General features: G+C 61.5%; 56 protein-coding genes and 4 pseudogenes (1 of these 60 cut by a window edge). 38 read left to right on the forward strand and 22 right to left on the reverse strand.

The annotated features are described in order from the left end of the window. From IVB32_RS41010 to IVB32_RS41030, 5 genes are all read left to right on the forward strand, one after another. The coding region (locus IVB32_RS41010; RefSeq protein WP_247413161.1) for a hypothetical protein at positions 1 to 241 on the forward strand (241 nt) is incomplete at its 5' end. Between the two features lie 422 nt (positions 242 to 663). Then, positions 664 to 1,638: a helix-turn-helix domain-containing protein gene (locus IVB32_RS41015; RefSeq protein WP_247413162.1), complete on the forward strand. Its 975-nt coding sequence runs from the start codon at positions 664 to 666 to the stop codon at positions 1,636 to 1,638. Positions 1,639 to 1,822: 184 nt separating this feature from the next. Then, positions 1,823 to 3,229 carry an aldehyde dehydrogenase family protein gene (locus IVB32_RS41020; protein WP_247413163.1) on the forward strand — a complete coding sequence of 469 codons (1,407 nt, stop codon included), beginning with the start codon at positions 1,823 to 1,825 and terminating at the stop codon, positions 3,227 to 3,229. Positions 3,230 to 3,278: 49 nt separating this feature from the next. Further along, a complete protein-coding gene (locus IVB32_RS41025) occupies positions 3,279 to 4,874 on the forward strand; it encodes a GMC family oxidoreductase N-terminal domain-containing protein (RefSeq protein ID WP_247368525.1) in 1,596 nt (531 codons plus the stop codon). Between the two features lie 381 nt (positions 4,875 to 5,255). Next, positions 5,256 to 6,227 (forward strand): helix-turn-helix domain-containing protein, encoded by a 972-nt coding sequence (locus tag IVB32_RS41030; protein ID WP_256466615.1) that lies wholly within the window; start codon positions 5,256 to 5,258, stop codon positions 6,225 to 6,227. A 60-nt stretch (positions 6,228 to 6,287) separates the two neighbouring features. Here the strand turns inward: IVB32_RS41030 and IVB32_RS41035 are convergent, their stop codons facing one another. Genes IVB32_RS41035 through IVB32_RS41045 form a run of 3 tightly spaced genes read right to left on the reverse strand, consistent with a single transcriptional unit; the run spans position 6,288 to position 9,226 of the window. Continuing rightward, positions 6,288 to 7,595, reverse strand: a complete 1,308-nt coding sequence (locus tag IVB32_RS41035; RefSeq protein WP_247368520.1) for a serine hydrolase domain-containing protein — start codon at positions 7,593 to 7,595, stop codon at positions 6,288 to 6,290. Positions 7,596 to 7,637: 42 nt separating this feature from the next. Then, positions 7,638 to 8,684, reverse strand: a complete 1,047-nt coding sequence (locus IVB32_RS41040) for a 2,3-butanediol dehydrogenase (RefSeq protein WP_247368517.1) — start codon at positions 8,682 to 8,684, stop codon at positions 7,638 to 7,640. Between the two features lie 8 nt (positions 8,685 to 8,692). Beyond that, complete coding sequence (locus tag IVB32_RS41045; protein ID WP_247368514.1) at positions 8,693 to 9,226, reverse strand: 2,4'-dihydroxyacetophenone dioxygenase family protein; 534 nt, start codon at positions 9,224 to 9,226, stop codon at positions 8,693 to 8,695. Between the two features lie 222 nt (positions 9,227 to 9,448). On the opposite strand from IVB32_RS41045, the gene IVB32_RS41050 reads away from it, so the two are divergent. The 7 genes and pseudogenes from IVB32_RS41050 to IVB32_RS41080 all read left to right on the forward strand — a co-directional run bounded on the left by IVB32_RS41050 (position 9,449) and on the right by IVB32_RS41080 (position 15,055). Then, positions 9,449 to 10,738 carry an ABC transporter substrate-binding protein gene (locus IVB32_RS41050; protein WP_247368511.1) on the forward strand — a complete coding sequence of 430 codons (1,290 nt, stop codon included), beginning with the start codon at positions 9,449 to 9,451 and terminating at the stop codon, positions 10,736 to 10,738. A gap of 83 nt (positions 10,739 to 10,821) precedes the next feature. Next, positions 10,822 to 11,487, forward strand: a complete 666-nt coding sequence (locus IVB32_RS41055; protein ID WP_247368508.1) for an ABC transporter ATP-binding protein — start codon at positions 10,822 to 10,824, stop codon at positions 11,485 to 11,487. Continuing rightward, a complete protein-coding gene (locus IVB32_RS41060; RefSeq protein ID WP_247368505.1) occupies positions 11,484 to 12,209 on the forward strand; it encodes an ABC transporter ATP-binding protein in 726 nt (241 codons plus the stop codon). Before IVB32_RS41055 ends, IVB32_RS41060 begins: the two co-directional genes overlap by 4 nt. Continuing rightward, positions 12,206 to 13,075 (forward strand): branched-chain amino acid ABC transporter permease, encoded by an 870-nt coding sequence (locus IVB32_RS41065; protein WP_247368501.1) that lies wholly within the window; start codon positions 12,206 to 12,208, stop codon positions 13,073 to 13,075. The genes IVB32_RS41060 and IVB32_RS41065 overlap by 4 nt, the downstream gene beginning before the upstream one ends. A gap of 8 nt (positions 13,076 to 13,083) precedes the next feature. Then, complete coding sequence (locus IVB32_RS41070) at positions 13,084 to 14,067, forward strand: branched-chain amino acid ABC transporter permease (protein ID WP_247368499.1); 984 nt, start codon at positions 13,084 to 13,086, stop codon at positions 14,065 to 14,067. Positions 14,068 to 14,258: 191 nt separating this feature from the next. Further along, positions 14,259 to 14,444, forward strand: a pseudogene (locus IVB32_RS41075) (IS630 family transposase); the annotation flags it as partial. 209 nt (positions 14,445 to 14,653) lie between these two features. Continuing rightward, entirely contained in the window at positions 14,654 to 15,055 is a 402-nt protein-coding gene (locus tag IVB32_RS41080) for an SgcJ/EcaC family oxidoreductase (RefSeq protein ID WP_247368497.1), read from the forward strand. 521 nt (positions 15,056 to 15,576) lie between these two features. Here the strand turns inward: IVB32_RS41080 and IVB32_RS41085 are convergent. The 6 genes from IVB32_RS41085 to IVB32_RS41110 form a co-directional block, all read right to left on the reverse strand. Continuing rightward, positions 15,577 to 16,737, reverse strand: coding sequence for an acyl-CoA dehydrogenase family protein (locus IVB32_RS41085; protein WP_247413166.1), 1,161 nt, complete (start codon positions 16,735 to 16,737; stop codon positions 15,577 to 15,579). A gap of 36 nt (positions 16,738 to 16,773) precedes the next feature. Next, positions 16,774 to 17,991 (reverse strand): ABC transporter substrate-binding protein, encoded by a 1,218-nt coding sequence (locus tag IVB32_RS41090; protein ID WP_247368493.1) that lies wholly within the window; start codon positions 17,989 to 17,991, stop codon positions 16,774 to 16,776. A 49-nt stretch (positions 17,992 to 18,040) separates the two neighbouring features. Then, positions 18,041 to 19,699, reverse strand: coding sequence for a long-chain fatty acid--CoA ligase (locus IVB32_RS41095; protein ID WP_247368492.1), 1,659 nt, complete (start codon positions 19,697 to 19,699; stop codon positions 18,041 to 18,043). 162 nt (positions 19,700 to 19,861) lie between these two features. Further along, on the reverse strand, positions 19,862 to 23,338 hold the full coding sequence (locus IVB32_RS41100) for an indolepyruvate ferredoxin oxidoreductase family protein (RefSeq protein WP_247368490.1): 3,477 nt from the start codon (positions 23,336 to 23,338) through the stop codon (positions 19,862 to 19,864). Positions 23,339 to 23,409: 71 nt separating this feature from the next. Continuing rightward, positions 23,410 to 23,778, reverse strand: a complete 369-nt coding sequence (locus tag IVB32_RS41105; protein ID WP_247368488.1) for a hypothetical protein — start codon at positions 23,776 to 23,778, stop codon at positions 23,410 to 23,412. A gap of 143 nt (positions 23,779 to 23,921) precedes the next feature. Next, on the reverse strand, positions 23,922 to 24,905 hold the full coding sequence (locus tag IVB32_RS41110; RefSeq protein WP_247368486.1) for an amidohydrolase family protein: 984 nt from the start codon (positions 24,903 to 24,905) through the stop codon (positions 23,922 to 23,924). Positions 24,906 to 25,096: 191 nt separating this feature from the next. Here IVB32_RS41110 and IVB32_RS41115 point away from each other — a divergent pair, with 191 nt between their 5' ends. The 10 genes from IVB32_RS41115 (at position 25,097) to IVB32_RS41160 (ending at position 33,129) form a co-directional block, all read left to right on the forward strand. Continuing rightward, entirely contained in the window at positions 25,097 to 26,290 is a 1,194-nt protein-coding gene (locus tag IVB32_RS41115; protein ID WP_247368485.1) for an FAD-dependent oxidoreductase, read from the forward strand. A 31-nt stretch (positions 26,291 to 26,321) separates the two neighbouring features. Continuing rightward, positions 26,322 to 27,575 carry an aromatic ring-hydroxylating dioxygenase subunit alpha gene (locus IVB32_RS41120; RefSeq protein WP_247368481.1) on the forward strand — a complete coding sequence of 418 codons (1,254 nt, stop codon included), beginning with the start codon at positions 26,322 to 26,324 and terminating at the stop codon, positions 27,573 to 27,575. 17 nt (positions 27,576 to 27,592) lie between these two features. Further along, positions 27,593 to 28,078 (forward strand): aromatic-ring-hydroxylating dioxygenase subunit beta, encoded by a 486-nt coding sequence (locus IVB32_RS41125; RefSeq protein ID WP_247368479.1) that lies wholly within the window; start codon positions 27,593 to 27,595, stop codon positions 28,076 to 28,078. 13 nt (positions 28,079 to 28,091) lie between these two features. Further along, entirely contained in the window at positions 28,092 to 28,853 is a 762-nt protein-coding gene (locus IVB32_RS41130; protein ID WP_247368477.1) for an SDR family oxidoreductase, read from the forward strand. 11 nt (positions 28,854 to 28,864) lie between these two features. Beyond that, positions 28,865 to 29,179 (forward strand): non-heme iron oxygenase ferredoxin subunit, encoded by a 315-nt coding sequence (locus IVB32_RS41135; protein WP_247368475.1) that lies wholly within the window; start codon positions 28,865 to 28,867, stop codon positions 29,177 to 29,179. 1 nt (position 29,180) lies between these two features. Then, positions 29,181 to 29,864 (forward strand): TetR/AcrR family transcriptional regulator, encoded by a 684-nt coding sequence (locus tag IVB32_RS41140; RefSeq protein ID WP_247413167.1) that lies wholly within the window; start codon positions 29,181 to 29,183, stop codon positions 29,862 to 29,864. Between the two features lie 16 nt (positions 29,865 to 29,880). After that, complete coding sequence (locus tag IVB32_RS41145; protein WP_247368471.1) at positions 29,881 to 30,759, forward strand: VOC family protein; 879 nt, start codon at positions 29,881 to 29,883, stop codon at positions 30,757 to 30,759. A 24-nt stretch (positions 30,760 to 30,783) separates the two neighbouring features. Continuing rightward, positions 30,784 to 31,647 (forward strand): VOC family protein, encoded by an 864-nt coding sequence (locus tag IVB32_RS41150; protein WP_247413168.1) that lies wholly within the window; start codon positions 30,784 to 30,786, stop codon positions 31,645 to 31,647. Between the two features lie 57 nt (positions 31,648 to 31,704). Further along, a complete protein-coding gene (locus IVB32_RS41155; RefSeq protein ID WP_247368468.1) occupies positions 31,705 to 32,484 on the forward strand; it encodes an SDR family oxidoreductase in 780 nt (259 codons plus the stop codon). A 327-nt stretch (positions 32,485 to 32,811) separates the two neighbouring features. Then, on the forward strand, positions 32,812 to 33,129 hold the full coding sequence (locus IVB32_RS41160; RefSeq protein ID WP_247368466.1) for a RidA family protein: 318 nt from the start codon (positions 32,812 to 32,814) through the stop codon (positions 33,127 to 33,129). Between the two features lie 344 nt (positions 33,130 to 33,473). On the opposite strand, the pseudogene IVB32_RS41165 reads toward IVB32_RS41160, so the two are convergent. Both IVB32_RS41165 and IVB32_RS41170 read right to left on the reverse strand, forming a co-directional pair. Next, a pseudogene (locus IVB32_RS41165) lies at positions 33,474 to 33,734 on the reverse strand (IS256 family transposase); the annotation flags it as partial. A gap of 609 nt (positions 33,735 to 34,343) precedes the next feature. Further along, the gene (locus tag IVB32_RS41170; protein WP_247297518.1) at positions 34,344 to 34,736 is read right to left on the reverse strand and encodes a VOC family protein; all 393 of its coding nucleotides are present in this window, start codon (positions 34,734 to 34,736) and stop codon (positions 34,344 to 34,346) included. 117 nt (positions 34,737 to 34,853) lie between these two features. Between IVB32_RS41170 and IVB32_RS41175 the strand changes: the two genes are divergently transcribed. From IVB32_RS41175 to IVB32_RS41185, 3 genes are all read left to right on the forward strand, one after another. Continuing rightward, the gene (locus tag IVB32_RS41175; RefSeq protein ID WP_247297516.1) at positions 34,854 to 35,390 is read left to right on the forward strand and encodes a hypothetical protein; all 537 of its coding nucleotides are present in this window, start codon (positions 34,854 to 34,856) and stop codon (positions 35,388 to 35,390) included. Positions 35,391 to 35,466: 76 nt separating this feature from the next. After that, complete coding sequence (locus tag IVB32_RS41180) at positions 35,467 to 35,877, forward strand: SMI1/KNR4 family protein (protein WP_247297514.1); 411 nt, start codon at positions 35,467 to 35,469, stop codon at positions 35,875 to 35,877. 215 nt (positions 35,878 to 36,092) lie between these two features. Continuing rightward, the gene (locus IVB32_RS41185; RefSeq protein WP_247297513.1) at positions 36,093 to 36,836 is read left to right on the forward strand and encodes an SDR family NAD(P)-dependent oxidoreductase; all 744 of its coding nucleotides are present in this window, start codon (positions 36,093 to 36,095) and stop codon (positions 36,834 to 36,836) included. Between the two features lie 53 nt (positions 36,837 to 36,889). Here IVB32_RS41185 and IVB32_RS41190 read toward each other — a convergent pair whose 3' ends face one another. The 5 genes from IVB32_RS41190 to IVB32_RS41210 form a co-directional block, all read right to left on the reverse strand. Then, positions 36,890 to 37,522 carry a class I SAM-dependent methyltransferase gene (locus IVB32_RS41190; protein ID WP_018459188.1) on the reverse strand — a complete coding sequence of 211 codons (633 nt, stop codon included), beginning with the start codon at positions 37,520 to 37,522 and terminating at the stop codon, positions 36,890 to 36,892. Positions 37,523 to 37,533: 11 nt separating this feature from the next. Further along, the gene (locus tag IVB32_RS41195) at positions 37,534 to 37,944 is read right to left on the reverse strand and encodes a nuclear transport factor 2 family protein (RefSeq protein WP_018459187.1); all 411 of its coding nucleotides are present in this window, start codon (positions 37,942 to 37,944) and stop codon (positions 37,534 to 37,536) included. A 70-nt stretch (positions 37,945 to 38,014) separates the two neighbouring features. Continuing rightward, entirely contained in the window at positions 38,015 to 38,614 is a 600-nt protein-coding gene (locus IVB32_RS41200) for an NAD(P)-binding domain-containing protein (protein ID WP_247297511.1), read from the reverse strand. Between the two features lie 32 nt (positions 38,615 to 38,646). Beyond that, positions 38,647 to 39,399, reverse strand: a complete 753-nt coding sequence (locus tag IVB32_RS41205; RefSeq protein WP_018459186.1) for a glucose 1-dehydrogenase — start codon at positions 39,397 to 39,399, stop codon at positions 38,647 to 38,649. Positions 39,400 to 39,448: 49 nt separating this feature from the next. After that, on the reverse strand, positions 39,449 to 40,183 hold the full coding sequence (locus tag IVB32_RS41210) for an SDR family oxidoreductase (protein WP_018459185.1): 735 nt from the start codon (positions 40,181 to 40,183) through the stop codon (positions 39,449 to 39,451). A gap of 266 nt (positions 40,184 to 40,449) precedes the next feature. On the opposite strand from IVB32_RS41210, the gene IVB32_RS41215 reads away from it, so the two are divergent. Together IVB32_RS41215 and IVB32_RS41220 are read left to right on the forward strand one after the other, a co-directional pair. Continuing rightward, positions 40,450 to 41,346 (forward strand): LysR family transcriptional regulator, encoded by an 897-nt coding sequence (locus IVB32_RS41215; RefSeq protein WP_018459184.1) that lies wholly within the window; start codon positions 40,450 to 40,452, stop codon positions 41,344 to 41,346. Between the two features lie 149 nt (positions 41,347 to 41,495). After that, positions 41,496 to 42,398: an HNH endonuclease gene (locus tag IVB32_RS41220; protein WP_039800641.1), complete on the forward strand. Its 903-nt coding sequence runs from the start codon at positions 41,496 to 41,498 to the stop codon at positions 42,396 to 42,398. Between the two features lie 15 nt (positions 42,399 to 42,413). On the opposite strand, the gene IVB32_RS41225 is transcribed toward IVB32_RS41220, so the two are convergent. Beyond that, positions 42,414 to 43,313 carry a LysR family transcriptional regulator gene (locus IVB32_RS41225; protein WP_247368460.1) on the reverse strand — a complete coding sequence of 300 codons (900 nt, stop codon included), beginning with the start codon at positions 43,311 to 43,313 and terminating at the stop codon, positions 42,414 to 42,416. 110 nt (positions 43,314 to 43,423) lie between these two features. On the opposite strand from IVB32_RS41225, the gene IVB32_RS41230 reads away from it, so the two are divergent. The 4 genes and pseudogenes from IVB32_RS41230 to IVB32_RS41245 all read left to right on the forward strand — a co-directional run bounded on the left by IVB32_RS41230 (position 43,424) and on the right by IVB32_RS41245 (position 46,266). Beyond that, positions 43,424 to 44,068 (forward strand): DsbA family protein, encoded by a 645-nt coding sequence (locus IVB32_RS41230; RefSeq protein WP_247297507.1) that lies wholly within the window; start codon positions 43,424 to 43,426, stop codon positions 44,066 to 44,068. 70 nt (positions 44,069 to 44,138) lie between these two features. Beyond that, a pseudogene (locus IVB32_RS41235) lies at positions 44,139 to 45,029 on the forward strand (MBL fold metallo-hydrolase); the annotation flags it as partial. A 6-nt stretch (positions 45,030 to 45,035) separates the two neighbouring features. Continuing rightward, complete coding sequence (locus tag IVB32_RS41240; protein ID WP_204510960.1) at positions 45,036 to 45,440, forward strand: nuclear transport factor 2 family protein; 405 nt, start codon at positions 45,036 to 45,038, stop codon at positions 45,438 to 45,440. A gap of 259 nt (positions 45,441 to 45,699) precedes the next feature. Beyond that, positions 45,700 to 46,266: a suppressor of fused domain protein gene (locus IVB32_RS41245; protein ID WP_085352868.1), complete on the forward strand. Its 567-nt coding sequence runs from the start codon at positions 45,700 to 45,702 to the stop codon at positions 46,264 to 46,266. 91 nt (positions 46,267 to 46,357) lie between these two features. On the opposite strand, the gene IVB32_RS41250 is transcribed toward IVB32_RS41245, so the two are convergent. Beyond that, the gene (locus IVB32_RS41250) at positions 46,358 to 46,705 is read right to left on the reverse strand and encodes a hypothetical protein (protein WP_085352869.1); all 348 of its coding nucleotides are present in this window, start codon (positions 46,703 to 46,705) and stop codon (positions 46,358 to 46,360) included. Positions 46,706 to 47,069: 364 nt separating this feature from the next. Between IVB32_RS41250 and IVB32_RS41255 the strand changes: the two genes are divergently transcribed. Both IVB32_RS41255 and IVB32_RS41260 read left to right on the forward strand, forming a co-directional pair. Next, entirely contained in the window at positions 47,070 to 47,951 is an 882-nt protein-coding gene (locus IVB32_RS41255; RefSeq protein WP_247297503.1) for an AraC family transcriptional regulator, read from the forward strand. 167 nt (positions 47,952 to 48,118) lie between these two features. Beyond that, complete coding sequence (locus IVB32_RS41260; protein ID WP_085395942.1) at positions 48,119 to 48,877, forward strand: SDR family oxidoreductase; 759 nt, start codon at positions 48,119 to 48,121, stop codon at positions 48,875 to 48,877. A gap of 90 nt (positions 48,878 to 48,967) precedes the next feature. On the opposite strand, the gene IVB32_RS41265 is transcribed toward IVB32_RS41260, so the two are convergent. Further along, the gene (locus IVB32_RS41265) at positions 48,968 to 49,318 is read right to left on the reverse strand and encodes an ethanolamine utilization protein (RefSeq protein WP_085395943.1); all 351 of its coding nucleotides are present in this window, start codon (positions 49,316 to 49,318) and stop codon (positions 48,968 to 48,970) included. Between the two features lie 237 nt (positions 49,319 to 49,555). On the opposite strand from IVB32_RS41265, the gene IVB32_RS41270 reads away from it, so the two are divergent. Then, the gene (locus IVB32_RS41270; protein ID WP_247297501.1) at positions 49,556 to 50,812 is read left to right on the forward strand and encodes a serine hydrolase; all 1,257 of its coding nucleotides are present in this window, start codon (positions 49,556 to 49,558) and stop codon (positions 50,810 to 50,812) included. Between the two features lie 7 nt (positions 50,813 to 50,819). On the opposite strand, the gene IVB32_RS41275 is transcribed toward IVB32_RS41270, so the two are convergent. Next, positions 50,820 to 52,370: a carboxylesterase family protein gene (locus IVB32_RS41275; RefSeq protein ID WP_247297499.1), complete on the reverse strand. Its 1,551-nt coding sequence runs from the start codon at positions 52,368 to 52,370 to the stop codon at positions 50,820 to 50,822. Between the two features lie 125 nt (positions 52,371 to 52,495). On the opposite strand from IVB32_RS41275, the gene IVB32_RS41280 reads away from it, so the two are divergent. The 3 genes from IVB32_RS41280 to IVB32_RS41290 are packed head-to-tail and all read left to right on the forward strand — an operon-like array spanning position 52,496 to position 54,374. Next, the gene (locus IVB32_RS41280; RefSeq protein ID WP_247297497.1) at positions 52,496 to 53,293 is read left to right on the forward strand and encodes a helix-turn-helix transcriptional regulator; all 798 of its coding nucleotides are present in this window, start codon (positions 52,496 to 52,498) and stop codon (positions 53,291 to 53,293) included. Between the two features lie 56 nt (positions 53,294 to 53,349). Then, the gene (locus tag IVB32_RS41285; RefSeq protein WP_247368455.1) at positions 53,350 to 54,012 is read left to right on the forward strand and encodes an SRPBCC family protein; all 663 of its coding nucleotides are present in this window, start codon (positions 53,350 to 53,352) and stop codon (positions 54,010 to 54,012) included. Beyond that, a complete protein-coding gene (locus tag IVB32_RS41290) occupies positions 54,012 to 54,374 on the forward strand; it encodes a metalloregulator ArsR/SmtB family transcription factor (protein WP_018459176.1) in 363 nt (120 codons plus the stop codon). The genes IVB32_RS41285 and IVB32_RS41290 overlap by 1 nt, the downstream gene beginning before the upstream one ends. A gap of 361 nt (positions 54,375 to 54,735) precedes the next feature. Here IVB32_RS41290 and IVB32_RS41295 read toward each other — a convergent pair. After that, a pseudogene (locus tag IVB32_RS41295) lies at positions 54,736 to 55,017 on the reverse strand (GFA family protein); the annotation flags it as partial. A 59-nt stretch (positions 55,018 to 55,076) separates the two neighbouring features. Further along, positions 55,077 to 55,574 (reverse strand): peptide deformylase, encoded by a 498-nt coding sequence (locus IVB32_RS41300; RefSeq protein WP_085395946.1) that lies wholly within the window; start codon positions 55,572 to 55,574, stop codon positions 55,077 to 55,079. A gap of 76 nt (positions 55,575 to 55,650) precedes the next feature. On the opposite strand from IVB32_RS41300, the gene IVB32_RS41305 reads away from it, so the two are divergent. After that, a protein-coding gene (locus IVB32_RS41305) for a TetR/AcrR family transcriptional regulator (RefSeq protein WP_247297494.1) crosses the window boundary here: on the forward strand, positions 55,651 to 55,711 show its 5' portion. Its footprint extends 524 nt past the window's final position; the window shows 61 of its 585 coding nt (coding positions 1-61); it begins with the start codon at positions 55,651 to 55,653; its stop codon lies beyond the right edge, outside the window.

The raw sequence follows: 55,711 nt of genomic DNA on the forward strand, positions 1-55,711 counted from the left end.
AATCACTGCATTTCAGCGATTTCAGCACGACCGCGTCATTCGGACTTCAAGGGTTCAGCTCGAATCCCGCGCGCTCTGGGACATGTATCATGCCGAGGACGCGATCGCGCGCGATGTAAGGCGCCAACAATATCAGGAGCGCACGGCCGAAGACTATTACCGGTGTTTGAACTGGCTCTGGCAGCCGATCGCGATGCCAAGGCGTGAATATCGGCTTCAACAGATCGGCGAGCGACCTTAGCTTCGATGGTGCGAACATCTGGGCGCACCCATCAAACGACTTTGAGGCAAATCTCGAAGCTCACCGCCGCGACTGCGAAGCTTCGTTTCCATGGAAGTTCGCAACTTTCCCGGGCTTGTCGAGAAGGCCTTCATCGCGCGGGCAAACTACCCGGAAGAGGCCATTATCATCGAGTCGGCAGGCTCCGTCTGATCGCAATAGTTTGCCGCGACTGGCCTGCAGTTGCAGTGACGACGCAGGATGTGGTGAGACGCGATGGCCCGCATGCAGCGACGTGAGTCACAGACTTGAATTCGAGTGCCAGACGAAAATCCGGAAATTGCCGGGCCAGCCGACCCCAGGACAATTGAAATTTCTCCCGATAATTCTATAGTTTGGCCGGAAACGCACGAATGCACGCCAACGTGCATCGGGGGACAAGCATGGAACTGATAAGGTTTCGCGAATTCTCGCCAGATGTTTATCGCGAGTATCCTCTCGATGAATGGTCCAGCTCACTCCGCTCGGTCTGTGGGAATTTTCAATCCAAACCCTGTGACGGAATGCGCGGCGTGACTGGGCGGGTGCACCCCTCCAAGGCGGGTGGGATCGAGTTGGTGCAGGTGGCAAACGACCTTGCAACCATCCAGCGGAATCTCGACGACATCCGCAAGGATTACGGCGAACATCTTTTCCTGCTGCTCCAAATCGAAGGCGAATGCGGCATCGAACAGTTAGGACGGCAGACTATTGTTGCGCCTGGCGACTGCGTTTTGGTCGATTCATCGAGCCCCTCGACCTTCCACTTTGGAGGGAAGTTCTCCAATCATCTATCCGTGCATCTGCCGAGGCAGATATTCCTTTCCGATCGGACGACGCGAGTAGACGTTTCGCGACGTGTAGAAGCCGACGATCCGATGTCATCGATTCTGCGAGGCTTAGTCGCGAAGTTGATGAAGACTGATAGCGGCGACAAGCGAGCGCCAGAACTGCGTGAATTGCTGTTCAGTGCAACGCGTCAGGCGTTTGCGTCCGACGACGCTGACGATTTATCTCTACATAGTGATTGCGGCTACCATCGCATCGAGATCGTACAGATTCTGATCGATCGCCACCTGACGGAGAAAAAACTCACGCCGCAATGGCTGGCCAACCGCGTCGGCGTTTCTTTGCGGACTTTGCAAGGCGACTTCAGTGTACTTGGCACTACCGTCAACTCCCTTATCCGCATGCGCCGCCTCTACTACGCACGCGATCAGCTCAGCCTCGTTCGCAGCGGTAACGATACCACGATCGCCGAGGTCGCATACAATTCCGGTTTCAACGATATTTCTTACTTCAACCGTTGTTTTAGGAAGATATTCTCCTGTACTCCGAAGACCATCGTTCGGCCGGAGAATTCCGTTGGTCTAAGTTGAGGTGCGTGCCTTCAAGCAATGAGATTCTGTAGAATTCGGGCGCGCGTCCGCGCAGCGCCCTGTCGAGTTAGCCTGTGAAGGCCGGGCATTGCGTGTTTGTCCAATTCGGTCTGCGCCAGAATCCAAGACAGGCGGAAGGTAATGCTCTTTCCTAGTTCGAAATCTTTAGGGAGGAGTATCGCTGATGAAACCGTTCGGACTCATCGTAGGTGGCACGTCGGTCGAAGCCGTTCGGTACAGCGAAGTGCGCAATCCTGCTACAGGTGATGTCGTCGGACTTATGCCGCTCGCGAGCCTCGCCGATTTAGACATGGCCGTTCTGGCAGCGACAAGCGCATTCGAAAGCTGGAAGAATGTCCCGGGACCCGACCGGGCCGACGCTTGCCGACGGATAGCCGCCGCGATTGAACACAATGGTGAAGAGCTTGCGAAGCTTCTGACGCTCGAACAGGGCAAGCCGCTGGGTGGCCTTGGATCGCGGTTCGAGATCGGCGGCGCCGTGGCCTGGACGCGCCATACTGCCGAGATCGAATTGCCGGTCGAGGTACTACAGGACAGTCCGGAAGGGCGGGTCGAGCTACACCGCAAACCGATCGGCGTAGTCGGCTCAATTACTCCGTGGAACTGGCCGGTGATGATTGCCTGCTGGCACATCATGCCGGCAGTACGTGCGGGCAACACGGTTATTATCAAGCCGTCACCCAACACCCCGCTGTCCACGATCCGTCTGGTCGAAATCATCAACGAGGTGCTGCCTCCGGGCGTCGTTAACGTCATCACCTGCGAAAATGATGTCGCTGCGGCGATGTCTCGGCACCCAGGAATCGGCAAAATAACCTTCACGGGGTCTATCGCGACCGGCCGAAGAATCATGGAGAGCGCTGCTCCCTCGCTCAAGCGGCTCACGTTGGAGTTGGGCGGCAACGATGCTGGCATCGTTCTTCCGGATGCCGATCCCAAGGCTATCGCCGAAGGCCTGTTCTGGGGATCGTTCATCAATTCGGGTCAGACCTGCGCGTGTCTCAAGCGGCTCTACGTTCACGACAGCATCTATGACGACGTATGCCGCGAGCTCACTGCCTATGCTAGTGCGGTCCCTGTCGGTGACGGCCTGCTGGAAGCGTCGGCGCTTGGCCCACTGCAAAACCGGATGCAGTTCGACATTGTTTCCTCTTACGTCGAGGAAGCCCGCGCCAAGGGCGGGCGAATTCTGCTGGGCGGTAATCCCGACGGAGGACGCGGCTTTTTCTACCCGGTAACCCTTGTCGCCGATGTCGATCATGGTTGCCGACTCGTCGACAATGAACAGTTTGGTCCTGCGCTGCCGATCATCCGTTACCACGACGTCGCGGAAGTCGTCGCGAAAGCCAACGACAGCCCCACGGGTCTTGGCGGGTCGGTTTGGGGTAGCAACCTCGATCAGGCCAAGGCGGTCGCCAGCCAGCTCGAATGCGGAACGGTTTGGATCAACAAGCACGGGGCGATTCAGCCCAATGCTCCCTTCGGAGGGGTCAAGCAATCGGGCTTCGGTGTCGAATTCGGCGCCGAAGGGCTGAAGGAATTCACCACTGCCCAGACTGTGTTCTGCTGACCAAGCAGAGTCTGACGGAAGTTAAGGGTAAGCTTTCCGGGGGAGGGAAATGACGACAGGGTTCGACTACATCGTCGTGGGCGGCGGTTCGGCGGGTTGCGTGCTCGCCGCGCGCCTATCGGAAAATTCGGCCAACAGGGTGTTGCTGATCGAAAGCGGCGGCAAGGATACTAATCGTTACATCCATATCCCGGCCACCTTCTTCAAGGTGATCGAGAAGGGCGTGGACGTCCATTTCTACGCCTCGGAAAACGAGAAGGGGTTGAACGGGCGGCCGTGCATCGTGCCGCAGGGCAATGTTCTGGGCGGTGGCAGTTCGATCAACGCGATGATTTACGTCCGCGGGCAAAGGCAGGACTACGACACCTGGGCGCAAATGGGTTGCCGCCATTGGTCCTACGACAAGGTGTTGCCGGCATTTCGCGCCCTGGAAGGAAATCAGCGCCTTTCAGACGAATTCCATGGTGCAGATGGGCCTTTGAAGGTCTCCGACCGCGGCTACGGACACCCGATTTCTTGGGCCTTCATCCGCGCCGCGCAGGAAGCGGGCCTGCGCTACACGGAAGACTTCAACGGCGCACACCAGGAAGGCGTTGGCTTTTACCAGACCTGCACGCACGAGGGACGCCGCCGGTCGTCCGCCGCGAGCTTTCTGCGCGATGCCGAAGGCCGCGCGAACCTCGCCATACTAACCGGTAGGCGTGTGCACAAAGTGCTTTTCGAGGGCAGGCGCGCGATCGGCATCGTTCTCGAAACCGGCGAGGTCTATAGTGCAGGCCGGGAAGTGATCCTTTCGGCCGGCGCCATTGCTACGCCGAAGATCCTGCAGCTCTCGGGCATCGGTGAAGCCGCCCACCTCAGAGGCCACGGTATCGAGGTGGTCGCGGACCTGCCGGGAGTTGGGGAGAATTACCAGGATCATCTTGAGGCAACGGTTCAAGCCGAGATCAGCATCCTCTCGCTGTTCGGACAGGACAAGGGACTGATCGGTGCGAAGCACATGCTGCAGTACGTGCTGACCAAGACCGGCCTCTTGACATCCAACGTGGTCGAATGCGGCGGCTTCGCCGATACGTCCGGCACCGGCTTGCCTGATGTGCAGTTTCACGTTTTGCCGACTTTTATCGGTTTTGCGGAACGTCAGCAGGAGCCTGGACACGGGATTTCGATCGGACCGTGCTTTCTTCGACCGCAGTCGCGCGGAACCGTCAAGCTGCGCTCGGCCAATCCAAAGGATCCGGCCCTCTTCAACTCTAACGCTCTATCCAACCCCGCGGACGTCGAGACGTTGGTCCGCGGGGTTGAACTGGCCATCAGGATCGTGGAGGCGCCATCGCTTGCGCGCATCGTCAAGCGGCGAGCGCTGCCGAAGCCCGGGGTCGAAAAGGATCCACAAGCTTTGCGGGACTATGTCCGCTCCGTATCCAAGACTGTCTTTCACCCGGCAGGCACGGCGAAGATGGGAGCGCCAGACGATCGCATGGCGGTCGTGGGCGAAGATCTGAAGGTGCGCGGTCTCGAAGGGTTACGCGTGGTCGACGCGTCGGTCATGCCGACGCTCGTCTCGGGCAACACCAATGCGCCCACCATCATGATCGGCGAGCGCGGCGCCCGATTTATTCTGGGCAAGGAAAAGGCGGCTTGAGAGATCCCAGATAATGAGAGATCCCAGATAAAGGATCATTGCAACACGCATCCGGAGGCAGGGCATCCGCATGGTGTCAACGAGCCGATCGCGATTTCCGGCCGCAAAGTGACGGTGAAGTCGGCCTTCGGATTGCGTGCCGGAGTCAGGTGCGGCGGTCGTCCCTACGATTGTGCGGCGCTGACCCTACTCGCCGGAGGCTCCTGCGTGGCGAGCCAACCCGCCAAGGGTCCGTGGGAAAAGACTAGCCATCGTGTCCGGCTTCTATCTGGCGCAAGTAGCTGGCGGCAGCCGATTATTTGACCCGCTTGGCGCAGATCCATATCGTGCGGAAAAACTAACAATGGCGGCAGGCTCTGCCGATACCAAGGGAGGGGAAGGATGCAATTGCATGGAGTATTGCGAAGTGCGCCGGTAACGACCTTCGACACCCGGGTTGTCCCGCCCACCCATCGGATCTCGTATTGGGAGGAACAGTGCGGAGAGTACGTGGTCGGCCTGACTTGCTCGAGCATGGAAGCGGAGGGCCTCCAGGCCAGATTTCAATATGTTGACCTCGGCGCCATCAAGCTTGTTGATATCACCGGGCATCAGCACGTGGTGGAGAGATTGCCTGTCCATTTGAGGACGAGAGAGAAAGACTCGGTATTCCTGACGCTGCTTATGCGCGGTGCTGCGTTCGTAAACCGCGCCAATGAGTGTGTGCTTCTGAACGAGGGCGATGTGGTACTTTACGATACTAACCGCCCGTACATGCATGGCTTCCCTGGATTCATGCGTCACGTCATGTTTGAGGTTTCCGGCAACGAGTTCAGGCAACGCTTTCCGGGTTGGGACCTCCGTGCCGCCCGCCGGTACGACGGGGCCATCGGTGCAGGTCGGCAAATCTCCACGTCGCTGCGGCAAATCATAACGCACTATAGTCCTTTTAGTGGAACGGCGGTCGGCGCCACGGAGATTGAAGAAAAGATCTGGAATGTTTTGCGCATGGCTCAGGGTCTCTCACGAGGCGCGGAGCGGTCAACGTATCACTCCTTGGTAATGGATCGAGTTCACCAATTCATCGCAGCGAATCTCCGAGATCCAAAATTATCGCCTGAGATGATCGCAAAGCACGCCGGCATCAGTGTCCGGCAGCTCAACAGACTTTTTGCCGGGGAGCCAGACACCCTGTTCGCCCACATCTTCGCTATGCGTTTGGATGCGTGCCGCACGGACCTCCGGCGGCGGGATACGGAGCAGGCAAGCGTTTCCGAAATTGCATATAGCTGGGGCTTTCGCAATATCTCGCACTTCTCGCGGAATTTCCGCGAGCGCTTTGGCTGCACGCCGTCGGAATCGAGAGCACGATAGCTACTCGGTGGCTTCAATCGAATCACGAATCGTCGTCCTTGCAAATTGATAGAGCGGCGACTAGTTGGGTGATGAGAGTGCCTGATACGTCAGGTAACGAACCTTATTCCGATAGAAAGTAACAGTGGAAAAAGGAACCTGAACCATCATGATTATGATGAGCTGCTGCTTCGGATCGATGAAGAACGTCGCGCCGGATGAGCCAGTCCAATAAAATGACCCCGTTGATCCGGGCAATGGATTTTGCCCGGTTTCAGTGCGCACCGCGAAACCCAACCCAAAACCTTGCCCCATCGCCGGTGTCGGCGCGATATCTTCAAATAGCCGCGGCGTAATGGCCGAGTATCCGATCCCCGGCTTCAGCGCATTAGACGTCTTCAAGTTGATGGTTGACTGCGAAAGCAGGTTCGTGGTGCCGAGTTTGCCACCGTGCAACAGCATCTCGCAAAAGAGAAGGTAGTCGGACGCGGTAGACACACCGCCACTGCCGCCAGAGAACAACTTCGGCTTCTGCGTCGCGTCGAACATCGGAGGCCGCTTTCCGGTCGCCGAATCAATCTGCGGCTGTGCGAGCCGGTCGCGATCGGTCTCACGCACGTAAAAGCCTGTCGAAGACATGCCAAGGGGCTTTGTGATGCGCTCTTCGATGAAGCGGTCTAGGTCCATTCCAGAGACGACTTCGATGATCCGGCCGAGGACATCGACCCCCGCGCTATATTCCCAAACCTCGCCCGGCTGGTTGGCAAGGGGGAGCTTGGAGATCTTCGTTACCATCTCGGCCAGTGTTGTATTGCGATCGAGAACGTTTGCTTCCCGATAGGCATCCGAGACTGAGCCGTTGCCAACAGGAGGCGGATAAACGAGACCGGCAGTGTGGCGAAGAAGGTCCTGAACCGTCATCGGCCGCGTCTGAGGCTGCATGATAGCTTCCTTCTTGCCGGTGGCAGGATCGATCTGTTCGACACGAACCTGCAGATCCTTAAATTCCGGAAGGTAGTTCGACACTGGCGCACCGATATCCAGTTTGCCCTCCTCGACCAGCATCATGGCAGCTGCGCTGACGATCGGCTTGGTCATAGAGGCAATCCGGAAGATCGAATCCGTGGTCATTGCGGTCTTCTGCTCGCGGTCCCGAAACCCGAAGGCTCGGAAGTAGGCGACCTTGTCCTTGCGCGCGATCAGCACAACTGCTCCGGGAAGTTGCCCGCTATCGACATAGCCCTGGAAGGCCCGCGTCATTCGGTCCAGGCGGTCGGAATCAAATCCAAGCTTTCCGGTATCGCTCTCGGATTTCAACTGTTGAGCAAAAGCAGCGGCTGGAACGACTGCAGCCAACAAAGCGATGGCAAGTTGTCCATATAATTTCATGACGTTTCCCCTTCTATCGAATGCTTCACTTCAGCCGCGGCCCTATGGCCTAACCAGGACCTTCACATCTACTGTCTCCCGCGCCAGTCGGCCGAACCCTTCTTCCACGACCGCTTCCAGCGAGACCTGGCGCGTCACGATCTTGGACGGATCGAAAAGGCCGTTCGCCACCATCTCGATGAGATCCGGGAAAACATGGCGGTAACCGAGGCTTGAAATCAGATTGATCTCGCGGTTCACGAGACTGAATGCATCGATTGTCGGTCGATGACTGAAAAGTCCCACCAGAACCAGCCGACCTCCCTTCCGGACAGAGGCGTAGGCATCGTCAAGGGCCGCCTGCGCGCCGACGGCTTCGAAAGCGATATCGACCTCGCCAACGGCGTCGGCCAGCGTTTCCGTTTGGGCGTTCACCGTGTGAGTGGCGCCAAGCGCCAAAGCACGCGCGAGACGTTCGTCCGACAGGTCACTCACAGCAATCTGGCGCGCACCCGCTATTCGGGCCAGTTGGACGATAAGGAGTCCAATTGGACCTGCTCCCGCGACGGCACACCGCATCCCCGCGGAAAGCCCCCCTTGTCGGATCGCATGAAGCGCTACCGCCGCAGGTTCCAGCATCGCGGCCTGCTCGAAGCTCACTTGATCAGGCAGCGAGTGGGCCATGTACGCAGGCACAACCGCCTCTTCAGCCATCCCACCATCGCCCATAAGCCCGGCAAAGCCCATGAAGCGGCATTGATTGTATTCTCCTCTCAGACAAGCCGCACAGCGCCCGCAGCGGTATTCCGGCTCAACGACCACGCGTTGCCCGCTGCGAACAGTCGATACGTCGGGAGCAAGTTCAACCACGGTGCCGCAGAACTCGTGGCCTATGACGAGTGGCGCACGCCGTCCCGACAACGGATGTACGGCTACCGTGGGAATCGCATGCGGACCGTTTACATACTCATGCACATCGCTGCCACAGATGCCGCATGCCGCCACCCGGATGCGGATTTCGCCCGGTGCGAGCGGCATGCGTGACCTGGACTCGATCCGGATGTCGCGCGCGCCGTGCCAGACCGCGGCCACGAAGTGCTGATGGTCCAAGGTGCTTCTCACCGAAAGAGGCGATCGATGTAGTCCGCGCCGATGCCTACCTTGTCGTAGTGTTTCCGAGCGAGATCGATGTAGTCGTGCACATCGAAAGTGCCGGTACACTCGCCATTCTCGTCCAACCAGATCAGCGGACCGGTGACATTGAAGTGGACGCGCATGGGCTCATCGCTCTCATAAGCAACGAGCGTGTGCCCTTCACCAGGAGTTTCGTAGACGAAGTCTCCGGCTGTCGCAGTCCAGTCATGTTCAAGATATCCCCACTTCCCAGAGATGGTGTAGGCGAAGACTTCGTGTGGATGATAATGGCGGTTCACAAGGCCCGCCTTCTTTGCATACAGAATGTCGCACCATTTGTTCTTGCTCGGCGAAATCCAGAGCGGACGAGTGAACACGGTCTCGGTAAGAGGCACGTAATACCGCTCGTCCTCTATTGGCGCGTTCTTGATATAGATTTCGGGCTGCGCGTCCGGCCGAAAGACATTCGTGATCGGCTTGAGTTCTCGCCAGAATTCGTTCGTTGGAGCTTCGGGCATACTCTTCTCCGCGTGATTTAAAGCTTGGATGCCAGTCAGATTAGCAGGTCATCGGACCCGCATTTGTCCCAGAGGGACGTTCTGCTTTGGCAGGAAGGACAAAGCAGTATCTACGTCGCGACGAGCGTTACAGCCTGCGCTAGTGTGCCCTTGGCCTCATCGACAGATCATCGGCGTATAACGCTGGGCTCGAATGGGTGGTCATCGACAGGGAGGATCACGATGAAGAATATTGGAGAACGGCGGATATCACGCCGGACGGCGCTGGTGGGGCTCGGCTCGACCGCCGGCGCGCTCGCAGCTCCATCGATCTTGCGGGCACAGTCCTCCGCTACTATCCGCATCGGTTACGTAAGCCCTCAAACCGGGCAACTCGGCCAATTCGGCGAAACGGATGCCTACTCGCTGTCGTGGATCCGGAAATATCTGGCAAACGGAATAAAGATCAAGGATCGAACGTACCAGATCCAGATTCTCGATCGGGACGCGCAGTCTAACCCGAACAGAGCCGCGGAACTCGCTGGTGAGCTAATCCAGAACAAGGAGGTGCACCTGATCGTGCCGGCGTCGACGACGGACGTCACTTTGCCGGTGTCGGAGCAAGCGGAGTTATTCGGGACTCCCTGCATCTCATCAACCGCGCCATGGCAGGCCGTAGTCATGCCTCGCGGCGGCGGCAAGGCTCCCTTCAAGTGGACCTATCACTTCTTTTGGGGTCTAGAGGACATCATCGGTTCGTATGTCAATGTGTGGAAGTCGGCGAACTCCAACCGCAAGGTAGGTCTGCTGCTGCCTAAGAATACGGATGGGGAAGTGTGGGGAGACGAGAACATCGGCTTTCCGCCCGCGCTACGCAAGGCCGGCTTCGAAGTCATCGTCCCGAGCAAGTTTGAACCTCGCACCAACGACTTCACCGCACAGATATCGGCCTTTAAGGCGGCTGGATGCGAAATTCTCGGCGGCCTCGTTTTTCCGGGCGATCTGCGCACATGTATAATCCAGTGCTCGCAGCAGAACTTCCGTCCTCCCATCGTTACCGTCGCCGCCGGCCTGCTTTTCCCGTCCGCGGTCGAGGCATTGGGCTCTCTTGGAGAGGGCATGAGCACCGAAGTCTGGTGGACCCCCTCGTTTCCTTATCCCTCGTCACTGACGGGTGAGAGCTCTGCCCAGATCGCAGCAGCTTGGGAAGGCTCGACCGGCAAGCAGTGGACGCAACCGCTTGGCTACTCGCATGCTATCTGGGAAACCATCCTCGATACCCTCAAGCGCGCTACTGACCCACTCGATCGCGCTGCTATCCGCGACGCATTGAAGGCGACCGACCTGCAAACGCTTGTTGGACGCGTGAAGTTTGGTGATGGGCCCCATCCGAATGTCTCCAAGACGCCCATATTGGGAGGCCAGTGGGTCAAAGGAACGAAGCGGCCCTTCGACCTCAAGATCGTGGAGACTGCACTTTATCCAATCATGAAAGCCGAGAAATCACTGGAGCCGTTGCCTTGGAAGGGGTGACGACGAAGGTTTCGGAGCACCGCGGTAATGCGGTCCTCCTTTCGGCGCGAGGCCTCTCGAAGTCGTTCGGGGCGTTAAGGGTCGTGACAGATCTCGATTTCGAGGTGGCGGATCGAGAACTGGTTGGTGTGCTCGGGCCTAATGGCGCTGGCAAGACGACCTTGTTCAACTTGATAAGCGGCGATCAGCGGGCCGATACGGGTCACCTCCTGCTGGGAGGTCAAAGCCTGGCGGGAGTTCCTCCCCACATCAGGGCGCGCCGCGGAATAGGGCGCACCTACCAGATACCACGCCCCTATGCGGGGATGACGACGTTCGAAAACCTGCTCGTTGCAGCAATGTTCGCGGGTGGACGAAGCGAACGAGCTGCGTATGCGGAATGCGCGGAGATACTTGACGAATGCGGACTTTCGGAACGTGAAAACCAGCCGGCGGGCTCTCTGACGCTTCTCAACCGCAAGCGCCTTGAACTGGCGCGCGCGCTCGCGGGCAAGCCGCGATTGCTGCTGCTGGACGAAATCGCGGGCGGGCTTACCGAAGAGGAATCCGGACAACTCGTCGCGCTGGTCCGTCGCATCCGCGATCGCGGGATGACGATTGTCTGGATCGAGCATGTCCTGCACGCGATCATGTCCGTCGCGGACCGTATCATTGTCCTCAACTTCGGCCAGAAGATCGCTGACGGCGCTCCGAGCGACGTCATCACCGATCCCGAAGTACGCCGGGTGTATATGGGCATCGAGGCATGACCCGCCCTATTTTGGATGTGCGCGGCGCAAGCGGCGGCTACGGCGATTTCCAGGCCTTGTTTTCAGTCGACTTCGAGATTGCGCCCGGCGAGGTCGTCGCGCTGATTGGTGCCAACGGAGCTGGCAAGTCGACCTTGCTCAAAACTGTTGCAGGACTCCTGCCGGTTCGCGAAGGCAGTGTTGCCTTCGATGGAGAAGACATCTCGAATGTCCCCGCTCACAAGCTGGTCCGGAAGGGACTAGCCTTGGTCCCTGAGGGCCGTCGGCTTTTCGCCGGGATGAGTGTCGAAGACAACCTTCGCGTAGCCCTCGATCGGGCGTCCATGCCCGTGGCGCACGAGGGACGTTGGACGGTGGAGAGGTTATTCGCCTTGTTCCCTGTCCTTGCCGAGAAGCGACGAACAGACGTAGAGCGGCTTTCCGGGGGACAGCAGCAGTTGGTAGCGATTGGGCGGGCCCTCATGACCCAACCGCGCCTGCTGCTCTGCGATGAGATATCGCTCGGCCTCGCCCCGAAAGTTATACGGGAAATCTACGACCGGCTGCCCGAAATCCGGTCGACGGGCACCGCGATTGTCCTGGTCGAACAGGACATTGCCTTGGCCGCGGCTTCCGCCGACCGCATCTACTGCCTGCTCGAAGGACGCATCACGCTGACCGGCAAGGCGTCCGAGATCAGTCGCGAACAAATCGCGGCAGCATATTTCGGAGTCCACAAATGAACTGGGTCGATGCCTTTATACAAGGGCTGCTGCTGGGCGGACTGTACGCGCAGTATGCCATCGGCATGGCCCTCATGTTTGGAGTCATGCGGATCGTCAACATCGCCCACGGCGATCTCGTCATCCTGCTAGGCCTGACCGGTATTGCGATTGCCGCCTTGACGGGGGCTGAATCCGGACTGGTAGCGTTTCTTCTTGTGCCTCTCGGAGCAGTCATCGGCTGGCTGCTTCAGCGTGGCATCCTCAATCGGGTCGTCGGCGCCGATCCTCTGCCGTCTCTTATCGCCACCTTCGGTCTATCCATAGCGCTCCAGAATCTGATGCTCCAGATCTGGTCGGCCGATCCACGTTCAATGTCTGCCGGATCGATCGGCACGATGGCTGTTCCGGTCGGCCCAATCTACGTTGGCGTGCTGCCTGCGATCATCTTCGTCAGCGCTATAATCCTGACAGCCGGTCTTCACGGGCTTCTGAGGCATACGAGTTTCGGGCGCGCGCTCCGGGCAACCGCTGCCGACCGGGAAGCGGCAGCGCTTTCCGGCGTCGACACAAAAGGCGCATACGCATTGGCGACCGCGATCGCTGTAGCGATCCTCGGTCTCGCTGCAGTTTTTCAAGCGACTCGGACCAGCATTGCGCCCGCCGACGGCGGTTCTCAGCTCCTCTTCGCCTTTGAAGCGGTGATTATCGGCGGCATGGGTTCGATCTGGGGCGCATTTTGTGGTGCCTTGGTTCTCGGGGTGGCGCAGGTCGTCGGCTCTCGACTAGATCCCGGATGGGGGATTCTTCTTGGTCACATTGTCTTTCTGGTGGTTCTTGCGACACGTCCGCAAGGTCTCGGAGTGAGCTCGAGAGGAGCGGCATGAGCGGAGGCATGATCAATGTTGAGCGACAGACCTTTTCCGGGAGGATTGCCCTTACGGTCGGCGTAATCCTTCTCCTCACTCTTCCGTCGATGCCCTTCTGGGCCAGCTCCGGGCACATCCGCTGGGCCGTCGAGCTGAGCTGTCTGATCGCTATCGCGCAGATGTGGAATTTGCTTGCCGGGTATGGAGGCATGGTCTCTGTGGGACAACAGGCATTCATAGGTTGCGGGGGCTACGCGCTTTTCATTCTCGCCGGCAACCTCGGCGTCAACCCGTTCCTGGCCGTTCCGCTCAGTGTTGTTGTTCCGGTGTTAGTCGCTATCCCGGTTTATTATCTCCTTCAGAGGCTCGACGGACCCTATTTTGCGATCGGCACTTGGGTCGTGGCAGAGGCGCTCCGCCTCCTCGTTTCCAACATCGCCTACGTCAAGCGCGGTTCCGGATTGTCGCTGAGTGTGATGGCTCAATTTTCGCCGCATGAGCGGGAAATCGGCCTGACCGTCTTGAGCGCCTGCCTGCTTCTTGCGACGGTCGGCGGAACGTACGTGCTCCTGCGCTCACGTTACGGTCTGGCGCTCACGGCAATGCGCGACGATTCCGTGGCCGCTTCCAGTCAGGGAGTGGACGTTGCGAAGATGCGCTTCATCGTATTCCTCCTTTCGGCGGCTGGAACGGGTCTGGCCGGCGCTGTCTATTTCATGGCGCAGCTTCGCATCACACCTTCTTCGGGCTTCGACCCCAACTGGTCCTCGATCTGCATCTTTATCGTCATGGTCGGCGGCATCGGGCGCCTCGAAGGCCCGATCATTGGAGCGCTGCTGTATTTTTTTGCGACCCGCTTCTTCGGAGAGTACGGCGCCGCCTACCTCGTCGCTCTCGGGATCCTGACGCTACTCGTTGCCTTGCACGCTCCTGGGGGCATCTGGAACATCCTCACTCGCGTCAAGGACTGGCCGTGGTTTCCCGTGAGGCGGACCTTGGCGAGATGGTAATGGAACGTATATCGGAATGTGACTATCAGCGGAGCCCCCGCGTCGCGATCGGTGGCAAGCGCCACGCGATTGGCCGCACATCTTCGAACCGACGGTATTGGTGCAGGAGACAGCGGACACGTGATCTTCCGCGAGAGAAGACCTTTGGTCCTGTCGCGCCGGTTTTCCGGTTCAGGACCGAAGGGGAGGTGGTCGAGGGGTTCTTTTCCACGATTACACGTCGGAAAATTCGGCGTGGCGTTTTCAAATCCGTCGCCGATCTCGGAGGCCATCAACCGCTACATCAAGGCGCACAACAAAACGTCCAAGCCGTTCGAGTGGAGCGCATCGCCCGCGTCGATCTTCAAAAGCTCGCCCAAATCCCTGAACCATCCGAATGGGTCACTGGAATAGTGATCAAAATCACCATGCTTGGTACCCACCGGCAGAATGGCGTGAACCGCCCAACGTCGGACGCTCAGCTTGACGACACACGAGCCCGAAGGCGGTTGTCATTTGGGTCATCGGTGCGTTATGCCGAAGACGGCAGGCCTAGACGAGTCCGTTTCGGCCACTACATTGCGGCTTGGCATGTAAGGAGACAAGTATGGCTGACGCAGTGAAAGACGAACTTGCAGCGATCGAGGCGACAGCGGTTTCCTACCTGACCGCGTTCAATCGTGGCGACGTCGATGGGGTGTTGGCGGCCTATGCCGATGACGGCGTATTGATGGGTCCTGGTAAGCCAGCGGCAGTAGGCAAGGGAAGCCTTGCTATGGTTTACCCAGGCATATTCGAGGCAGCGAGCTTCGACATGAATTACGAGATTAAAGAGGTTGTTCAAACTGGCGCCGAATGGGGCTTTGTCCGAACGGCCACAGAAGGTACGGTAACCAACAAGGCAACAGGCCTCGCTACCCCTGCGACCTATCACGAGTTGTTTTTGCTTCGTAGATCGGCGGTAGGCGCGTGGCAGATTGCGCGATACTGCACCTCCAAAATCAGCTGATTAATCTGTCGCGCACAGGGCTGAACGACCGCCATCCGTTAGAAGCCGATCGTTCAGCCCGCCACACGTTCACTCGAACAAATAACTCGCCTTTGTAAGCCGCAACCCTAAACCGAACACATCGCTGCGGGCCAAGCCCAGTAGCGCGATCTTCCCCGGGTGCAGCAGGGTTTCGCGATGTCGGCTATTGCCATCTGCCTCGCCGGAAGCGGACCGTCTGCAATCCACCAGACCCGGGCGTTCGCGATTGTTCGATCGCGGGTACCAAGCGTGTGATTTTGATCACGGAGGCGGCCGCCCGCGTCGATCTTCAAAAAGCTCGCCCAAATCCCTGAATCATCCGAATGAGTCACTGCACTAGCATCTCCTGCTTGGTAATTCATACAGCTCATTTAAGCCACGCATTGAAGTTCTGCGCTGTCGCTATCGGAAATTGGTCCCGGCCGCCGGCGGACGGCCGTGGACCTCTCGATCGTGGCTTCGCTAACCCGCTCTTCATGAAGACCAGAGATGACGAGCACTCAGGACAGCAGCTGCCGTGCCACAATCAGGCGGTGAATCTGGTTGGTGCCTTCGAAGATCTGATTGATCTTCGCGTCGCGCATGAAACGCTCGACCGGAAAATCCTTCATGTATCCGGCGCCGCCGAAGATCTGCACGGCGTCGGTCGTGACCTTCATGGCCATGTCGCTGGCGAAGCATTTCGCCATCGAGGCCTTGGCCGAGAACGCCCGGAAGGCGGCATCGGACTCGAATCCAGCGTCCGCGATGCTGGCGCAGTCGTAGACCAGCGAACGGGCGGCTTCGATCTGAATCGCCATGTCCGCCAGCATGAACTGCAGGCCCTGGAATTCGGCGATCGCCTTGCCGAACTGTCGCCGCTCCTTGGCGTAATTGACGGCAGCGTCGAGCGCACCTTGGGCGAGGCCGACCGAAACCGCGCCAATGGTCGGCCGGTTCATGTCGAGAATGCGCATCGAGATCTTGAAGCCATCGCCTTCCTCGCCGACCCGGTTTTCAACCGGCACCTTTACATTTTCCAGATAGACTGGAGCATTCGGGATACCGTTGAGGCCGAGCTTGCGCTCGTTTTGGCCGATGGTAATGCCCGATGTCTTGGCATCCACGATGAACGCGCTGAGATTGCGGGTGCCTCCGCTGATGTCGCCGACACGCGCGAACACCATGATGTAGTCGGCCACCGGGGCGAAGGTGATGAAGCACTTCTCGCCGTTCAGGATGTAGGAGCCGTTATTGTCGCGAATGGCGCGCGTCTTCATGCTGCCGACGTCGGAGCCGGATTGCGGTTCGGTGATGGCGACCGCCGTCATCATCCGTCCCTTGGCAACTTCCGGGAAAAATCGCTGACGTTGCTCCTCGTTGCCGAATTGCATCAGCGGCACGATCATGGCGATGCCGTTCTGTCCGCTGATCAGGGCGATCGATTCCGACACCTTGGCGAATTCTTCCGCCGCGATGCAGACCGTGGTCAGGTTTGCGCCAGGGCCGCCATACTCTTCGGGAAGCCGAAGCTGCAGTAATCCCATATCGCCGAATTTCGGAACCAGTTCGGCCGGGAAGCGATCGTTGCGATCGACTTCATCAGCAATAGGGACAACCTCCTTGTCGATGAACCGCTTCAAGGTGTCACGAAACGCGATCTGGTCTTCGGTGAACTGCATGTCGGGTATCCATCAGCCTGCTGCGTGAGGGGTTGTTTATTTTGCGGAAGCCGAAGTCGCAGGTTCGTTGAGGAGCTTCCAGGATGTTCCGTCGAACTTCGCCATGCGAAGCGACTGATAGGGTGTGTAGTCCTCGGGCGAGGTGCTGAGCTCAATTCCGGGCAGCATCATCTTGAAGTGCTTTCCCTTCATGTTGGTCGCCTGTTTCAGCAGGTTCTCCCGTGTCAGATCGTCTCCGCAGCGCATCAGCGCATCGACGATCCCCTGCGAGATGATGTAGCCGGAGAGCGCGACGAAATCGCCGGGATTGTCGTTCGGCACCCAGTTCTTCATGAACTCGACGTATTCCTTCACCTCGGCGTCGTCGGTCCAGGCGGGATCGCCGGCCTGCTTGGTGAACTGCGTCGTCATGATGCCTTGCGCATTGGCCAAACCGGCCGGTTCCAGCACCGTCTTGACGGAGTTGGTCGGGCTTGCGAGGAACTGCAGCGGGCTCCAGCCCATCTCCTTCACCTTGCGCAACCCTTGCGCGGTGAACTTCGGCGTGGAGAAATACAGCAGGACGTCGGCGCCGGAGTCCTTCAAGCGGACGATCTGGGAATCGATGGTCGGTTCGGTTATTTCGTAGGCAATCTCGGCCACAATCCTGGTCTTGTCTCCGAGCGAAGCCTTCAGCCCGGTCAGGAAGTCCTTTCCAAAGTCATCGTTTTGGTAGAGCACGCCGACCTTGGCGTCCGGCTTGGTCTTCAGGATGTATTGTCCGAACGTTCTGCCTTCCATCTCGAAGCCCGGATACATCGGGACGCTCCAGGGGAAGTTCTTCGGGTCGGCGAAGCGACGCCCGCCCGCTGAAATGAAGATATGCGGCACCTTGGTCCCGTTGAGATATTTCTGGATAGCAACGTTCGGCGTGGTGCCCACCGTGCCGACGTCAGCCAGCACGCCGTCATCCTCGACCAGCTTGCGGGTCTGTTCGATGGCCTTGGGAGGACTGAAGGCGTTGTCGAGCGAGATCAGCTTGATCTTGCGACCGTTAATTCCACCTGATGCGTTGACCATCTCGAAATAGCCGGTCATCAGCCTGCCGTAGCTCGAGAAGGCCGACGCCGGACCGCTATAAGGCACGGTCTGGCCGAGCTTGATTTCCGTATCGGTGACCCCCGGTCCATATTTCGTCTCGGCGGCGAACGCGCCGCCGATGGTCGAAAGCGCCATCGCAGCGATTGCGGCCGTCAGTCCAAATGTCCGGATCATTGTTCCCTCTCGATCTTCCTTTGAAAATTCACGTTTGTCAGTTGCCATCTCAGCTTCCGGTCGCGCCGATTGCGACCTCGGGCAGTCCGAGCGCGCCATAGGCGCCGGCCGAAATGGCATCGCGCAGCTCGGCCTTGCGAATCTTGCCGGTCGCTGTCATCGGCAGCGCGGTGACGAAGATAACGTCATCCGGGAGCCACCATTTTGGCAGCCGTGCCGCGAGATGCTCGATCAATTGTTCGCGCGAGGCCGAGCAGCCCGACTTCAGGGTGGCGAACAGCAGCGGGCGTTCCTGCCATCGCGGATGCGAGACGCCGACCACCGCGGCCAGCGCCAGCGCCGGATGCTCCATCGCCGCCGACTCTACGGTAACACTGCTGATCCACTCGCCGCCGGACTTGATGACGTCCTTTGAACGGTCGACGATTTCGATGGTGCCATCCCGGTGAATGCGCGCGACGTCGCCGGTGCTCAGCCAGTCTGTCGAAGCCGTTTCCTCGTGGCGGTAGTAACCAGACGCGATGCAGGGACCGCGCGCTTCCAGATGTCCCTGGGTTGTGCCGTCATGCGGCAGTGGCACGCCGTCGTCGCCGACGATGCGCAACTCGGTGCCGAAACCCATGCGGCCCTGCCGCAGCTTGCGTTCAAGCTGTTCTTCCCGGGTCTGTTGGGAAGAGCCGGGGGCAGGGGTCGACCGCACGCCACCGGCGGCTTCCGTCATGCCCCACACCTGTCCAACCGAGATTCCGTGGCTCTCCAGATCCTCGACTAGCGGCTTCGGCGCCTTGGTGCCGGCGACGAGGGCTGCGCGCAGTGAGGGGATCTTGAATCCGGTCTCCTTGAGGTATTGAACGATGCCGAGCCAGACGGTCGGCACCGCTGCGCACGCGGTCACGCCTTCGGCGGCAATCAACTCGCACAGCATCGAAGGTTCGAAGTTCCGGCCCGGAAGTACCAGCTTCTGGCCGTTCATCGGCGCCGTGAACGGCATCATCCAGCCATTGGCGTGGAACAGCGGCGCGATTGGCATCACCGCCTCGAGCTCGCCGGGCCGGAACACGCCGACCATGTCGGCCGTGCTCATGTACAGCGACGCCAGCACGATCGAGCGATGCGAGTATACGATTCCCTTGGGATCGCCAGTGGTGCCGGAGGTGTAACAGATGATGCTGGCCGAGCGTTCATCGAAAGAAGGCCATTGATGGTCGTCCCGCTGCGCCTTCAGGAGCCCTTCGTAGGAAATGATGTTGGCCAGTGAGCTGTCCGGCAGCTCCTCGCTGGCGTCCATGAACAGCCAGCCCTTGACCGATGTCAAATGCGGCGCCAGCGCTTCCGCCAGCTTCAGTGTCGCCGCATCGATGAAGATCCACTGGTCCTCGGCGTGATTGATGATCCGGACCAGCGTGTCCTCAAACAGCCGGGGATTGATGGTGTGAAGGACCAGCCCCTCGCCGGTGACGCCGTAAAACAGTTCGAAATGATGATGGGTGTTCCATGCCAGCGATCCCAGCCGATCGCCGCGCGAGAGGCCGAAGGTGTCGAGTGCGGCTGACAGCCGCAGACAGCGTTGCTTCGCGGCGGAATAGCAGGTGCGGTGGATGCTGCCGTCGACGTTGCGCGAAACGATTTCCGTTTCACCATGCGCGGTCGCGGCGTAGCGAAGAATATCCGTCGTCAGCAACGGTGTATCCATCATCAAGCCGAGCATGACGGATGTCCTCCCTGGTTACTCCGAACGCCCGCCCATTTTTGATGGGTCTGTTGGCGTGTCAGAAAAATGCTAACAGTCGTGAACCAAACGTACAAGCAGTCTAGCCGGTTTTATATCTGGACCGATCCCGACACGCTTGTCAGGATCGTGGACGCGGGATTATTCTGCTGCGACTCGAAAGCGGCTGTTTTCGAGATCGGGCTCCAGACGGGCTTTCTCGGCCAGGGCGTTGGCGATGCTCTGCTCTTTGATGTGGCCATAGCCGCGGATCATTTCCGGCAGTCGGGCCAGCCTGGCGAGGAGCGGGATACCCCGCGCTTTCACGGCCATAATGTGCTGCTCGATCATCGCGAAGTAATCGTCGATCAGCTTCCGTTCCGCTCGGCGCTCGGCGGTATATCCAAAGGGATCGAACGCGGTGCCGCGAAGGAATTTCAGCCGTGCCAGCAGCCGGAAAACGTGGATTATCCAGCCGCCATACTCTTTCTTTTGCAGATGGCCCGTCACCTTGTCACGGCGCGCCAGCAGCGGCGCGGCCAGATGGAATTTGAGGCGGACGTCGCCCTCGAATTTGTCGCCCAAACGGGCGACGAAAGCGCCGTCGGTATAGAGCCGAGCCACCTCGTACTCGTCCTTGTAGGCCATCAGCTTGAATAGGTTCTTTGCCACCGCTTCGGTGAGTTCGCTGGAGCCCGGCGACGCCTCGGCCTCAGCGCTGCGAACCCTCGTCACCGCCGTGAGATAACGGTCGGCATAGGCCCGATTCTGATATTCGCTCAGGAATTTTGCCCGATAGGCGATTGTTTCGTCGAGGGTTCGCGTGGTCGTCGCCGCGCGGGCCCGGAACTGGGTGACGCTGCGAACGCGTGCGAGGTCGTGCGCGGCCAGCCGACCCCACGCAAACGCCTGCTTGTTCATTTCGACCGCGGCGCCATTGATCTCGATGGCTCTCAGGATGCCTTCCAGCGAAAGCGGAATCGCCCCTTTCTGGAACGCAAGCCCGAGCATGAAGGCATTGGTCGCGATGCTGTCGCCCATCAGGGCTGACGCGATGCCGGTGGCGTCGATGATGTCGAGGTTGTTGTCGCCGACGGCACTGCGAAGCGCATCCTGCATGGCGTTCATTTCGAAGTCGATGTCGGGATTCATCACGAAACTGGCGGTGGGCTGCAAGTCGGCGTTGACGATGGCGAGCGTCACGCCGCGCTCGACACGGCTTAGCGCCGTCGGATTGGCCGATACCACGATATCGCAGCCAAGAATGAGGTCGGCGCCGCCCGACGCGATGCGGACGGTCGAGATATCCTCCGGACTGGGAGCGATCCGCACATGGCTCATGACCGCGCCGTTCTTCTGCGCAAGGCCCGTGAAGTCGAGCGCGGAACAGCCGTGGCCGTCGAGATGCGCGGCCATCCCGAGCAGCGCGCCGATCGTGATGACGCCGGTGCCGCCGATGCCGGTGACGAGGATGTTGTAGGGTGCTTCCAGTTGGCGTTGCGGCGGCAATGGCAGGTCGGCGAACAGCTGGCCTGAATCGACGGACGAGGTCTGGGCTTGCTTGAGCGTGCCGCCATGGACGGTGACAAAACTCGGGCAAAATCCCTCGACGCAGGAATAGTCCTTGTTGCAGTTCGACTGGTCGATCTGGCGCTTGCGGCCGAATTCGGTATCCAGCGGCTGCACCGAGACGCAGTTCGAGGCCTGCGAGCAGTCGCCGCAGCCTTCACATACGAGGTCGTTGATGAAGACGCGCTTGGGCGGATCGGGATACAGCCCGCGCTTGCGGCGGCGGCGCTTTTCGGCCGCGCAGGTCTGGTCGTAGACCAGGACAGAAAGCCCCTTGACCTCGCGCAACTCGCGCTGGACCTGGTCCATATCGCGGCGATGATGGACGGTGGCGCCGGCCGGGAAATAGCTCTTGTTCGGATATTTGCCGGGATCGTCTGACACAATGGCGAGGCGTTTGGCGCCTTCGGCCCAGACCTGATGGGCAATCTGCGAGACGGTTAGTCCACCCTCGGCCGGCTGGCCGCCGGTCATCGCGACGGCGTCATTGTAGAGAATCTTGTAGGTGATGTTGACGCCGGCGGCGGCCGCGGCCCGCAACGCCAGCAATCCGGAATGCGTATAGGTGCCGTCGCCGAGGTTCTGAAAGATGTGGGGTTCCGTCGTGAAGGGCGCCTGACCGATCCAGCTCACGCCCTCAGCGCCCATATGCGATATTAGCGCGGTGCGCCGGCTTGGCACCGAGAGCGCCATGCCGTGACAGCCGATGCCCGCCATGGCGCGGCTGCCTTCCGGAATCTTGGTCGAGGTGTTGTGCGGACAGCCGGAGCAGAAATAGGGCGTCCGCTGCAGCGCCATTGGGGCATGCGCGGTCGCCGGATGTTCAAATGCTTCCAGCCGCGCCAGCCGCTGTTCCAGCGCCGGGCTTTGATGACCAAGCCGGCGCAGCCGGGCGACCAGTGCGGCGGCAACCATGGTCGGCGTCAGTTCGCCCTCGCTCGGTAGCAACACCGCGCCGCGCTCGTCGCGTTTGCCGACCACGGACGGGCGCTTCGAGGCATCCATGTTGTAGAGAATCCGCACCAGCTGGTCTTCGATGAAGCCGCGCTTTTCCTCGACCACCAGCACGTCCTGCAGCCCTTCGGCAAAACGCCTCGCGCCGCTCTCTTCCAGCGGCCAGGTCATCGCGATCTTGTAGATACGCAGGCCAAGGTCTTGCGCGTCCCGCTCAGTGATGCCGAGGTCCGCCAGCGCCTGCCGCAAATCGAGATAGGCTTTGCCGGTGGCAGCGATGCCGAGCCGCGCCGGCTTGCTGTCGAGTACCACGCGGTCGAGCTGGTTGGCGCGGGCGAAGGCGGCAACCGCATCCATCTTCGGGCCGTGCAGCCGTCGCTCCTGTTCCAACGGGGCGTCGGGCCATCGGATATTCAATCCGCCCGGCGGCATTTCGAAGTCGGTCGGCAGCACCACCTGGATGCGCGACGGGTCACTGTAGATCGATGCGGAACTCTCGACCGTCTCCGAGATCGCCTTGAAGCCGACCCAGCAGCCGGAAAATCGCGAAAGCGCAAAGCCGTAAAGGCCGAGATCGAGATAATCCTGCAGCGTTGCCGGGTTGAACACCGGCATCAATGCTGCGGCGAACACTTGATCGCTCTGGTGCGCCAGTGTCGAGGACTGGCAGCCATGATCATCGCCGGCGAGCGCAATCACGCCGCCGTTGCGCGATGTGCCGGCCGAGTTGGCATGCTTGAGCGCGTCGACCGAGCGGTCGACGCCGGGGCCCTTGCCGTACCAGATCCCGAACACGCCATCGACCTTGGCGCCCGGAAACATCCCGACCTGCTGGCTGCCCCACACCGCGGTCGCCGCCAGATCCTCGTTCAGCCCGGGGACGAAGGCGATGTCCTGCGATTGCAGGAACGACTTCGCTTTCCACAAGGCGCTGTCGTACATGCCGAGCGGTGACCCCCGATATCCTGAAATGAATCCGGCGGTGTTGAGATTCTGCAGCCGGTCGCGTTCGCGCTGCAGCATAGGCAGTCGCACCAGCGCCTGGATCCCGGAAAGATAGATTCGCTTGCTGTCGAGACGGTACTTGTCGTCCAACCCGATCTGCATCAGCGTCATCTTGTGGCTCCGTTGAAAGGCTTTGACGGGCTGGAGGGAGGGCCGGCTTGTTGCTTGTTCATTATGGGCGGCTATTCGCAGGGCGCTGACAGGCCATCGACGTCAAGCAGATCGATGCGGTCAACCAGTGAAAACGATGTGTCGCCAATGTCAATTTCGGTGAAGAAGTTCATCGGATCGGCATGCCCGCAGATCACGTCGGCGAAGTGCCATGCGGCAGATCCGACCGCCTTGCCGTCCGCTATGATCTCCAGCCTGACCGGGTGATTGGCGCCGACGCCGCGGGAAGTCTGGTACCCGTCGGCGACGCAATAGAGTTCGATCCGGACCTTGCCTGCTGAAATACTCTGAACCGACAGTTCGATATCGATGAATCCGAAGGCGGGGTCATCGTTCGAGCCCTTCTCATAGAAATAGAACGCCCCGATCTTGCCGTGCACGCATGGGCCAAGCTTGCGGTCCCGCGGCACCTGCGGATCCGGCCGCGCGGGTGTTCGCGGCGGCAGCGGCCCCAGCGAACAGAATTGCCGGTACGAATAACACTCTCCCACGCGTGTCTCCCTGATCTCTGCTGTTTCGCCTCTCACTGCGTCCGGTTCAGGAAGCGCGCGGCATTTGCCGCCAATGCCTCCCGGCTCGCGCCAAGCGCCTGTTCGGCGAATTGGGCAGGGCGATCCTGCTTGATTGAAAACGGGTAGTCCGATCCGACCACGATATGATCCACGCCGACGGAGGCGGCGAGGAATCGCAGCGTGGGCCCGTCGTAGAGGATAGTGTCGTAATAGAACGCTCGCGCCATCTCAGCGGGGTTGCGCGCAAACAGGTCCTGCAGTGGAGGACCGAGGCCGTGCGCATGCTTCAGGCGCGGCAGAATCCACGGCAGCGCGCCGCCGCCATGGCTCAGCAATATCCGCAATTTGGGAAAGCTCTCGGTGATGCCGTGAGCCAGCAGCGAGGTCGCGGCGAGCGCGGTTTCCAGCGGGAAGGCGGCGACGGCCGCGAGCTCCGGGCGGCCGGCCATTCGCTCCAGGCCGGACGGATGCAACGGATGGATCATGATCGCGAGATCGGCTTCCTCGGCGGCGGCATAAAGCTCATGCATGCGCGGATCGCCCAGCGCCACGCCATTGATATGAGTGCCGATTTCGATCCCGCAAAGCCCTGACGCCTTGATGCCGGACATGCGGCGCGCCGCAAGGGCAGGGTCCTGAACCGGGGCCATACCGATGCCGACGAAACTTTGAGGATGCGCCGCGCACAGCCCTGCGATGGCGCTGTTAATATGATCGGACAGCAGGTCGGCATCGTCGGCGGGAAACCAGTGCGACAGCAATTCCGGCATCGGGGAAACGACCTGAACGTCGACGTCGTCCGATCGCATGTCCTGCAGGCGGCGGTCGGCGTCCCAGCTTCGGGAATCGATCACACGAAAGACCTTCCCGCCGACCATCACTGCCGAGCTGGTGCGGTCGCGGTGTTCGATCGAAGGCCAGAGTGGATTGCGTCCTGCGGCAGGCGGCATCGTGTCGGGAACAAAGTGGGTATGCACGTCGATCGCCCTCGCCACCCCTTATTCTCCCCTGGTGATCGCACTGCGATAATAGCGTGGATCGACATTATCACTTTACAAGCAGGTTGGACTGTTTTTAATGTAGACGCAATCGAAGAATAATTCAGGCCACTTCCCACGTTCGCCAAAAACGGGAACAGAGCAGAAGTCTTGGGAGTGACGGACGGGTGCTACCACTCGAGAAAATCGTGATTGCAGGTGCCGGTCAAGCCGGAGGGCGCGCGGCCGAGGCGCTGCGGTCCGCCGGCTTTCGCGGCTCGGTCACGGTGATTGGCGAGGAAAGGCATCTGCCCTACGAGCGCCCGCAGCTGTCAAAGGAAGTGCTGGCCGCGCCGGATGCGCCGGTGGCCTATCTCAAGCCGGCCGCCGATTGGGCCGATCTGCTCGACGTCACCATGGTGACCGGCGCCGCCGTGGTAGCATGCGATCCCGCGCGACAGACCGTTGCAACGGGCGACGGCAAGATTTTTGACTATGACCGGCTGCTGCTCGCCACCGGCACGAGACCCCGGCGGATCCCGATATTTCCCGAAACAGATGCGCGCGTTCACTATCTTCGTAACATCGAAGACGCCCTGCAGCTGCGCCAGTCGTTCCATCGCCAAGCCCGGGTCGTCATCATTGGCGGTGGCGTCATCGGTCTCGAGGCCGCCTGCGCCGCGGCAAAGCATAGCTGCGACGTTAGCGTTGTCGAGAGCCAGGAACGGTTGTTGGCGCGGGCATTTCCCGGCCTGGTGAGCGACGTCGTCGAGGCAAGGCATCGCAATCATGGCGTCCGCTTCGAATTCGGCGCGACGGTCGCGGCTGCGACCCTGGACGGCGTGCGCCTGACCAACGGAATCGAGCTGAAGGCGGACGTCATCCTGGTTGGCATTGGGGTCGATCCCAGCAACGCGATTGGGCGTGATCTCGGTCTGTCAGCCGATGCCGGCATCGCGGTCGACGCCTGCGGGCGAACGGCGGCCCCCAACGTGTTCTGCGCTGGTGACGTGGCGCTGCAATGGAGCAAGTGCCACGGCCGCGCAATCAGGGTCGAGACCTGGGCCAACGCACAGAACCAGGCGATCTGCGTCGCCGGCAACATGGCCGGGGCCGATCGCGAATACGGCGACCCGCCATGGTTCTGGTCCGATCAATACGATCTCAACATCCAGGTTGTCGGCGACATGCTCGATGCCGACCATATCGTGCGCGGCGATATCGGCAGCCATCGCTTCTCGGTGGCGGCGATGCGCGGCAGCGAGATCGTCGGCGCCATCTCGGTCAACGCCGCCAAGGACATGGCGATGTTCCGCCGGCTGGTCGCACGGCAATCAAGGCTCGAACGATCCGATGTTGAATCGACTGCATACGATCTGCGGCGGGCACTTAAAACCAGTTGAGGGAGGCACGCCGATGAATGCGATTGGGCCGATGAAGACAGCGCTTCTGATCGATGAATCGAAGAAGATCTTCAAGGTTTCGAGGCAGGCCTTCGTCGATCCCGCCATTCTGGAAATCGAGCGCACCCAGATCTTCGACAAATGCTGGCTCTATCTCGGCCACAGCTCGGAACTTGCCAAGCCCGGCGATTTCGTCACTCGTTCGGTCGGAGGCCGCAACATCCTGTTCGCGCGTGATGGCAAGGGCAATCTCAAGGCGATGCTCAACACCTGTCCGCATCGCGGCGCGCAGGTCTGCCGCGAGAAGCACGGCAGCGCGAAATCCTTCCAGTGTTTCTATCATGGCTGGGTGTTCGGCCTCGACGGCACGCTACGCAGCCAGCCCGGAGAAGCCTCCTATGCCGCGGACTTCAAGGAACGCAGCACCTCCAACATGCAGCAGGTGCCGCGGTTCGACAGCTACCGCGATCTGAATTTCATCTGCTTAGACAAGAACGTCGAAAGCCTCTCGGACTATCTCGGCCCTGTCAAAGAATATCTCGATCTGATCTGCGATCAGGCGGAAACCGAGATGACGATTGTCGGCGGCACGCAGGAATATTCGATGCGCGCCAACTGGAAGTTACTGACCGAGAACAGCATCGACGGCTATCACGCGCTGACGACTCACGCGACCTACCTGGATTATCTCAAGGCAACGACCGGCGGGCTTGCTCAGGTCGCATTTTCGGGTTCGGCGCGCGATCTCGGCAAGGGCCACGCGGTTCTCGAATACAAGGCGCCATGGGGTCGGCCGGTGGCGCAGTGGATTCCCTCCTGGGGCGAGGAGGGCAAGCGCGAACTTTCGCGGCTCTATGACGGGCTGGTCAAACGGTTTGGCACCGAGCGGGCGGATCGCATCGCCACCTTCAACAGGAACCTGTTCATTTTCCCGAACCTGGTGATCAATGACATCATGGCGGTGACGGTGCGGACCTATTATCCCGCGGCACCCGATTTTATGAACATCAGCGCCTGGGCGCTCGCCCCCAAGGAGGAGACCGAGTGGGCGCGGAAATACCGGCTGTTCAATTTCCTCGAATTTCTCGGCCCTGGCGGCTTTGCAACCCCTGACGACGTCGAGGCCCTCGAACAGTGCCAGCGCGGCTTTCGCAATTCCAGCGAGGCGCAGTGGAACGATATTTCGAAGGGCATGGGCAAGGAAGATGCGGCTTACGATGACGAGGCCCAGATGCGGGCATTCTGGTCGGGCTGGAACGACCGCATCTTTCAGGTGCCGGCATGAGCGACGGAGTAGCAGCGATGCAAACCATTGCCCGCGCGGATGTCGAGGATTTCCTGTTCGCGGAGGCCGAACTGCTCGACGAATGGCGGTTGCCGGAATGGCTGGAATTGTTCACGGACGACGCGATTTATTACGTCCCGGCAACGGATCTGGCCGTCGATGCCTCGCCTGACAATAACCTGTTCTATGTCGCCGACGATCGCTTCCGGCTCAGCGAGCGGGTCAAGCGCTTGATGAAACGAACCGCGCATGCCGAGTTCCCGCATTCGCGGACACGGCATCTGGTCAGCAATGTCCGGATCAGGAGACGGATCGGCGACGACATCGAGGTCAGTTCGGCGTTCATTACCTACCGCACCAAGGACGGTGTTACGGACACCTATTTTGGTGGCAACAGGTATCGTCTGGTGCCGGAGGACGGCACTTTCCGCATCAAAGAAAAGCGCGTTCTGCTCGACAGCGAAGGTCTTCGCGCCCAGGGGCGCGTCAGCATTATTTTGTGAAAGCAAGGTTGGGATGGATCAGAAACTGAAGGACAACGTCGCTATCGTCACCGGCGCGGCGCGAGGCATCGGCCTTGCGATCGCCGAACGGCTGGCGCGCGACGGCGCCAGGCTCGTCGTTGCGGACCTGGATGGCGCCGAACTCGGCCGAGCGGTGACACATCTCGGCAAGGAATTCGGAGCCGAGGTTGTCGGTCACGCCGGTGATCTGTCGTCGGAAAGCGTCGCCAAGGCGACGATCGATCTGGCGGTGGATCGGTTCGGCCGGCTCGACGTCCTGGTCAACAATGCCGGCGGCGGCATTATCAAGGCTTTCGCCGAGCATACTCCGGAGACACTGCGGACCACGATCGATCGCAATTTGTGGACCGTGCTGTGGTGCTCCTGGCATGCGATCCCGAAAATGCGCGCCAATTCCTACGGGCGGATCGTCAATCTTGGCGCCGACTCGGTTCGCAACGGATTGTGGGATCATGCCGCCTACAACGCCGCGAAGGGCGGGGTGCACGGCCTGACCACCGGGATGGCGCGCGAATTCGCGCTCGACGGCATCACCGTCAACACGGTGGCGCCATGTGCCGTGAACACTCCGCAGATGGTTGCGATCACCAAGCGTGATCCGGCGCTCGCGGCGAAATTCGTTAGTGTAATTCCAATGGGCCGCCCAGCCGAGATGGAGGAAGTCGCTTCCATAGTCAGCTATCTTGCATCCGCCGAAGCGTCGTTCGTGACCGGGCAGGTCATCAGCGTGAACGGCGGAAGCACCATGCTGTGAGGGCCAGGGCGATGCCGGAAACCGTCGTGCTGTGCGGGATCGATGAGGTAACAGAAGGCGAGATCAGGCAGGCCTCACTGCCGGACGGCTCGCATGTGGCCTTGTACCGCGTCGGTGAGGCGATCTACGCGACCGCGGACAAATGCACCCATGGCGAGGTGTCGCTGTCGGAGGAGGGGATTTTGACGGGAAAGATCGTGGAGTGCACATTTCATTTCGGAACGTTTGACGTCACCACGGGCGAGCCGACCGGCATGCCCTGCGAGGTTCCGCTCAAAACCTATCCGGTCAAGGTGATCGACCAACAAGTCTGCATCGAGGTCTGACATGGCAGTTCGCGCAACCAAAACTTCTCCGGCGGCCCCTTCCGCACGGCGCACGGTCGAGACAGCGCGGCACCGCACCCAGGCCGAACGCAGCGAGGAAACCCGCACCCGTATCCTGAAGGCCGCGGCCAATCTCATCCGCAAGCGCGGCTATGCGCGCTTCCGGACGGCGGAGGTGGCGAAGGAAGCCGGGCTGTCCCGCGGCGCCCAGCTGCACCATTTCCCGACCAAGGATTCCCTTGTTGTCGCGACCCTCGAATTCGTCTTCGAACAGGCGCGGGTGCTCAGCCGGCGCAGGGCGTCCGCCGCGAACAAGCCGCGCGATTTGATCGAGGCGGTGATCGAGGACGCACGGGAGTTCTTCTTCAGCGAGCACTTCATGGTCGCCATCGATATCGTGCTTTCGACCTCGACCGATCAATCGGTACGCAAAGAGATCCTCGAGATTTCGCGGAAGGCGCGGCGTCCGGTCGAGGCTGCATGGACGGAGGCGCTGGCGGCGAACGGCGTTTCGGCACAGCTCGCTTCCGACCTTGTCGCCTTGACCCTCAGCCTGGTTCGAGGAATGGCGCTGCGAACCCTGTGGGATAACGATCCGAAATGGTTCGACGAGCTGTTTGTGCTCTGGCGTCAGATGATCAAGGTGTTTCTTAGCGATCAGCAGCCGCGATCGAGACCGCGGTGAGCGGGAACCAGTGCCCATGAATCCGGAGAGCCATCCGCTCGTCGTGTCGGTCTGCTACATCCGTATCGCGGCCAGCGAATTGCACGCGACCGCGCGGTTTGCGGCCGAAATCTTCGGGCTGCAGCGCGTCGCGGAGAAGAACGGCGAGATTGCCTTTCGGTCCGACAACCGGTTCCGCACCGTGAGCATCAGCAACGGTTCCGGCGATGGCTCGAGCATCGGAATCGAAGCGTGGGACGAAGCGGCCCTCGATAGAATCGAAAACGGCTTGGCCAAAAGCGGCTTTGCCGTAAGCCGCGCGACCGCGGACGATTGCGGTCTTCGCTACGTCGAGGCAGCGCTGCTGGCGGAGGACGGTTCGGGTAACAGTATCGACCTGGTCGCGCGCCCTACGCAAAGTGCCCGCCGCTATTTTCCCAGCCGCGATGCCGGCATCACCCAGCTGCATGGCGTTGGTATCCGGTCGACGGACATGACGCGCGATCTGCAGTTCTGGAAGGAACTCGGTGCCGAAGTCAGCGACTGGGTCGGCGACATCGCCTATTTGCGCATCGACGGCCTGCACCACCGCATCGCGCTCTATCCGGCGAAGCGTTGCGGCCTGCTCTACGCGGCGTTCGAGGTCGAGACGCTCGATAACATCATGCAGAACGGTTACTTCATGCAGGAACGCCAGATCAAGATCGTGCAAGGGCCCGGCCGGGAGCCCTGCTCGAAGCAGATATTCCTTCACGTCGAAGGTCCCGACGGCATCATTTTTTCATATGTGAACGGGATGAAGGAGATAGGTCCAGTGCGTCGCCCGGCGCGTCAGTTTCCGCCGCTGCCGGAATCGCTTTGCGATTGGGGCAGCGAGGCAAAGGACGTGCCGGAACTGAGCGCCGGCGTGAATTAGGTCGCGAAACCCGGGAGAACAAGCATGATCAATCTGATGGACGTAAGCTATGTGCGCCTGGGAACCCCGGATATGGAATCGGCGGAGACCTTTGCGACCAGCTGCCTCGGGCTGCAAGTCGCGGAGCGGGCCAGGAAGGCGCTCTATCTGAGGTCCGACGACCGGTCGCATACGCTGTGCTACACCGAAGGTGACCCCGCGGACCAGGCGGTCGCGTTTGAGGTCGAAGACGAGGACTGTCTGCAGCAAGCGGCCGCCACGCTGGAGCAGCTTGGCCATCGCGTGCACGCCGGCTCCGCGGATGAGGCGGCCCAACGCAAGGTGCGGGCCTTCATCGGCTTCGATGATCCGAGCGGCAACCATATCGAACTCGTGGTGCGTCCGGAGCGCAGCGGCCGCCGCTATTTCGCGTCACGCGATGCGGGAATTGCCGGCTTCAGCCATATCGGCCTCAATTCGACCGATCCCGCCCGCGACGAACGGTTCTGGACCGAGGTCTGCAACGCGCGCGTTAGCGACCGGATCGGCGATATTCCCCTGATGCGCGTCAATGCGATCCATCACACCATCGCGCTGGTGCGGGCGCCAAAGGCCGGCATCCAGCACGTCAACCATCAGGTAGAGTCGAGCGACGACGTGCTGCGGTCGTACTATTTCCTCAACGAGCGCCGCGTCCCGATCGTTTTTGGTCCCGGCCGTCATCCGACCTCCGGCGCGCGCTTCCTCTATTTCAAGGGGCCGGACGGAATGGTGTTCGAATATTCCGTCGGCGTCGACGAAATCGAGGACGAGGCGACCCATCGACCGCGACAGTTCGGCTTTGAACCGACGAGCTTCTGCATGTGGGGATCGAAACCCGCCGGCATGGCTTTGCCGAACGACAAGTAACAACAAGCGGCATCAGCGTTGCGCTGGGCAGACGCGATACAACCAGGTGAGGGAACAATGGATTTTGGTCTTCGGGGTCGCACGGCGATCGTCTGTGCGGCGAGCATGGGTTTGGGCAAGGCCTGCGCGGTTGCCCTCGGCACCGAGGGCGTAAAGCTCGTCATCGTGGCCCGGCGGCGCGAGATCCTCGAACGCGCGGCGGATGAAATCCGTGTCGCAACCGGCGCCCACACGGTGGCCGTTGCCGCCGATGTCACGACCAGGGAGGGGCGGGATGCCATGCTCGCCGCCTGTCCCGCTCCGGATATTCTCATCAACAATGCCGGCGGTCCGCCGGCGGGTGATTTCCGCAACTGGGAGCGCGACGACTGGATCAAGGCGCTCGACGCCAACATGCTGGCGCCGATCGAACTGATGAAATCCACCATCGACGGCATGATCGCGCGCCAGTTCGGCCGGATTGTGAATATCACCTCGCACGCGGTCAAGGCGCCGATCGCCATGCTGGGGCTGTCGAACGGCGCGCGTTCCGGTCTCACCGGCTTTGTCGCAGGGTTGGCTCGCACGACTGCCGAGCACAACGTCACCATCAACAATCTGCTGCCGGGGACCTTCGACACCGACCGGCTGAAGTCAAATCTGCAGGCGCTGGCGGCCAGCACAAAACGCGGCGTTGAGGAGGTGACCCAGGACATCCGCTCCAGCAATCCATCACGGCGGTTCGGCCGTCCCGAGGAGTTTGGTGCGACCTGCGCGTTCCTGTGCTCGGCGCCAGCCGGCTACATCACCGGACAGAATATTCTCATTGACGGCGGTTCATATCCTGGAACGTTCTGAGGCTGCGGTGTTTTGTCCCCGGGTTGATTGTGCGATCGCGATCGCCTCATGGACGGCCGCTTGTGACGCAAAGCCGCCGGTCATGCACCGCGTCCAGCGGCAGAACGGATTTGCCTCGCCGGAGAGCTCGGGTCTCAATTTGGCCAAGGCCGATATGCTGCCTTCAATCACGCCACGAACCCGAACTCGGCCCATTTAGCATCGCTACGCGCGTGGTACGATCCGCTTGCGCATCCCGAGGACAACCGCCACGAACTGTTTTGGACGGAAAGGTCGAGACGACACGGCATGCTCGCTCACTTCGAATCCGCTTCAGAGGAGGGAACCGTGAGCATGAACACTGTCCGATCGCCAAAGGTGGCGGAGGCGCCGCCGCAGACTTGGTCCAACATGAAAGTGGCAAACGGATATTTCCACATCGCGGGAATGACCGGCTCGGGGCCTAAGGGGGAGCATCCAAGCGACGACACGTACATTCAGGCGATGTCGATCTTTCAGAAGTTTAAGGACCTGCTGGAGGCCGCGGGCGGCAAGATGAATGACATCATGTCTATGGGTGTACGTCACCAATCTCGATGGAAAACACCGAGGTATGACGCGCGTGCCGGGAGTTCTTCACCGGCGACCTTCCCTGCTCAACCTTGATCGAGGTAATGCGTGTTGGTTCGCCCAAGGTAAGCCCGCCCCTCAAGGTGGAGATTAACGCGACCGGCGTAATCGGCGCGGGTGGCTAGTTCGCCGTTCTCGGGCGTCCAGCGAGCTTGTCAGAGAGAGCCCGGAGCTAACGGTCTGGGTAGTGCCAGCGGCGAAGACGAGCAGGCCGGCGGGACCAGAAAGTCCTAGATAGTCTGCTGTAGTCAGGTCTGATGCGCCGCCCGCCTGTCGGGGATCCTGGCGTGAAAATCGGTGGCGAGAGAGTGTCAGTCAATCCCCATTGATGTACTTCTCGGTCGAGCTATCGTCTGTCATGATTAGCCAATTCGTGAACCTTGGCGATCGCGTACACGCGGCTGGCGGACGGGGACCGGACCGATGCCGGTCATCACCTCGCGCTCCGGCAGGTGACCGTGGCGGACGACGCGCTGGTGGCCGTCCCGGGTCTTCAAATCGGCATGCTGGTCTAGAAAGTCTGCAACCTCGGCCTCGACCGCCTGGGCCAGCAGGGCACGCGCCCCATTGCGCAAGACTTCTGTGAGTTGATCGTCGAAGATTCGTGGCTGAATCAGATGGATGACGTTATCGTTGGACACGGCATATCGCTCCTTCGGTGGAGAAGTGGAGGCGTCAAGCACCCCCACGATATGCCGCCTTTCCGATTCCCGCCGTCACCAACTTTGGGTGATAGCTCTCGTTGACCCGCGCGCCGCTGTAGGCGCAGAGCCACGGCAGCCAAGCGAAGGGCCGCGGCCATCTCGACCGAGATGAAGTCGCTGGGCGACACCACATGCTCCGGAGCGTGCACAGTTGAGTTGTTAGGAGTGGCCGCTGTTAGCTCAAACCTGACACTAAGGCCGGTCCGATCGACCGATGACGGTATCTGCTGCAAGTCGAGGAAAGCACAATAGCAGGCCGTTCCGAGCTTGAGGCGGGTCTAGTGCCCCGATTGATTCCGATACTTCCTGAAGGTACTAGCTGTCAGAGCCCCCAAATTTTCCTGTGGATTCAAGACCAAAAATTTGCGGCGGGTATACCGTCGGCATTTGTCCGTCAGATTTGAAGTTTTGTTCTTGCAAATCAACGACGAAACGTCATTCGAAATGATAGAGTGGGAGTAGGGAATAGCTACCATCGGAGCAATGCTCTGCCACTCGCCAATGAGAATCGCTTTGGTGCAGAAGTCCCGGCGCGGATGACGGATTCTAGGAGGGTATCTCCTGTGCGATCTCCCACATATGACCGGATGGGTCGGAAAAGGCGGCGGTGCGGCGACCCCAGGGACGATCGATAGGGCCGTTCACCAAGTGCACACCGCTTTGCCGGAGCCTCGCGCACGCCTCATCGACATCGCCGACTTGAATGGTCATGAGCATGCGAGGTCCGGCGCTCGAAGCAGCCGGCACCACCGGCTGCACGAGCTGCAGTGCCTCCGTCTCCTGTAGCAAATTGACCATTACGCCACCGAGCCCGATCACGCTGCATACTGCGTCGGAATAGATCGGCTTGGCGTCGAACACGGCCTCGTAGAATGCCCTCGCGCGCGCGAGGTCGTCGACGAAGAGAGTCACGCACTCTAGATTGTTCAAGCTTTTCATTCGCAGGGCATCCGTTGACTGGTCAGTCGAGTTTCTTTTGACAAAAGATAACAACGTATTCGAGAATATGAAGCAGTACTATGATGGTATCTGGCGGCGAACCGAACGGAGAATACCGTGTTGACCGATGCGGGGACTTCAGAAGCTCAAGCCTGGCGAGAAGCTTTACAAGCGCGGCGACAGCGACAGCATGTACGTTGCCGTCCCGCCCATCAAGAGGCGCGAGCCGATCCGTGGAAGTGGCGACCACACCGTCAAGGTGTTGCATTGATGCGCGCCGCGTTGAAAGTGGTGATGGCGGCAATATTCGCCATGCCGGCTGCGGGGGCTCTGGCGAAGTCTCCGGACTGCGCGAGTTGGCCCACCAACATGGCCCTCGTGCACCTCAAGAACGCCGGCCTGATCGATATCCCATCAGTGATCGAGGCGCAGACCAAGACCGTTCGTCTCGCGTCAGAAAAGATCGGCAAAGACCTCTACCAGCAGGTTTATGACATCACGTTTCACACCAAGGATGGCAAGACGATCGAGGTCATCACGAAAAACCAGGCATCAAGCGAGGAATGCTCGATGAGCGGCGTCGACATCTATGTGGTCGCGAAGAAAATCGGCGGGTCGGCAGAGCAGCCATCTGACGGCACGGCTAAAAAGTGATCCGGCTGACCGAAAGCTCAAGAACGAGGGCGGGATGACGATTGAGCCAGAGCGGGCCGAGCGCTAGCATCGCGTTATGGACGCCGAACGACGAATTGAGAACTTGGAAGCAGCGCTTGGGGCCAGCTTGCCCGTGGCGTATCGCGCCTTCCTGCGGTCACACAGGGAAGAGCCGTCTCGTCCGGTTCTGGTCGTCTCGACCAGTCCAGACTACTGGGATGTGAGCTGCATCCTCGAAATCGGCGACGCTGAAAGTTACCTCCAGCTCGATCATTGTTATGAACTGGTTGGCGACGTCCTTCCCGAAGGGATGTTGCCAGTTGGCCAAGACCAAGGTGGTAACCTCTACCTTTTGGATTGCCGCACGGGTCCGAGCACCGGAGCCGTTTATTGGTGGGATCACGAACAGGAGCCTGGCGAGGACCGCGTGGAGTTGGTCGCGACGAGCTTCCCGGAGTTTCTCGCTGCTCTGGTCCCCGATTCCTAGCGGCACGCGCGTGGGCGATGACGATCAACTTCACCGTCAGATCCGATACTGCGCGGCCGGTTTGGAGTTGCTGTAGTGGGGTTTGAGGCTGCCGCTGCGGGCCAGCCTCGCCTCTGATCCTGGTATGCGTCCGCTCCGCACAAGCCGCACCGCGATTTTGTCAAGAAGTCATTCAATGCTGTGAGCTGCGGGAGCAAGACGAACGGAGACATCGCATGAGTACAGGCAAACTGACCGGCAAAGTCGCGCTGGTGACCGGAGCGTCATCGGGGATTGGAGCGGCGACAGCCCTGGCTCTGGCGGGCGAGGGTGCGCGCGTGGCGATCGCAGCCCGGCGCATGCAGCGCTTGGGTGATCTTGCGGAGCGGATCCGCCAAGCCGGCGGCCAAGCGCTTCCGCTCGAAGTCGATGTTTCGGACGAGGCACAAGTCACGGCGATGGTGCGGCGCGCTGTCGAGGAGCTTGGTGGGCTCGACATGCTGCTCTGCATCGCTGGTGTTGGCGTCGCGGCGCCGTTCCAGAACACCACGACGGCTGAATACCGTCAGATGATTGACGTGAACTTCCTGGGGGTGCTCTACCCGATACATGCCGCGTTGCCCGCGATGAAGCGGCAGGGTTCGGGACACATCGTAATCCTCTCATCCGGCACCGGACGCTATATCCATGCCTCGACTGTCTATTCCGGCACAAAGCATGCTGCCAGCGCCATGGCGGAATCGCTTCGACGCGAGGTCGGGAAGGACGGCATTCGCGTCACGACGATCGAGCCCGGGGCCGTCAAGACCGAGTTTGTCGCGCAGATGCGTCCCGATGTCCGCCAGGCGGTGGAGACGAGACTGGGAGATATGGAGCAACTCGAAAGCGAGGACATCGCCGCGGCCATCCTCTACGCGGTGACGCAACCGCGCAGGGTCAACGTCAACATCCTCACGCTTTATCCCACCCAACAGGCCTGAGCCCGCCGCCATGGTTGGGTAACTAACATTCAGGAATTTGCTGCATCCGAAGGTCACGGCTTCACGAACCGATAGGCGAAGCGATCGGTCTTTCCCTTGATCGCGGGATCGAACACCTTGATCGTGTGCGGATCGTCCTTGTTCGCGAGCAGGGTGCTTTCCGCGTCCAGCACGAAGCCGGCCGCCTCCACCTCCTTGCGAACGGATGCAGGCTCAATCCGATGCAGCGATTGGGCCTCGGTCGTGCCCGCCCCGAGCGCGGCGGCGTGGTCGACGATGACGTAGCACCCGCCGGGCTTCAGCCGCTCGTAGACAGCGCGATTGAAGTCGGCCGCCCTCGCGCCCCGGGCCTGGATCAGCGCGGTGTGGAGATCGTGGTAGAACAGGTGCAGCCACAGCACATCCGCTGCCTGCGTGGCCTGCGGCATCGCCAGGAGGTCCGCCGAGACGGCTTCGACGTTCTCTCGGCCCGGCTCCTTCGCAAGCGTCCGCATGCGGCCGACCGGATCGTTCTTGAAGTGGGCGACTTCAGCCGGCACGAAGCTGTCAACCCGTCCTTCGCTTCCCACGATGTCGGAAAAGAGACGGGTCCAGTCGCCGTCGCCTGGGTAAACGTCGATCACGGTGGCGCCCGCATCGATACGTGCGAACCGGATCAACTCGGACAGCTTGGATTGGTCGTACATCTGGATTTCCTTTAGGCTTGGGCATTCGACACGCGCGCGGCTCGTGCCAGTGCCTGCGTGTCGACGTACTCCCGGATGTTCGTCAGTTTGCCGTTGCGAACGGTGATGGCGAAGACCCAGTCGTCCCTAAACGTCTTGTTCGTGGCTTTGATCTTTCCCTTTGCGAATCCGACGACCAGGACCCGGTCTCCTTGCGCCACGAACTCGCGGGGTTCGGTGGACGTTTCGATCGACTTGGATGCCGTCTCGAGCAAATCCGCCACCCCGTCGTGCCCGCGATGCGTTCCGGCCAGCGGCCAGTCCTCACCGGGGATGATCCACTCGATGTCGTCGGCGATCAGCGCCAGCAGAGTTTCCCTGTCGCCTCGGCCGATCGCGGCGAAGAAGTCCTTCACGGTCTGGATGTTTGTCTCGATACTCATGGGAATTTCTCCATTTCGCTCCGATCGGATCGCGCTCGATCCGATCGCATGCTTCGTGTCCTCGTGTTCATCAGTCGAACTTGACCAAATCCTTGAAGATCAGATGGCCCCAGCTGTTTCCGCGCGCCTGCACAAGCAGCCCGCCTTCCGAAAGCCCGCCGAGCTTGATCGGCGCGAAGCCGAGAGTTTCCGCAAGCGTGCCAATCGCCGCTGCGGCAGCGTCATCGTCGCTCGCCAGGAACACGACTCTCCTGCCACCATGGACGGCCGGATCCTGGGCAAGGACGGCAGCACCCAAATGGTTGAAGCCCTTGACCAGTCGACCGCCGGTGAAGGCTTGCGCGAGGGCCTTGGACGAAGGTTGTCCCCCCAGTTTCTCAGGCGGCACGCCGTAGGCGTTGGTCACATCGACGATCGTCTTGCCCTGCCAGGTGGGCAGCGCTTTCGCGACATCCTGGTGCGACTCGAAACGGACCGCCAAAAAGACGATCTCCGCCTTGACGGCGTCCGCCAGCTTTTTGGGAATGATCGAGGGTCCGATCACGGCCGCGGCGGATGTAAAGCTTTCCGGGTCGCGCGTGGTTGCAACGGAGACTTCGATGCCGTTGCGGGCAAACGCGCTGGCCAGGGCTTGGCCGATAGGGCCGAAGCCGATGATTGCGTAGCTCATGATGTTTCTCCGAACTTGTGTCGATGGCGCGGTCAGACCTGGGCCATGCCGCCATCGACGGCGAGATCCACGCCGGTGATGTAAGAACTTTCATCGGAGGCGAGGAACGTGACGGCAGCCGCGATTTCCTCCGGCTTGCCCCTGCGACCCATCGGGACCTGTGAAGCAAATTGGCTGGCCGCTTGCTCGGCTTGCTCGCGGGTCAAGCCCGTCGTCGTCTCCAGGGCGGGGGTCTCCGTTGGCCCGGGGCTCATCGTATTGACGCGGATTTTGCGGTCCTTCAGCTCCAGCGTCCAAGCGCGCGAGAAGCTGCGCACCGCCGCCTTGCTCGCGGCGTAGACGCTGAACCCCGGCAGCCCCTTCACGTTCGACACCGAAGAGTTCAGGATGATCGAACCGCCGTCCTTAAAGAGGGGGAGGGCTTTCTGCACCGTAAAGAACAGGCCCTTCACGTTCACATCGAAGGTCTGGTCGAAATGGGCCTTGGTCGCTAGCGCGAGCGGCGCGATTGTCCCCGCGCCTGCGTTCGCGAAGAGAATGTCGATGTGACCATGTTTCTCCTTCACGACGGCATAGAGCCGCTCCAGATCTTCCAGGCGCGACACGTCGCTCACGACCGTCGTCACGTTTCTCTCGATGAAGGCTGCGGCCTCCTTCAGCTCTTTCTCGCGTCGCCCGGTGATCACGACGTGCGCACCTTCGTCCACGAAGCGCTTGGCCGTGGCCAATCCAATGCCGCTGCTGCCGCCGGTGATGACGGCGATCTTGCCTTCTAGTTTTTTCATGATGTTTATCTTTCATTGTGTGTGGGCCAGGCGCGGGACCGCGCCGGGATCAGAGTTGCGCCAGGCCGCCGTCGACGGCGACTTCGCTGGCGGTCATGAAGCTGCTGTCCGAGGAGGCGAGAAAGGCAGCCACCGCCCCGATCTCCGCCGGATCGGCCATGCGCTGCAGCGGAGTCATCGCGGCGAACACCTTCTGTCCCTCTTCGCCCAGCGCTTCCTTCGCGAGTTCGGTCGCGGTCGCTCCGGGCGACAGCACGTTGACCCGGATGCCGCTGCCTTTCAGGTCCTCCGCCCAGGTCCGCGCGAGGTTGCGCACGGCCGCCTTGCTCGCGCTGTAGGCGCTCATGGCCGGGGCGCCCGTGGTGCCGGCGCTCGATCCCGTCAGGATGATCGAACCGCCCCGGCGCATCAGCGGCAGCGCCTTCTGCACCGTGAAAATCGTACCCTTCACATTGGTGTCGAAGGTTTCGTCGATGTGCGCGGCGGTGATCTTGCCGAGCGCAAGCTGACTTCCCGCGCCGGCATTGGCGAAGACGATGTCGAGGGTTCCGCGCTCGGCCTTCACCGCCGCGTAGAGCCGGTCGAGGTCGGCCTCATCCGAGACCGAGCCCTTCACCGCGCGTGCATTAGGCCCGAGGGCGGCGACAGCAGCGTCGAGGGCTTGCTGTCGGCGGCCGAAGATGAAGACGAAAGCGCCATCCTCGATGAAGCGCTTTGCCGCGGCGCGGCCGATGCCGGTCGCGCCACCCGTGATGACTGCAACCTTGCCGTCAAGCTTTCCCATGATGTCTCCTGTCGTGGTGTCGGGGCAGCATCTGCCCCCGAGGACCCCGACATAGGTCCGCCGGCCCTAGGCGTTGAGTGCGGAAGCGCGCACATCGGTGGTGCGAAATCGATCCGGCCGGACGACTAACGCCGACGGCGACGATCGGTGTCCGTCGCTCAGAATGGGCCCTGCTGGCCGGAACCGGCTATGATCACCGCCCATACTGCTGTAGGAGGCATCAGATACGGCTTGAAAAGGCGCACCGCGCGGTGCGGGATTGCACCATGATCGACTGGGACGATGTTCGCTATTTTCTAGCCGTCGCGCGGGGAGGCTCGGTGCGGGCGGCCGCCGAGCACCTCGGCGTGAACCACGCGACCGTGCTGCGACGCATCGCCCAGCTCGAGGAACGCCTTGGGGTCCAGATGTTCGAAAAGCTGCCTTCGGGCTACCGGCTGACGGCTGCGGGCGAGGAGGTCCTCGAATTCGCCGACCAGATGGAAGCCTCGTCACACCAGCTGGAGACGCGCGTGTTCGGGCGCGATCAGAGCGTGCGCGGGCGTCTGCGGGTGACGCTGGCGCCGCCGATGGCGACACATTTGCTGATGCCTGATTTCGCCGATTTCGCGCGTCTGCATCCCGATATCGAGATGGATGTCCTGTCGTTCGGCGAACTGGCAAATCTGACCAACCGTGAGGCCGACGTCGCGATCCGCGTCGTCTACGAGCGCAAAACCCTGCCGCAAAATCTTCATGGCATGAAGGGACCGGAGCTGTTCGGCGCCGTCTACATGTCCAGGGATCGACTGGCCGCGTGGCGTGCGGGCGCGCCGGATCCCTTCCGCTGGATCGTCATCAGCATGCACGGCATCCCGGATTGGGCCAGCGCGGGCGAGGTTCGCACCACGGACGTTCCATTCAGGACCAGTGACGCCGGAGCGCAGATCGCTGCTGTCCGGCAAGGGCTGGGGATCACGACACTGCCGTGCTTCGTCGGCGATGCCGACCCGCTGCTGGTGCGGGTGCCGGGGACCGACCTGCACATGTACGGAACGGTCTGGCTCCTCACGCAGGGAGAGACGCGCAAGACCAAGCGCGTGCGGCTGTTCACGGAGTTCGTATCACGCAGGCTCGCCGCGTACGCGCCGCTGCTGGCGGGGCTGTCGGTGGCGCGCGAGTGACGCGGGGCGGGTCGTGGGCGGAAAGCTTGGCCTCGACAGATCAATGCGTTATCGTGCTTCCGAAACAATCGAGTGGGAGTAGGGTTGTGACTGCTATTGATCCAGCATCGCTGGGTGTTGTTTCCTGGAGAGGCAGCGCCGCTTAGGTCATGGGGTTTGGGGTATTCATCCATCGATTGGACTCGATCTACGACGACAGCCCCGCTGAGCAGTACCAATTTCCCAGTCAATATCTTCATCGCGTTGAAGCCTGCATCGGCGATTGGATAGTATATTACGAACCGAGCAAGGTTGCTGAAACGCGCGGTTACTTTGCAATTGCTCGGGTTCAGCAGGTTCTTCCCGATCCCGGTACTTCCGGGATGTATCTCGCTTTAATGGAACCGGGAAGCTATCTCGATTTTGCCAATTCAGTCCCATTCAACGGACCGACGGGTCCAGTAGAGCGCGGTGTTCTTAACGAACAGGGGCGGATTTCAGGACGCGCTCAGTCCGCAGTCCGCCCAATCTCTCCCGACGATTTCAATAGAATATGCGAGCTTGGTTTCGCGGAGAACGCGCCGCTGCTGCCGCGGCGCGACGGCGACCTTCCATCGCTCGATCTTAACGACCAGCCGCAGGTGCCATTCGCGGTTGAGCAGCAGCGCGACCGTGTTAGCGTAACGATCTCGAAAGTCCTGCGTGATCGAGTTTTCCGCCGCATCGTGCTGCGTGCCTATGAAGAGCGTTGCGCCGTCACCGGCCTCAAGCTCATCAATGGAATGGGGCGCGCGGAGGTCGCGGCGGCTCACATACGCTCCGTCGAGGCAAACGGGCCGGACATCATCAGCAATGGCGTTGCTCTTTCGGGTACCGCACATTGGATGTTTGATCGTGGTCTCATCAGCTTCGCGGACGATCTGGAGATATTGATCTCGCGCCAGACAAACGATCTGGAGGGAGTGCAATCGATCATCAACAAGACGGGGCGCGCTCTTGCGCCGCGTCGTGCGTCAGATCGGCCACATCCGCACTTCTTAAAGTGGCACCGCGAGCATTGTTTCAAGCAATAAGCAAAACCATACGGCTCATGCGCTCGTACCCGCCCGCCGCTGAGCCGCAATCAGCATCTCCACAAACGCGGTCACCTTCGGCGGGCGGAAGCGGGCTGCGGGGTAGACCGTGTGGATGCCGCCGGATGGCAGTTGCCATTGCGGCAGGATGTGGATGAGGCGGCCCGCCGCGAGATCGTCGGCCACCAGGAAATCCGGCAGCACCGAAAGGCCGCCGCCGGCGAGCACCGCTGCGAGCACCCCCGGCGTCGTGTCGATGGCGATGCTCGCCTGCAGGCGCACGGCGCATCGATCGAGATCACCGCGCGAGAACTGCCACAGCAACGGCTCGCGCAGCGCCATGTTGGCGATGAACGGTAGCGTCACCAATTCGTCGGGATCGCGCGCGGCGGCGATCCGATCCGCGAATGCGGGAGCGCCGACCAGACATTGCCGGAACGATCCGATCTTGCGCGCCTGCAGGCTGGAATCGACCAGCCACCCCACACGGATCGCCATGTCGATCTGGCCTGAGGCGAGGTCGACCGTCTGATCTTCGAGCGTCAACTCCACGCGGCAGTGGGGATAGCGTGCCGCGTAGGCCGTGACGACGGCGATGACGACGGCGGTGCCGTAGTCGTCGGGCGCCGTGATCCGCAAGGTGCCGGTCGGCGCGGCGGCTGCCTGAGCGAGCTCGTCGAAGGCATCCTCCGCTTCGCGCAGGATCATGACGCAGCGCGAATGAAACATGCGGCCCGCCTCGGTCGGATGAACCCGGCGCGTCGTGCGCACGAGCAGGCTGGTGCTGAGATCGCGCTCCAGCTGCGCCACCTGCTGGCTCACCACGGCCTTGGTGATGCCGAGCCGTTCGGCGGCCCGCGTGAACGATCCGCTGTCCACGACGGCTGCGAAGTAGGCCAGTCGGTTCAGGTTCATGGGCTCTGTCCGGTCAGATTTATTGTCAGTCAATACCATACATTATGTCTGTTTTGTTGATATTTATCTACCAATGTGCGCGTGCCACATTGCGGTTCAAGGAGATCGCCATGTCCGCGCCCATTCAAATCACCTACCTGTTCGATCCGCTCTGCGGCTGGTGCTACGGCGCCGCCACGCTGCTCGAACAGCTCGTGACCTGTCCGGATTTCGCTGTCGAACTTGCGCCGACAGGTCTGTTCGCCGGCGAGGGCGCCCGTCCGATGGACGACGGCTTTGCCGCTTATGCCTGGAGCAACGACCAGCGGATTTCGCGCTTGAGCGGCCAGCCCTTCAGCGAAGCCTATCGCCGCGATGTGCTGGGCGACCGTACGCGCCTGTTCGATTCCGGTCCGGCGACACTGGCGCTCACGGCTGTCGCGCTCACGGCGCCTGATCGGGAGTTCGCGGCGCTGAAGGCCTTCCAGCTCGTCCGCTATGTCGAGGGCCGCGACAGCACGGACATCTCCGTTCTGTCGGATGTGCTGCGCGCGATGAATTTGCCGGAGGTTGCCGCGCGCCTGGCGAGCCCCGACGCCGCGTTGATCGCCGCGTATCGCGCACGCCTCGAGGCCGCGCGTGCCGAGATGCGCCGGTTCGGTGCAAGCGGCGTCCCGGCCCTCATCGTCGGGGCGGGCGATGACCGCCGCCTCGTGCAGGCAAGCGCCCTGTTCGGCAGCCTGAACGTCCTGATCGACGGACTGAAGGCGGCCTGAGCGCAGCGGTCAACACGACCGGACGATCAGTGTGAATTTCCCAATCGCAGACTAGCACCAGGAGACCAACATGCCGACAAGGAGAACCATCATGAAAACCACTCTCGCCGCGGGCGCCGCCGCCGTCTTCGCACCCGCAGGCCTCGGCCATGCCGCGGGCGGGCTCGCCTGGAAGCATTTTCCGGCCGGACAGAACGGCTTCTTCCGGGCGCCCGTTCTGGTGTCCGGGCCAAGCGAAGCCGTGCTGATCGATGGCGGCTTCACGCTGTCCGATGGCAAGGCTGTCGCCGACGCCATCAAGGCCACCGGCAAGAAGCTCACCACCATCTATATCAGCCAGTCGGACCCGGATTATTATTTCAGCCTCGGCGCGATCAAGGCTGTCTTCCCCGAGGCCCGCGTGCTCGCGTCGCCAGCGACATTGGCGGCCATTCACGCCAGCGTCGAAAAGAAGCTTGCCGTCTGGGGGCCGCAACTCAAGGCGAACGGCCCGCAGGTGCTGGCCGATGTGGTCATCCCCGAAGCGTTCGACGGCAAGACGCTCAGCGTCGACGGCGAGACCATCGAGATCGTCAGCGCCGACGGCCTGGCCAACCGGCGCTATCTGTTCGTACCCTCGCTCAACGCGGTGTTCGGCGGCGTGCTGATCTTCTCCGGCGTCCATGTCTGGACCGCCGACACGCCGACCAGGGAGCAGCGCGCCGCCTGGATCGCCAATCTCGAAATGATCGCGGCGCGCAAGCCGGCGATCGTCGTGCCCGGCCATTTGTCGGCGGATGCGAAGACCGACCTGTCCGGTGTCGAGCACACCATCGCCTACCTCAAGGCGTTCGACGAAGAGTTGGCCAAAACCAAGGATTCGGCGGCGCTCAAGGCGGCGATGGAAGCGCGCTTCCCCGGCCTCGGCATGGGCGTTGCGCTCGACATCGGCGCCAAGGTCGCCACCGGCGAGATGAAGTGGGATGAGATGGGGGCGAACCTCGACCTGATCCGCGCCACCTATGAGGGATCATCGTCGGAAGAGAACGGCCGCAACTTGCTGGCCGCTCTCGCTCCCGATGCCGCATGGACCGAAGCGGAAGGGTTTCCATACGCGGGCACCTATGTCGGGGCCGAGGCGATCATATCAGGCGTGTTCCGGCGTCTCGCCATCGAATGGACCGGCTACCGCGCCGATGTTCACACCTATCTCGAAGACGGCGACCGCGTCGCCGCCTTCGGCGTCTACTCCGGGACCTACAAGGCGACGGGCAAGTCCATGCGCGCCAATTTCGCGCATCTCTATCTGGTGAAGGACGGCAAGATCGCCAGCATGACCCAATATGTCGACACCGCGATGGTGCAAAAGGCATTGGAGCCTGCCGGCCGGTAACAGCCGCATCACGTCGGAATGCAGGAGGGGGAGCCCGCGACATGCGGGCTCCCCTTTTTCGTTCCGGCGTCTGCTAGATCTTGATGGAATTGTGCCTGGCCGAGGAAGTCCACCGCGCGCCAGAACGTGGTCATGGATATGACCGCCGGCCCCGTCTATACCGAGGTCCCACGACAGGCCAGAGCGGCGATCGTATGCTCGCAGTCATGGTGTTGAAGATATGACTGCCGACGACCTTGGATTTTTGACGTGAGGAGCCATGGCGGTTTCGGAAGACAACAAATCTCTCGCCCGCTATCTGAGAGATGTTACGCAGGGTTCACCGACGGTTACGAAATATTGGGATGACGCCCACGTCAGTGACGTCGACATCATGATCATCAAGGACGTGCCGGCAGGAGGCGTTTCCACTTATGCCAGCCTCGCGCTCTCTGACGCAAAAACCGGCCTGACGTCTGGCGGCAAGGCCCTGGGCGTCGAGATTCTGCTGGCTCTGGCGACGGCCGAGGGCGCCAACATGATCGCGACTTGCGCTTTCAGCATCAAGAAGGGCGAGATCACACCCTTGCCCGGCGTCGTCATTCCGCGAGCCCTGGAACTGTATGGCGAAGGGCGCGAGATGAAGCACGCCATGCTCATCTCTCCGTTCGTGTGGGACCTGGAAACACAGTCCTTCTCGGCCAAGTCCGTCGCCTGGCTGCAGGTACTGCCTATTTCCGACGCCGAGCGGGACTACGCGCTGGCGAACGGGCCCGAAGCGCTGGAGGATCTGCTCCAGGACCGACAGATCGACGTGTTTGACATCGATCGTCCCAGCGCTCTTTGATACCCTGACCGCCGCTATCTTCGTGGACGCCTGCGCTTCGCCTGGAGGATGCTGATGGCATTCGGCCCGATGGGTATCGCTTCGCGTCTCCCTACCGCGGCGCCAGCCCCGCACCGTTTTGAAATGCCAACAGCCCAATGCAGAAAATCGCTGCGCCAACCCACAGCACCACCGGGACCAGGTACGGCGACGAAATGACTTCGAGCACCGGGAACGCTTTGTCTGAAACAAACCTTCTGTGTGCCACCCATGCGGTTGCGACGAGGGGTGTAAAGGTGACAACGAAGTAGAGCGCCCCCAAAACCCAGCCAAAGGCGGTCAAATCCCTGGATCGCGTGACCTCTCCCGCGAAGCCAAGCGCGGCAATTGATACGAACGCGCCCAACGCGCTGATGAGGAGCTCGGCAGCCAGGACGACGATGGATAGAGTTGCAGTCATGCTTGGATTCCGTTTGCGAATGAGATTTCCCTGAAGCCGCAGCCCGGATGGCCGGTGACCGCATCAGCCACGATTGAAGTCCTCGAGATCGCGGATGAAGCGTTCGAAGTCGGGCGCCAGTTCGTGCAGAGGAAGGCAGTTCATCCGTACTGACATCTTGAAGGGGAACGCCCACTTTGTGGGTGAAGGGGGGCCGACAGTCTAACGCGTAGAGGAAGGTGCTTGCAATCGGTGTGGTCTTCCCTGAGGAAACCAGTTGCCGGACGTAGCTCCATCCGGGCTAGCGATCCGTGCCAAACCGCAAGATCGGTCGAGCGTGTCATGGCCGTCAGCGACTAGATGGCGCCGCCACGGAGGAGGGACGATGAAGGCGGCGCTGCAAAACTATCAGGACCGCATGCGACGAGTGCTGGACCATATCGACCGGCATCTCGACGGAGATCTGGACCTGGACGGCTTAAGCGCTGTTGCCGCCTTCTCGAAATTTCATTTCCACCGGCAGTTCTCGGCAACCTTCGGATTATCTGTGCATCGCTATGTCCAGCTGGCCCGCATGAAGCGCGCTTCGCACCAGCTGGCCTATATGGACGCCCTTGATGTCACGGATGTTGCGATGGATGCCGGTTACGACGCACCGGATGCCTTCGCCCGCGCCTTTCGGCAACGGTTCGGGCAATCTCCGTCGTCGTTCCGGAAGTCTCCCGACTGGGAGCCGTGGCTTGCGGCCTTAGGGCCTCTCGACAATGCGAGGAGCAAGCTCATGCAGAAGACCCTTACCACTGACGACGTGACGATCCGCGATGTGCCCCCGACACCGGTGGCGATCATGGAGCATCGCGGCGACCCGGCGACGCTTCCCGCCACAATCCAGCGCTTCATCGCGTGGCGCAAGGCGGCTCACCTGCACCCCAGCACAAGTCCGACCTTCAATGTCTGGCGTTCCGAGCGGCGGCCTGCATCACCCGCCGATTACAGCGTGGACCTTTGCGTCGGGACCGCACAAGCGATCGTGGCGAACGGCGAAGAAATCAAGGCCAGCGAGATCCCCGGCGGACGCTGCGCGGTGCTGCGCGTCGTCGGCTACACCGACAATCTCGAGCCGGCCGCGCTCTTCCTTTATCGCGACTGGCTTCCCGCCAGCGGCGAAGAAGCGCGCGACTTCCCGATCTATTGCCAGCGGCTGAGCCTGTTCCCGGAGGTGCCGGAGCACGAGACGGTCGCGGACGTTTTCTTGCCGCTGAAGTAGCGTCTGCTGACGGCGGCCTGTCACTCCGATCGCGGAGACCGGCAGGCCGCCATTCGCGGATCAATACCGCCACGATGTGATCCCGCGTTCAACTCGGGAAACGGGTGGCAGCTCGCTGGTGCCTGATGTCTTGTTCGGCTCCTTTTTGACATCAGGAGAGTCTCACGGTGGAACTGGCAAACAAGACGATCATCGTAACCGGCGCCAGCAGCGGTATCGGTGCTGCCGCAGCATCGTTGTTCGCGTCCGAAGGCGCCGATGTGGTGCTCGGGGCGCGTCGCGGCCCCGAGCTGCAGGCCGTTGTTGCAAGCATCAAGAGCGCCGGAGGGCGCGCGACGTTTCTCGCCGGGGATGTTCGGGACACCGGCTATGCAGCCCGCCTTGTCGAGCACGCCGTCAAGACTTTCGGAAAGCTCGACGGCGCTTTCAACAATGCCGGCATTGTCGGCGAGATGACGCCAGTCCCCGAGATGAGCGTCGAAAACTGGACCGATGTGCTTGCGGTGAATCTCACCTCGGCGTTCCTCAGCGCGAAGGCGCAGATCCCGGCACTGCGCAAGCAGGGCGGCGGTTCGATCGTTTTCACCTCGTCCTTCGTTGGCTTCAGCAACGGGGGCCTGCCGGGAATGGCGGCGTACGCAGCCTCAAAGGCAGGACTGATCGGCCTGGCTCAATCACTGGGCGCCGAGCATGCGGCCGAAGGCATTCGCGTCAACGCGCTTCTGCCTGGAGGGACCATCACCCCGGCGGCGGGCGAAGGAAATCCCGACGCCCTGAATTTCATCGCCGGGCTCCACCCGATGAAGCGGATGGCCAGTCCCAAGGAGATCGCGCAGGCGGCGGTTTTTCTCCTGAGCGACCGGGCATCGTTCATGACGGGCAGCCCCATGACGGTTGACGGCGGCATGTCGGTCCGCCTGACCTGACCACGAATCCGCTCGGGCCCGATCGACGGGGCTCTGCGCCGTCGATCGAGCCAATTGATAGCGGGGCGCGCAGTGCGCGAAAGGCCTGCTTCACCCGTGCGCCTCCTGCCAGTGCGGATAGGTGACATAGGCGGTGACGGCGCCTTGCTCATGCGAGCGAATGGTGACCTGCGTGCCCTTGGGCATGTGGACGGTCTCGCCCGGACCGGCGGTCACGGTGCCGGCGTTGCTCGACACCGAGAGCTTCCCTTCGAGCACGATCATCACGTCGTCGACGGCGATTGTCTCGTCGAGGATCTGGTTCGGCGCGTAGCGGCCGTAGCCGATGGTGATCGGCGCGCCGTGACGCTGGTCGATCACGTTGCCGACGAATATGTCGCCATCCTGGCCGGGCGAACGCTCGAGCGTTGCGTCCGAGATGGCAAACTTGCGAACTTGCATGAGATGTCGTCCGTCTTTTCAAAGTGGGCGGGTTGAGGACGATAGAAGCCTCAGGCAAGTGTTTTGTTCAGCGCGCCTTGCGGGACCGTTTGACGCAGATGGTGCGACGATGGCTGGCGCGCAGGAGACGATTGGTGCCCAGCCCACGGCGACGGTCGCCTCGGCGCAAACACTGGATGTTCGCCACGCGTCTCCATGATACGAAACCCCCGTCGTTCGCTTCCGGAGCCAATGTTCATGTCTGCCACCGCGCCGAGTCAGTCGCCCGCAACCTCCGCCGAAACCGATCCCGAAACACTCGGCTGGATGAAAGGCTTCCCGCCGTCTCCGGACCGCACCATCAGCTTCCAGGATGGTTCGTTCCGCAGCTTCCCCGAGCTACGCTGGGCATGGAGCAACATCCGCCAGCTGGTGCCGACCGTGAATGTCTGGCGCGGGGCGGGGCCTGCATCGGTGTTGCCGCGGGAAGACCACGACATCGGTGCGTCGGCCTCGACCACCATGGACAGGCGGCCCATGACGTTCGCGAAGATGCTCGAGGAAACCTACACCGACGGCATCGCCGTGCTGCATCGGGGCAAGCTGATCTATGAGCGCTATTTCGGCGCGTTGAAGCCGCACAAGCCGCATATCGCGATGTCGGTGACGAAGTCGTTCACCGGCTTGCTCGCCGGCATTCTGGTCGCCGAGGGCAAGATCGATCCGCAGGCGCCCGTCACGGACTATGTGCCGGAGCTGAAGGCGAGCGCGTTCGGCGACGCGCGCGTGCACGAGGTCATGGATATGACCACCGGGCTCGAATACACCGAAATCTACACCGACAAGAACTCGCATGTGTGGGGACTGCGGCGCGCCAACGGCATGGCGCCGATTCCACCCGACTATGACGGTGCGACCACCATCTTCGATTTCCTGGTCGGGCAAAAGAAGCAGGGCGAGCACGGCAAGGTCTTTGCCTACAAGACCGTCAACACAGACGTGCTGGCCTGGATCATCCGGCGCGTCAGCGGCATGACGTTGTCCGATCTGCTCTCCGAGCGCATCTGGCAGCCGATGGGCGCGGAGGAAGACGCGCATTACCACGTCGATCGCATCGGCACCGAAAGCGGCGGCGGCGGCCTGTCGACCTGCTTGCGCGATCTCGCCCGATTCGGCGAGACCATGCGCAATCACGGCCGCTTCAACGGCCGGCAGATCGTGCCTTCATCTGTCGTCGAGGACATCGCGCGCGGCGGCGATCCCGAAAAATTCAAGCCGGCTGGCTACACCACGCTAACAGGTGCCTCCTATCGCAATCAATGGTGGGTCACGCACAACGCCCACGGCGCCTATATGGCGCGTGGCGTTCACGGCCAGGGCATCTATATCGATCCCAAGGCCGAGATGGTGATCGCGCGCTACGCCTCGCACCCCGCCGCGGGCAACGCCGCCAACGATCCCGTGACGCTGCCTGCCTACATGGCGCTGGCGAAGGAGCTGATGGCGGGCGGGTGAGGTACGCCTATGGCAGCTCCCGCCAGCGCATCGGCAAAATGCCGTCCTGCCTGAAACTGGCGAGGAAGCGGAACCGGGCGGCTTGCGGATTGGGACGGGCTTCGATCGGTGTGCCCAGGATCTGCACGACGTCGTTCTCGTCATAGGTGGGCCAGGGTGGCAGGCCTGATCCGTTGGGATCGCCGTGCGCTGCGAAATTCACCCAATAGGCCATCATGGTCCGCGCCAGAGCGCGGTCCTCTTCGGCCGGCGGTGCCGAGCTGCCGATCACCTGTTGCGGAGTGAGTGTGCCGAACACGAACGGAATTTCAGTCACGTGCGAGGCGATCGGCGTGTAGTGCGAGGTATAGCTGAAGTGATAGCCGTAGACCGGCGCTCGTCCCCCGCGCCGATGCAGACGCAGCCACTGCCAGCATTGCTCGCCGACCACGATGTCGCCCGTGAGCGCCGCCGCGGAAGTCCTGGCCTCCGCATCGGTCGCCGCGGGATAGACCTTCAAGAAATCGGTCATGCGCTCCTTCCCGAACATCGCCTCGGCCGCGGCGAGAAAGACTTGTGCCGATTGATCGGGGAGTGACTGCGAACGGAAAGGAAATTCCTCGGCCGCATTCCAGCCCGCCAGCAGCGGGATGTGCATCTGTTCGCCGCGCCGGAAGCGCCGCGCGGGCACATCAGGAACGACAAGACCATCGATACTCGGCGAGAAGGCCGTCACGACCGGGCTGGTCCTGAAACTCCACGGCGCGGCTGCATTCAACGAATCGGCCGGCATGCTGCGCAAAGCTGCGATCGACGCGTTGTCCTGCTGCCGGGCAAAAGCGAGACCACGCGCGCGGGCTTCTTCAAAGCCCTGAAGCGGGCCGTGTTTGCCATCCCAGAACGCGCCGCTCTGTCCTATGGCCTTGTGAAACAGTCCGTGCGCGAGCGGCGAGGCGATCAGGATTCCGACGGCCATGGCGCCGGCGGATTCGCCGAACACGGTGACGTTCTCGGGGTCGCCTCCGAAGCCGGCGATGTTGGCCTTGACCCAGCGCAGCGCCGCCAGTTGATCCTGCAGGCCGTAATTGCCTGAAGGCGCCTCCGCGTCGAGATCGGGGTGGGCGAAGAAGCCTAAGATGCCGAGGCGGTAGTTGAAGCTGACGACGACGACACCTTTCGCTGCTAGCGCGTTGCCATCGGTTGCGGGATTCGCCGAGGAGCCGAACTGAAAGCCGCCGCCGTGAATCCACACCATCACGGGCCGCTTCTCATCCGCGTGCTTCGCCGCGGTCCAGATGTTGAGATAGAGGCAATCCTCGTCGCGCGGTCCCGGCCGCGGGTCGTTTTCGAGCGCCGATAGACACCCCGCGCCGAACACAAGCGCATCGCGCACGCCATCCCAGGACTCCGGGGGCTGCGGAGCGCACCAACGCAGAGGCCCGACCGGCGGTGCTGCGTAGGGAATGCCTTTGAACGCGATCACGCCGCTTGCATCGCGCGGGCCGCCACGCACGGCCCCCGCTTGCGTGCGGACCACGCGTTGCAGCCCGGCTGCTGTCGTACTCGTGAAACCATGCATGGCCGTTTCTTTCGATAGCGTGGGCGGCGCCCGGACGCCCCCGGGCAGGTTCAGGCGGCACCCTATCGACATTCCTCTTCGCTCGATTTAGATGTTCTGCCAATCAATTTCTAAAAACCGGCAACATGCGGCAGCCGCTCCGTTTTCCATGGCCTGATCTTGATGTGGATGATGTCTCCGCGCCCGTTATCGCCGTGCGCGTCGACGTGATCGGGACCAAGGACGAGGTGCCCGATCACAGGCACCGCAAGGGGCAACTTGTCTTTGCGCTGGGCGGCGCCGTGACGTGCCGCGTTCCCACCGGTCTGTGGATGGTGCCGCCGCATTGCGCGGTGTGGATTCCAGGAGGCATGCAGCACAGCAACCTCGCGACGGAAAACGCCCGGCTGGTTTTCGTCTACATCGAGCCTGAGGTCGTGGACCTGCCGGATCGGTGCTGCACGCTTTCGATCTCCCCACTGCTGCGTGAAGTGATCGTCGAGCTGGCCAATCAGATCGCGGATGACGAGGCGAGGGTGGAGCTTCTGGCGAGCGTCCTGCTGCGCGAGCTTCCCCGCATGCCGGTTCAGCAGCTGCATCTGCCGCTCTCGCCCGAGCCGCGGTTGAAGAAGATTGCCGCGGCGCTGGCGAAAAACCCTTCCGATCGCAGGACGCTGGCCGAATGGGCCGATCGCGTCGCGCTGAGCGAGAGCAGCCTCGCGCGTCTCGTGGTCAGGGAGACGGGCTTAAGCTTCGGGCGGTGGCGCCAGCAATTGCACCTGATCGTCGCCTTGCGGGAGCTGACGTCCGGCGCGAGCGTGCAGCAGGTGTCCGCCGATCTCGGCTACGACTCCGTCGCGGCCTTCATCACCATGTTCAAGAAGGCGCTCGGGAAACCACCAGGGAAATATCTGAGCGGTATTTTCCCTGAATATAAGAATTGACTTATATTAGCGTCGACCGATATTAATCCTGGCACGAAACGACAAGGAGGAGCGCCATGGAGATCGACGTCGTCAGGGTATTAGGGCTGGTTACGCGTTCGGTGAGGAATTTCGAGAAGGACGGGAAGGCAGCCAGTGCGGTGACACTGACGCGGCTTTACGAGACCAGCGTCGACGATCTCTGGGACGCAGTGACCAGCGAGCAACGCATTCCGCGCTGGTTCTTTCCGGTCGGGGGAGATCTCCGGCTCGGCGGAAAATACCAGCTCAAGGGGAATGCAGGCGGGACCATCACGGCATGTACGCCGCCGACCCATTTTGCGGCGACCTGGGAATTCGGCGGCGCGATGAGCTGGATCGACGTCAAGCTGACCGCAGAACGAAGCCAGGCGCGGCTGACGCTCGAGCACACCGCGATGATCGAGGATCATTGGAATCAGTTCGGTCCAGGGGCAGTCGGGATCGGCTGGGATCTCGCCATTGCCGGGCTGGAGCGATATGTTGCGACCGGGGCATCGGTCGACCATGAGACGGCCGAGGCATGGATGGGCTCTCCCGCGGGCAAGGAATTCATGACGAGCAGCGGCGAGTATTGGCGCGCAGCGCATGTCGCAAGCGGCGTGGATCCTGCGTCCGCGAAACAGCGGTCGGACCGTACCATCGCTTTCTATCGCGGCGAGACGCCGCCCGACGTGGCGCATCCGGGCACAGGAAGCTGATGCAAATCTTCGAGGTCCTTGCCGACCCCGTCCGCCGTCGCATCCTCGAGCTGCTTGCGCCCGGCGAGATGGCGTCCGGCGAGGTCGTCGAAGTGATCGGAGCGGAGTTCGGGATCACGCAGGCCGCCGTGTCGCAGCACCTCAAGGTGCTGCGCGAGAGCGGCTTCGCGACGGTTCGGGCGGAGGCGCAAAGACGGCTCTATTCGGTCGATGCTGCGGGCCTCCAAGCGGTGGATGCATGGATCGGTCAGTTCCGCAATTTCTGGGAGCCGAAGCTGGATGCGCTGGCGACGGAAATCGCGCGCGGCAAACGCGAGCGTCGTAACGCGCCAATGAGCAAGCGGAGCGGGAAGCGGGCGTGAAGGCATCGCGGCCACGCCTCATGGAGACGTTTCCGTTCTTTGCCCGGCGGGGGATGGGCTTGAGCGGCGGCATCTCGGTGTCGCCCGGGCTGGCGGCCCATCTGAGGCCGTACTGCAGGTTCGCGGCCTGCGCGGCGGCGACGAGCTGTACAAAGCCCCAGACGATTGCGGCGGGCAGCATCGATAGCTCGAAGCTCATCGCCATTGGCTGTCCCCCAATCTGCAAGAAATCAGCGCGATCCCGGGTGCCATCCGGGAGTTTGGGAATCTCGGGATCGAGGTGATCCCAGGCATATCCGCGCGAGCAGAACAGCACGACGGACGGTTTGAACGTGCTGGCATCGTCCAGCGTGCCGACATAGATGCCGATTAAGTCCGGCTTCTCGTCCGGCTTGTTGTAGATAGGCGAGCCGCAGTTCGGACAGAACCCTTTGCGCTTGACCGCGCCGCTGACGGCAGTGCGCTCGATTTCGCGCACCTCGCCTGTCACCGCGACTGCGCTGCGCGCGAACACGAAGATGGAGCTGTGGCCGCTGCCGGTATCGCGCTGACAGTCGCTGCACTGGCATTGGAAGCCGCGGATCGGCGCGGACGCAATGGTGTAACAAACCGCGCCGCAGGCACAACGACCTGAATATGTCATTCGTCTCCCTCCCAACGGGCCGGCGCGATTTCACAGAAGCCGGATATTTGCCGGCCCGCTCACTCGCGCGACATCTTCTCGAACCTCTTCACCAGCCGCTCCCGCTTCAGCCGCGACAGGCGCTGGATCCAGAACATGCCGTCGAGCTGGTCGATCTCGTGCTGGTGGCAGACAGCACGCAAGGCTTCCGACTCCTCTTTGTGCATGCTGCCGTCGAGATCCCGATAGCTGATCCGCACGCGGGCGTGGCGCTGGACCTCGTCGTTGACGCCGGGCATCGAGACGCTGCCTTCGCGATGCAGGATCATCTCGGGTGAGGCCCATTCGATCTCCGGATTGACATAGGTCTGTGCACCGTCCCTGGCGTCGAGCTCGAGCACGACGACGCGCAAGGGCACGCCGACATGCGGCGCCGTGATGCCGATGCCGGGCGCGGCGCGCATGGTCTCGAGCAGATCATTTGCAAGCTCGCGGAGCGCATCGTCGAACGCGGTGACGGGGTGAGCCGGCATCGCGAGCCGGCGGTCGGGATAGCGGACGATCGGGCGAATGGTCATGCAAGCTCCTAGCACTCACGGATGGTTGAAGCATCCCGTTCTTGACGCCCTACCAACTGGAAGGTAGCTAGGGACCATGACCAACGTTTCCTCGACAGCCGACGACATCCTGGCCTGCGCGCGCAGCTTGATCATCG

The sequence above is a fragment of the Bradyrhizobium sp. 23 genome, from assembly GCF_023073295.1.
In the GTDB taxonomy this organism is placed as follows: domain Bacteria; phylum Pseudomonadota; class Alphaproteobacteria; order Rhizobiales; family Xanthobacteraceae; genus Bradyrhizobium; species Bradyrhizobium canariense_D.

Bases quoted from the DNA above. Each gene is read 5' to 3' on its own strand.
- IVB32_RS41065 (WP_247368501.1), top strand. From the start codon at position 12,206: ATGAACTGGGTCGATGCCTTTATACAAGGGCTGCTGCTGGGCGGACTG.
- IVB32_RS41210 (WP_018459185.1), bottom strand. From the start codon at position 40,183: ATGGGAAAGCTTGACGGCAAGGTTGCAGTCATCACGGGTGGCGCGACC.
- IVB32_RS41020 (WP_247413163.1), top strand. From the start codon at position 1,823: ATGAAACCGTTCGGACTCATCGTAGGTGGCACGTCGGTCGAAGCCGTT.
- IVB32_RS41095 (WP_247368492.1), bottom strand. From the start codon at position 19,699: ATGCTCGGCTTGATGATGGATACACCGTTGCTGACGACGGATATTCTT.
- IVB32_RS41100 (WP_247368490.1), bottom strand. From the start codon at position 23,338: ATGACGCTGATGCAGATCGGGTTGGACGACAAGTACCGTCTCGACAGC.
- IVB32_RS41145 (WP_247368471.1), top strand. From the start codon at position 29,881: ATGAATCCGGAGAGCCATCCGCTCGTCGTGTCGGTCTGCTACATCCGT.
- IVB32_RS41205 (WP_018459186.1), bottom strand. From the start codon at position 39,399: ATGAAAAAACTAGAAGGCAAGATCGCCGTCATCACCGGCGGCAGCAGC.
- IVB32_RS41220 (WP_039800641.1), top strand. From the start codon at position 41,496: ATGGGGTTTGGGGTATTCATCCATCGATTGGACTCGATCTACGACGAC.
- IVB32_RS41290 (WP_018459176.1), top strand. From the start codon at position 54,012: ATGCAAATCTTCGAGGTCCTTGCCGACCCCGTCCGCCGTCGCATCCTC.
- IVB32_RS41070 (WP_247368499.1), top strand. From the start codon at position 13,084: ATGATCAATGTTGAGCGACAGACCTTTTCCGGGAGGATTGCCCTTACG.
- IVB32_RS41050 (WP_247368511.1), top strand. From the start codon at position 9,449: ATGAAGAATATTGGAGAACGGCGGATATCACGCCGGACGGCGCTGGTG.
- IVB32_RS41300 (WP_085395946.1), bottom strand. From the start codon at position 55,574: ATGACCATTCGCCCGATCGTCCGCTATCCCGACCGCCGGCTCGCGATG.
- IVB32_RS41135 (WP_247368475.1), top strand. From the start codon at position 28,865: ATGCCGGAAACCGTCGTGCTGTGCGGGATCGATGAGGTAACAGAAGGC.
- IVB32_RS41255 (WP_247297503.1), top strand. From the start codon at position 47,070: ATGAAGGCGGCGCTGCAAAACTATCAGGACCGCATGCGACGAGTGCTG.
- IVB32_RS41195 (WP_018459187.1), bottom strand. From the start codon at position 37,944: ATGAGTATCGAGACAAACATCCAGACCGTGAAGGACTTCTTCGCCGCG.
- IVB32_RS41120 (WP_247368481.1), top strand. From the start codon at position 26,322: ATGAAGACAGCGCTTCTGATCGATGAATCGAAGAAGATCTTCAAGGTT.
- IVB32_RS41265 (WP_085395943.1), bottom strand. From the start codon at position 49,318: ATGCAAGTTCGCAAGTTTGCCATCTCGGACGCAACGCTCGAGCGTTCG.
- IVB32_RS41085 (WP_247413166.1), bottom strand. From the start codon at position 16,737: ATGCAGTTCACCGAAGACCAGATCGCGTTTCGTGACACCTTGAAGCGG.
- IVB32_RS41025 (WP_247368525.1), top strand. From the start codon at position 3,279: ATGACGACAGGGTTCGACTACATCGTCGTGGGCGGCGGTTCGGCGGGT.
- IVB32_RS41180 (WP_247297514.1), top strand. From the start codon at position 35,467: ATGGACGCCGAACGACGAATTGAGAACTTGGAAGCAGCGCTTGGGGCC.
- IVB32_RS41275 (WP_247297499.1), bottom strand. From the start codon at position 52,370: ATGCATGGTTTCACGAGTACGACAGCAGCCGGGCTGCAACGCGTGGTC.
- IVB32_RS41280 (WP_247297497.1), top strand. From the start codon at position 52,496: ATGCGGCAGCCGCTCCGTTTTCCATGGCCTGATCTTGATGTGGATGAT.
- IVB32_RS41045 (WP_247368514.1), bottom strand. From the start codon at position 9,226: ATGCCCGAAGCTCCAACGAACGAATTCTGGCGAGAACTCAAGCCGATC.
- IVB32_RS41185 (WP_247297513.1), top strand. From the start codon at position 36,093: ATGAGTACAGGCAAACTGACCGGCAAAGTCGCGCTGGTGACCGGAGCG.
- IVB32_RS41155 (WP_247368468.1), top strand. From the start codon at position 31,705: ATGGATTTTGGTCTTCGGGGTCGCACGGCGATCGTCTGTGCGGCGAGC.
- IVB32_RS41080 (WP_247368497.1), top strand. From the start codon at position 14,654: ATGGCTGACGCAGTGAAAGACGAACTTGCAGCGATCGAGGCGACAGCG.
- IVB32_RS41030 (WP_256466615.1), top strand. From the start codon at position 5,256: ATGCAATTGCATGGAGTATTGCGAAGTGCGCCGGTAACGACCTTCGAC.
- IVB32_RS41230 (WP_247297507.1), top strand. From the start codon at position 43,424: ATGTCCGCGCCCATTCAAATCACCTACCTGTTCGATCCGCTCTGCGGC.
- IVB32_RS41190 (WP_018459188.1), bottom strand. From the start codon at position 37,522: ATGTACGACCAATCCAAGCTGTCCGAGTTGATCCGGTTCGCACGTATC.
- IVB32_RS41140 (WP_247413167.1), top strand. From the start codon at position 29,181: ATGGCAGTTCGCGCAACCAAAACTTCTCCGGCGGCCCCTTCCGCACGG.
- IVB32_RS41015 (WP_247413162.1), top strand. From the start codon at position 664: ATGGAACTGATAAGGTTTCGCGAATTCTCGCCAGATGTTTATCGCGAG.
- IVB32_RS41130 (WP_247368477.1), top strand. From the start codon at position 28,092: ATGGATCAGAAACTGAAGGACAACGTCGCTATCGTCACCGGCGCGGCG.
- IVB32_RS41170 (WP_247297518.1), bottom strand. From the start codon at position 34,736: ATGAAAAGCTTGAACAATCTAGAGTGCGTGACTCTCTTCGTCGACGAC.
- IVB32_RS41285 (WP_247368455.1), top strand. From the start codon at position 53,350: ATGGAGATCGACGTCGTCAGGGTATTAGGGCTGGTTACGCGTTCGGTG.
- IVB32_RS41150 (WP_247413168.1), top strand. From the start codon at position 30,784: ATGATCAATCTGATGGACGTAAGCTATGTGCGCCTGGGAACCCCGGAT.
- IVB32_RS41215 (WP_018459184.1), top strand. From the start codon at position 40,450: ATGATCGACTGGGACGATGTTCGCTATTTTCTAGCCGTCGCGCGGGGA.
- IVB32_RS41060 (WP_247368505.1), top strand. From the start codon at position 11,484: ATGACCCGCCCTATTTTGGATGTGCGCGGCGCAAGCGGCGGCTACGGC.
- IVB32_RS41250 (WP_085352869.1), bottom strand. From the start codon at position 46,705: ATGACTGCAACTCTATCCATCGTCGTCCTGGCTGCCGAGCTCCTCATC.
- IVB32_RS41125 (WP_247368479.1), top strand. From the start codon at position 27,593: ATGCAAACCATTGCCCGCGCGGATGTCGAGGATTTCCTGTTCGCGGAG.
- IVB32_RS41240 (WP_204510960.1), top strand. From the start codon at position 45,036: ATGGGGGCGAACCTCGACCTGATCCGCGCCACCTATGAGGGATCATCG.
- IVB32_RS41035 (WP_247368520.1), bottom strand. From the start codon at position 7,595: ATGAAATTATATGGACAACTTGCCATCGCTTTGTTGGCTGCAGTCGTT.
- IVB32_RS41270 (WP_247297501.1), top strand. From the start codon at position 49,556: ATGTCTGCCACCGCGCCGAGTCAGTCGCCCGCAACCTCCGCCGAAACC.
- IVB32_RS41225 (WP_247368460.1), bottom strand. From the start codon at position 43,313: ATGAACCTGAACCGACTGGCCTACTTCGCAGCCGTCGTGGACAGCGGA.
- IVB32_RS41090 (WP_247368493.1), bottom strand. From the start codon at position 17,991: ATGATCCGGACATTTGGACTGACGGCCGCAATCGCTGCGATGGCGCTT.
- IVB32_RS41200 (WP_247297511.1), bottom strand. From the start codon at position 38,614: ATGAGCTACGCAATCATCGGCTTCGGCCCTATCGGCCAAGCCCTGGCC.
- IVB32_RS41245 (WP_085352868.1), top strand. From the start codon at position 45,700: ATGGCGGTTTCGGAAGACAACAAATCTCTCGCCCGCTATCTGAGAGAT.